Genomic DNA, 57,052 nt, shown 5'->3' on the forward strand with positions numbered 1-57,052 from the left:
AAATCGACCATGCCCCGCTGGAGAAAGTCCATGAATGGCTTGCCGCGCAAATTCAGGTCATGGGCTGCGCCGATCATGTTCAGGAAACCTTCGTTCGCCGACAGAATAGCACCGTCCTCGTTGGTGAAAACAACGCCGTCCTGGCCTTTGTCGTAGACCCCGCGCAGCATCTGCGCGGTCCGGTCCGTTTCGGCGTTCAGCGCGGTGCTGGACCGTATCCGGCACAACAGGATGCGTTCGCCGGCGGACCGGAACAAGGTGGGCCGCAGTGTCAGCATCTCGCCACGGGCACCACGCACCTCGATCGTGCCATCGCCATCGGCCAGTGCCTGCGTTGTCAGACGGTCCATCAGGTTCGATTTCGCACGCTGTTCGAACAGATCGGCAAAGGACCTGCCGATCATTTCCTCGCGCTTTGATCCGATCAATGCCGACAGTTTGGAATTGGTATCACCGATCGTACCTGTCTGGACGGACACCATCGCCACGCCATCGGCCGAGCTGTCCATCATGACCCTGAACCGCGTTTCAAAATCACGCTGCGTTTCATAATCGCGCTCCAGCGCCAGCTGGGCGCTGACCAGCTGTTGCTGCATCTCTGCGACAGGGCGCAGGTCGTGGCCCAGAATCAGCACGATCCCGCCTTCGCCGATTCGGTGAAAGCTGTATTTGATCGGCAGGCCGGTGCGGTTGTCCGGAATCTTGTGGTTGACCTCGATCGGGCGAACGTGATCGTCGCCGTCGACAAAGGCCCCGAGCCGTTTGGTGAACTTGTCCTGACTGTCCAGCATCAGCAGGTCAGTCAGGTTGCGACCCTCGATATTCTGAAACAGCCCATCGTCCTCAAAATTGCGATTCAAGAGAACGGATACGATCGTGCCGCCTTCGGTCATGACCAGACCAACGTCCGAGACCGATGTCAGAATACCCCCAAGGATATCCGGCCCGATCATCGGAATATCGCCGCTGTTCCAGTATTTGATGCCGCCCGATGTCATGCCGGTCCGATCTGAAGGCGATTGCCGACCTAGGGGTTCACGAATTTTCTTGCTGTGAGAATCCTGAGATCGCATAGCGTTAGTGCCTTCTCGAGGTCGGAGGTCGCAAAGTCAGCACCGATCAGGCGCGCGATATCCGTTTCTGTGCAGAGGAGAGGGCCACCCACCACAATGGGAATCCCACTGTTAAAGACTCGAACCTCTTTTACCAGTTGCGCGAGGGTTTCAACCCCGTCGCAATGTGAGGCGGTCAAAAAGACAGCATCAGGTGCGGTTTTGCCAAAGATTTCGCAGACCGTCCCGGGCGTAGTTTCAAGCGACAGCGCAACGGAAATGCCTTGGCGTCGCATCTGGTGGGCCAACAGCATCGGACCGAATGTGTGCGCCATGTCGACGCCCGAAACCAGCATGACACGCGGCGCATCGGGTCGTTTCGCAAGCCCTGCGTCTATGCCCTTGTCCATTTGTCGCAAAAGAGATTGCAGGCGCGCGGTTCCGATCGTGACGTCCGTCCAGCTGATCCGGTCCTCTGCCCAGAGCGCGCCAAGTCGGCGGACCGCGTCGGCAATGAAATTGTCTGTCAGCGCAGCGTGACCGATCCCGTGGGCCACGGCGTTCTGCAACACCTCTGCCGGATCCTCGATCCTTGTCGAGAGTGCGGCCGCGCAGAATGCTGCGACCAGGCCCGCCTCGGGCTTGTTCGGATCGACTTGACCCTCTTGCAAGAGCCGAGCTGAGGGTCGTCGCGACATCGGGGTCTACCGTCCTTGGCTGCCATGGTCCGAGTGGTGTCCGTGCATTGCAGCCATTGTCGAAATTCGAAAGAGAATTGTCAAAGAAAATTGACAGAATTGCTGCGCTGGCCGGGAAATTCTTTCCAGAGGCCATAAAAAACTGGTTATAGGTCAGTTTTTGCGCTGTGTAACCCGGATGATGAATGCCGCTAAATGTGTAAGGCACGGTTGACACATGGCCAGAATCGCACCTAATCTAAATCCATGAAGTGTCAGGAGGACATGACGTGTTGACGACCTTGCAGTCCCGCGATGGCCGCCTTGCACCACATGGGGTGGCGGTGCCGCTCTATTCCGCGCAAGAGCGGGCCCGGCGTGATGCGACACGTTGGACGCTGGTGCAGGGCATTCTTGCACCCGTGCAATTCGTGGTTTTCCTGGTCTCTCTTGGTTTGGTCCTGCGCTATCTTGTGACCGGCGATGGTTACGCACTGGCGACCATGTCCATCATCATCAAAACCGGGGTTCTGGCCCTGATCATGGTTACCGGGGCGATCTGGGAAAAGGTCGTCTTTGGTCAGTACCTCTTTGCGCCATCTTTCTTTTACGAGGATCTCGTCAGCTTTGGCGTGATCGCCCTGCACAGCGTTTATGTCTGGGGGCTGGTCACGGGCGCGCTGGACCCGGTGACACTGATGTGGGTCACCCTCGCAGCCTACGCTGCCTATGTCATCAATGCGGGCCAATTTGTCCTGAAACTGCGCCGCGCGCGACTGGATGTGTCCGAATGAACGATCTGACCCCGACACCCGGCGGCGGATGCCGCAGCGCGCCCGTGCTGAAACAACGCGGCCAACGTGAAGTGTTTTGCGGGCTGACCGGCATCATTTGGCTGCACCGTAAAATGCAGGACGCGTTCTTCCTCGTTGTCGGCTCGCGCACCTGTGCGCATCTGCTGCAATCCGCCGCTGGCGTGATGATCTTTGCCGAGCCCCGTTTTGGCACCGCCATCCTCGAAGAACAGGACCTGGCGGGCATGAAAGACGCGCACACCGAACTTGATCGCGAGGTCGCCCGCTTGCTGGACCGCCGTCCCGACATCCGTCAACTCTTTCTTGTCGGGTCCTGCCCGTCGGAGGTCATCAAGATTGACCTCGCCCGCGCTGCAGAGCGCCTGACACAGGTCCACGCCCCGCACGTACGGGTGCTGAACTACTCTGGTTCTGGGATCGAGACGACATTCACCGAAGGCGAAGACGCCTGCCTCGCCTCCATGGTGCCGGTGCTCAAGGATACGCCCGCGCGCGAATTGCTGCTGGTTGGCGCATTGCCCGATGTGGTCGAGGATCAGATGCTGTCGCTGCTGGGTCAGATGGGCATCGACAACATCCGCCTGCTGCCCGCCCGCCGCATCGATGAAACGACAGCCGTCGGTGCCAACACCGTATTTGCGCTGACGCAGCCATTCCTGGGCGAAACCCATGCCGCGCTGATGCGCCGTGGTGCCCGTCATATCCCCGCCCCGATGCCATTCGGTGAAGAAGGCACAACAGCCTGGTTGCGTGCTGTCACCGCCGAATTTGGTGTCGATGACGCCACATTCGACGCTGTGACGGCTGCGCCCCGCGCCCGCGCCCGCAAGGCCATTGCTCAGGCGGCAGAACACCTGAACGGCAAGTCGATCTTCTTTTTCCCCGATAGCCAGCTGGAAATTCCGTTGGCCCGCTTTCTGACCCGCGAATGTGGCATGACCGCAGTCGAGGTCGGCAGCCCCTACATCCATGACGCGATCCACGGCCCCGACCTTGATCTGCTGCCCGCCGGGCCGCAAATCTCCGAAGGCCAAGACGTCGATCTGCAACTCGACCGTGTCCGCGCGGCACGTCCCGATCTGACGGTTTGCGGCCTTGGCCTCGCCAACCCGCTGGAGGCCGAGGGTCTCACGACCAAATGGGCCATCGAACTCGTGTTCACGCCGGTACATTTTTACGAACAGGCGGGCGATCTTGCCAGTTTGTTCAGCCGCCCGATCCGCCGCAAGTCTGTCCTCCGCGTGGAGGCTGCAGAATGACCTGGTTGATCGCTGTTTTCAAAATATCCTCGGGGGTCCGGGGGCAGACAGCCCCCGGCGGTCCGTCATGAAACTGACCGTCTGGACATACGAGGGCCCGCCGCACGTCGGTGCCATGCGCGTCGCCACCGCGATGAAGGGCCTGCACTACGTGCTGCACGCCCCGCAGGGCGACACCTATGCCGACCTGCTGTTCACGATGATCGAACGCCGCAATCATCGCCCGCCGGTCAGCTATACAACGTTTCAGGCGCGCGATCTGGGGTCAGATACGGCGACCCTGTTCAAGACCGCTTGTCAGGATGCCGTGGACCGTTTCGATCCGCAGGCCATCATCGTCGGGGCGTCGTGCACGGCGGAACTGATCCAGGACGATCCCGCCGGGTTGGCCGAAACGATGGATCTGAAAATCCCCGTCATCGCGCTGGAACTGCCCAGCTATTCGCGCAAGGAAAACTTTGGCGCGGACGAAACGTTCTATCAGATCGTGCGCGGACTGGCTGCCCCGCAGGACCGCACTGCGCGGATCATCTGCAACCTGCTGGGGCCGACGGCGCTGGGTTTTCGCAACCGCGACGATGTCGAGGAACTGACCGGCCTGCTGTCCGATCTGGGCGTCGATGTGAATGTCGTGGCCCCGCTGGGTGCGACACCCGCTGATATCGCCCGACTGCCCGCAGCGCATTTCAACGTGCTGATGTATCCCGAAACCGGCGAGGCCGCCGCTCGCTGGTTGGAAAAAACCTACGGCCAACCTTTTACGAAAACGGTCCCCATCGGCGTCGCCGCCACTCGCGATTTCATCGCAGAGGTGCAGGCAATCACTGGACTGACGGCAACGGCCGACGAATCCCGTCTGCGCCTGCCTTGGTGGTCTGCCTCGGTGGACAGTACCTACCTGACCGGCAAGCGTGTGTTCCTGTTCGGCGACGGCACCCATGTCTGCGCGATGGCCCGCATGGCCCGCGACGAGATGGGGTTCGAGGTCGCTGGCCTGGGGTGCTACAACCGCGAACAGGCCCGCGCCGTGCGCGCCGTGGCCCGCGACATGGGCGTCGAGGCCCTGATTACCGATGATTACCTCGAGGTCGAACAGGCCATCGAGGCGCTTGCACCCGAAATGATCATGGGCACCCAGATGGAACGCCATATCGGCAAGCGTCTGGGTATCCCATGCGCCGTGATCTCTGCCCCGGTCCACGTGCAGGATTATCCCGCACGCTATTCCCCGGTGATGGGGTTCGAGGGTGCAAACGTGATTTTCGACACACTTGTGCATCCGCTGGTCATGGGCCTGGAGGAGCACCTGCTGACGATGTTCCGCGATGATTTCGAATTCCATGATGCAGCTGGTCCAAGCCATCATGGTGGCCATGCGCCCGTTGCGATGTCGGATGCCTCCGGCGGGAGTATTTCCGGCAAGATGATGCCGGATGAAGCACCCAGCGTTGCAGAGGGCAGCAACGTCATCTGGCTGTCGGACGCCGAACGTGAGCTGAAGAAAATTCCATTCTTTGTGCGGGGCAAGGCGCGGCGCAATACCGAGGCCTTTGCCGCGCAAAAGGGATTGCAGCAGATCAGTCTTGATACGCTCTATGAAGCAAAGGCGCATTATGCTCGATAGTGTCGCCCAGCCCGAATTTCGGTTTGTCATTCTGACGCTGGATAGCCATGCGGCGGGGCCGGCGCTGCGCGCGGCCCCGCGCCTGACGCGCGATTTTCCGGGGTTGAGCATCGAAATCCTTGCCGCAGGTGAATGGGGCGAAAACCCCGCCGCGCTGGACGCCGCACGCGCTGCGGTTGCGACGGCCGATATTGTCGTGACCAACCTGCTGTTCCTCGAGGAACATACCCGTGCGATCCTGCCATCGCTGATCGCACGCCGCGACGGCTGTGCTGCCATGGTGAACATGATCGCCGATGGCGAGATCGTGCGCCTGACCAAGATGGGTGAACTGGATATGCAGCGTCCAGCGACCGGCATGGCCGCGCTGATGAAGAAGCTGCGCCCGCAGGCCAAGGCGAACCGGTCCGGCGAAAGCCAGATGAAGACCCTGCGCCGCCTGCCCAAGATCCTGCGCCTGATCCCGGGCAAATCACAGGACCTGCGCAACTGGTTCTTGTCGATGCAGTATTGGCTGGGCGGGTCCGACGACAACATCGAACAGATGATCCGCATGCTGGTGTCGCGCTACGGTAATCACGCCGGCTGGTCGCGGATCAAGGCGCTGCCGCCTGTCGAATATCCCGAGGTCGGCGTCTATCACCCTGACCTGCCTGCCACGGGCATCAGCATTGACTCAACTGATTTGCCGCAACCCGCACAGCCGATCGCGACTGTCGGCATCCTGATGCTGCGGTCCTATATTCTGTCATCCGACTGCGCGCATTACGACGCGGTGATCCGGTCATTCCAGGCGCGCGGCATGGCTGTCGTTCCGGCCTTTGCAGGTGGTCTGGACGCAACGCCGGCAATCCAGCGATATTTCCAGGGTAAGGTCGATGCGATGGTATCGCTGACCGGTTTCAGCCTTGTCGGTGGGCCAGCCTATAACGACAGCGATGCTGCTGTTGGCCTGCTGCGTGACCTCGACGTGCCCTATATCGCGGCGCAACCCTTGGAATTTCAGACGCTTGCGCAATGGGGTGCCAGCGCGCAGGGGCTTGGCGCTGTGGAAACCACGATGCTGGTGGCGCTGCCTGAAATCGATGGGGCGACCTCGCCAACGGTCTTTGGGGGGCGTCACGGGGCAGAGGCTTGTAATGGCTGCGCGCGTGCTTGCGCAGGGCAGCCCGGTGACAAATCAATGGCCCCCTGCCCGGAGCGTATTACGGTCCTGACCGAGAAAACGGCACGGCTGGCGACGCTTCGGCGCAAGCGGAATGCGGACAAAACCGTCGGGATCGTGCTGTTTGGTTTTCCGCCGAATGCAGGGGCTGTCGGCACGGCCGCCTATCTGAGCGTGTTCGAAAGCCTGTTCAACACCCTGACGCGGATGAAATCGGATGGCTACGATGTTGACGTGCCCGCCGACGTCGATGCCTTGCGTCACATCGTGCTCAAGGGGAATGCCGCGCAATATGGCCAAGATGCCAACGTCGCTGCCTATGTGGATGCCGATACGATTGTGGGACAAACGCCTTGGTTGGACGAGATTGAATCTGTCTGGGGCCCAGCCCCCGGCAAGGTGCAGTCAGACGGTCGCGGCGTTTTCATTCTGGGTCATCAGTTCGGCAAGGTGTTCGTCGGTGTGCAGCCTACGTTCGGTTACGAAGGCGACCCGATGCGCCTGTTGTTCGAACGCGGCTTTGCGCCCACCCATGCCTTTGCCCAGTTTTATCTGTGGATGCGCAATACGCTGCGCGCGGATGTGGTGCTGCATTTCGGAATGCACGGCGCGCTGGAATTCATGCCGGGCAAACAGAACGGTATGGGGGCCAGCGACTGGCCGGACCGTCTGATCGGCGAAATGCCGAATGTTTATCTCTATGCGGCGAACAACCCGTCGGAGGCATCGCTGGCCAAACGCCGCAGCAACGCTGTGATCGTGACGCATCTGACCCCGCCCATTGCGGCGGCCGGACTGTACAAGGGGCTGCTTGACCTCAAGGACAGCCTGCAACGCTATCGTGCGATGGCGGTTGATGACAACCAGCGCGAGGATCTGGCGTTGATGATCACGGAACAGGCGCAGGGCCTGGACCTGAACGCTGACGACCTTGATGGATTGTGGCTGAAGGTCATGGAGGCCGAGGGGTCGCTGATCCCTGACGGTCTGCATGTCGTGGGCCAGGTCATGACGCCCGAGGCCCGCGCCGAGATGGCGCAGCTGCTGAGTGATCCTGCCGATGCTGCAAGGGCTGAGACACTGCTGGCCGAGGATCACGAATTGCCCGCGCTGATGCGTGCGCTGTCCGCCTGCTATATTGCACCGGTGCCCGGCGGTGATCTGATGCGCAACCCGGCGATCCTGCCGACAGGGCGCAATATCCATGCCTTTGACCCGTTCCGCATGCCAACGGCCTTTGCCATGGCTGACGGTGCGAAGCAGGCGCAGGCACTGCTGGACACCTATGACGGTATGCCGCGTTCGATCGCGCTGGTGCTGTGGGGGTCTGACAGTATCAAATCCGACGGCGGTCCGATTGCCCAGGCGCTGGCGCTGATCGGGGCCAAGCCACGGTTCGACAACTTTGGCCGGCTCGCAGGGGCGGACCTGATCCCGCTGGCAGAACTGGGCCGTGCGCGCATCGACGTCATCATGACGCTGTCGGGGATTTTTCGCGACCTGCTGCCGTTGCAGACCAAGCTGCTGGCACAGGCTGCACTTCTGGCCGCACAGGCAGACGAGCCGCTGGACCAGAACCATGTCCGTGCCCATGCGCTGGCCCACATGGACAAGACGGGCTGCGATCTGAAACAGGCTGCATTGCGCGTGTTTTCCAATGCCGAAGGTGCTTATGGGTCCAACGTCAATCAGTTGGTCGACAGCTCTGCCTTTGGCGACGAGGACGAGCTGGCCGACGCCTATGAGGCGCGCAAGAGTTTCGCCTATGGCACCGACGGCAAGGCATCACAGCACGCCGATCTGCTACAAGCGTCGCTGGCGCGCGTCGATCTGGCGTACCAGAACCTGGAATCGGTCGAGCTGGGCGTGACGTCGGTCGATCATTATTTCGACACGCTGGGTGGGATCGCCCGCGCCGTGAAGCGCGCCAAGGGCGGTGTCGATACACCGGTGTACATCGGTGACCAGACACGCGGTCTGAACACGGTGCGTACGCTGTCAGAACAGGTCGCACTGGAAACCCGCACCCGCAGCCTGAACCCGAAATTCTTTGAAGGCTTGCTCAAGCATGGGTCGGAGGGTGTGCGCCAGATCGAGGCGCATGTGACCAACACCATGGGCTGGTCGGCCACCACAGGCGCTGTCGACCCTTGGGTCTATCAGCGGCTGAGCGAGACCTTTGTCCTGGATGCCGACATGCGTGAACGTTTGGCCGCACTGAACCCGCAGGCCAGTGTGCGCATGGCCAACCGTCTGCTGGAAGCATCGGACCGGGCCTATTGGGTACCGGACGCCGCCACGCTGGACGCGCTGCAAAGTGCGGCCGACGCGCTGGAAGACCGCATGGAAGGGGTCGCTGCCGAATGATGATCCGTTTCGCATATGTCACGCTCGGACCGGGGCGCTGCCCCGGACCCCGGGATATTTTTGACCAGAAGAAGGGGACATGCGCCCCGACAGAAAGGAGGCTCTCATGAGCCCCAGAGACGAGATTCCGAACCTGCGTGGCCAGGACGGCGAAGGGTCTGTTCAGGTGCATCAGCCCGAGGACGCACAGATCGAGGGTGCAAAGGTTTTTGCCGTTTACGGCAAGGGCGGCATCGGCAAGTCGACGACATCGTCCAACCTGTCGGCGGCGTTTTCCAAGCTGGGCAAGCGGGTCTTGCAGATCGGGTGCGACCCAAAGCATGACAGCACGTTCACCCTGACCGGCACCTTGGTGCCGACGGTGATCGATATCCTCAAAGATGTGGATTTCCATGCCGAAGAGCTGCGGCCAGAGGATTTCGTGTTCGAAGGTTACAACGGTGTGAAATGCGTCGAGGCCGGCGGCCCGCCCGCCGGCACCGGCTGCGGTGGTTATGTCGTTGGCCAGACGGTGAAGCTGTTGAAACAGCATCACATGCTGGAAGACACCGACGTCGTGATTTTCGATGTGCTGGGCGATGTGGTCTGCGGTGGTTTCGCCGCCCCCTTGCAGCATGCCGACCGGGCGTTGATCGTCACGGCCAATGATTTCGACAGCATCTATGCGATGAACCGGATCATCGCCGCGGTGCAGGCGAAATCGACGAACTACAAGGTACGTCTGGCCGGTTGCGTCGCCAACCGCAGCAAGGACACCGACGAGGTTGATCGCTATTGCGACGTCGTCGGGTTCAACCGGCTGGCGCATATGCCTGACCTGGATGCCATTCGTCGGTCGCGGCTGAAGAAAAAGACACTGTTCGAGATGCCCGATGACGAGGACGTCGTGCAGGTGCGCAAGGAATACATCCGGCTCGCGGAAACCTTGTGGAACGGCACGCTGCCAATGGCGCCGGAATGTCTGCCGGACCGTGAGATCTTTGAATTGCTGGGATTTGATTGATGGCCTACGTCCAGACCCGCGACCGTGTCGAAGATTACTTCGACCGCAGTGCCACCAAGGTGTGGGAACGCCTGACGTCGGATGCACCGGTGTCGGGGATTCGTGCGACCGTGCGCGCAGGCCGCGACCGGATGCGCGATGTGCTGCTGTCGCAGTTCCCCGCTGATCTGACGGGTGCGCGGGTGCTGGATGCCGGTTGCGGGACGGGGGCCGCGGCGGTGGCCCTGGCCGAACGCGGTGCGCAGGTGACGGCGGTCGATATTTCGCCCGCGTTGATCGACATCGCGAAACGCCGCGCACCTGACGCGGTGGCCGACCGGATTACCTGGATGGCAGGCGACCTGTCTGATGCCAAGGGACCGTTCGATTTCGCCGTCGCGATGGATTCGTTGATCTATTATTCCGCCGATGATGTGGCCCGTGTGTTGGAAACGCTGCCTGTCACACAGACCGTTGCCTTTACCCTCGCACCGCGCACACCGCTGCTGATGGCGATGTTCCGCATCGGCAAGCTGTTTCCGCGCGCCGACCGCAGCCCGACAATGGTTCCGCAACGTGCGCGCGATATCCGCGCGGCGTTGGGGTCCGGTACACTGAACGAGGTCGAGCGCGTCAATTCCGGGTTCTACATCTCGACTGCGTTCACATACCAAGGGGATGCCAAATGATCCTGAAATCCGCTGGTCTGAAATCCCTCACGCTGAAAATGCTGCCGTTTTCGGATGCCGCCAGCGAAGGGTTGCCGCTGGGCCAGTTGCTGCGCCTGTCGCTGTTCCAGATCAGCGTCGGCATGGCGAGTGTCATGCTGCTGGGGACGTTGAACCGGGTGATGATCGTGGAACTGGGCATCGGGTCGCTGCTGGTCGCGGCGATGATCGCCATTCCCGTGTTGGTCGCACCGTTCCGCGCGATGGTGGGGTTCAAGTCGGACAACTATCGGTCTGCCATCGGGTGGAAACGCATCCCCTATCTGTGGTTCGGCACCCTGTGGCAGTTCGGCGGCCTTGCCATCATGCCGATGGCCCTTCTCGTACTGGCCGGCGATCGTGCAATTGATGCGGATTGGGCGGGTTATGTCGGTGCTGGCCTTGCGTTTCTGCTGACGGGTATCGGGATGCACATGACGCAGACCGCGGGTCTGGCACTGGCCGCCGACCGCGCGGACGAGGAGACACGGCCCAAGGTCGTAGCGCTGCTTTATGTCATGTTCCTTGTGGGGATGCTGATTTCGGCCGTGATCATCGGTGCGCTCTTGCGGGATTATTCACCGTTGCGCCTGGTACAGGTCGTGCAGGGCACGGCCGTCGTGACGTTGCTGTTGAACGTGACTGCCCTGTGGAAACAGGAACGCATGTCACCCATGACCCGCGCCGAACGGGCCGCCCCCAAGCCCACGTTCAAGGAAGCGTGGACGGATCTCACGTCAGGCGGCGACGCAGGGCGTCTGCTGGCCGTCGTGTTCATCGGCACCATGGCGTTCAGCATGCAGGATGTCTTGTTGGAACCTTACGGCGGTGAAATCCTCGGGCTGTCTGTTTCGTCGACCACGCTGTTGACCGCGGGTTGGGCCACCGGTGCACTGGTGGCATTTGCTATGGCATCACGCTGGTTGGGCCGTGGTTTGGACCCGATGCGCATGTGCGCGCGGGGCATCCTCGCGGGTCTGGTGGCATTTTGTGCCGTGATCTTTTCCGCGCCGATGGACAGCCCGATGCTGTTCTTTGCGGGTGCCGGTCTGATCGGATTTGGTGGCGGATTGTTCGGGGTTGCCACCCTGACGGCCGCCATGACGCTGCCGACGCTGGGTGCGTCCGGTCGCGGTTTGGCCCTTGGTGCCTGGGGGGCTGCGCAGGCCACCGGTGCCGGGCTGTCGATATTCATCGGGGGCGCGATCCGCGACCTTGTTAATCATGCCGCCGGGACCGGCATGCTCTCGCAGGCGCTCGCCACGCCGACCACCGGGTATTCGGTCGTGTATCACACCGAAATCGCCCTTTTGTTCCTCACCCTTGTCGTTCTTGGCCCGCTGTTCCGCGCCAAGGCGATGACACCCTCGGAAACCGGCAGGCTGCAGCTGTCCGATTTTCCGACCTGACCAAAGGACTACCACCATGCTTGGCAACACAATTATTGGAAACGTCGATCTGGCGAGCGTCGCAATCTGGGCCTTCTGGGTCTTTTTCGCGGGTCTGATTTTCTACATCCAGCGCGAGAACATGCGCGAAGGTTACCCGATGCGGGACGACAGCGATCAGGTCCCCGCCAACGAGAGCCTGTTCCCGCTGCCTGCGCCGAAAACGTTCCACTTGCGCAATGATCGCGGTACGGTCACCGTTCCCAGCCTGGCGTTCGAAGAGGCGAACCTGCGCACCGATCTGGCCATAGCGCCATCTTCCAAGGCGACGGGCAGCCCATGGATTCCCACGGGTGATCCGATGGTCGACGGCGTCGGTCCCGCGGCATGGGCACCGCGTCGGGATATTCCCGAGCTGGACGCCCACGGTCACGCCAAGATCCAGCCGATGTCCACGCTGCCTGATTTCCGCATCTCCTTTGGCAATGACCCGCGCGGTATGCCTGTCGTCGGTGGCGACAACAAGGTTGCGGGCGTGGTGGTCGACATCTGGGTCGACGTGCCAGAGCAGTTGATCCGCTATCTGGAGGTCGAACTGACCGGCGGCGGTCGTCGCCTTGTGCAGATGACGATGTGCCGGGTGCACAGCAACCGGATTCGTGTCCGCGCGCTCTATGCGCACAACTGGGACGGCATCCCGACGATCAAGGGGACCGATCAGGTCACCCTGCTCGAGGAAGAAAAGATCATGGCCTACATCGCGGGCGGCACGCTCTACGCGACCGAACGTCGGACAGAAAACGTCCTGCCGTAACGACGACCGGCCCCGCCTCGCCAGCGGGGCCGCACTAACCACAGGGAACACGACATGCAACATGACGATTTCAAATTCGAACCGATCCGGGGCCTGCCAGAGGCGCTGCCCAAGGATGAAGTGATCCTGTGGCAGGGACGGCCGTTGGCCCGCCGTCTGGCGGTCGAGGCGTTCAAGGTTAAATGGATCATGGGTTATTTCGTGGCGCTTGCCGTCTGGCGCACCACGGTGTCCACGACCGAGGTGCCACTGGGATCAGCGATCCTTTATGGGTCGCCATTCATCATCCTTGGGCTTGTGGTCTGCGCGATCCTCTATGGCCTGGCCTGGGTCCAGAGCCGCGCCACCGTTTACACACTGACGAACAAGCGTGTTGCCATGCGGATCGGGGCGGCGCTGACCATGACCCTGAACCTGCCCTATGTCGAAATCGAGGGCGCGGAGCTGGACAAGCGCCGCAAGGGGGCTGGCACACTGACGTTCCTTTTGCCCGCCGATACGCGGCTGTCCTACCTGATGACCTGGCCGCATGTGCGGCCCGGACGCATCACGCGTGTTCAGCCGGCTTTGCGCTGCATCAAAGACGCCGAAACGGTCGCCGGTATATTTGTCGAAGCAGCGCAGACGCGATTGAGCCAGCCAACCGTCGCGCGCACGACGGGCGACCTGTCTGCAATGGCGGCGGAGTGAATTATGACTGAATCAACCTTCAAGGCACCGACTGATGTCGAAATGGTGCCGCGTCTGCTTGTTGTTGCGATGTTCGGCCTGATGCTGATCACGCTGTCGATCGCGTTTTTCGCGCGGACAACGGATGCGCCGCTGGTCGGCGTCGTGCCGGCCTCGCCCATCGTGCAAAGCGTCGATGTCGCGCTGATTGGCGACCGCAACGGTGCCTACAGCGTGATCGGCGCGGACGGCACCGTTCTGGCGGTTTCGGACCGCGACAAGGCCGGTTTCATCGGTGTGATCGGCCGCGTCGTCGCCCGCAAGCGTGATACCACGGGCCTGCCGCTGGATGCGCCGGTTCAGGTCGTGCGCCGCGCCGACGGTATCGTCGCGATCATCGACCCACTGACGCAGATGGACGTCCCCCTGATGGGGTACGGCCAAGACAACGTGGCGGCCTTTGCCAGGCTGCTGGACTGAAACCAATGCCCCCGGCCTCGCCAGCCGAACGGGTCAGATGTGAAAGGGAACACACATGGGATGGATAACGAAGGAAACAGAGACAGCACCTTGCACGGTGACGATCTCTCATCGGTTCGAAGAACTGAGCGCGCACGTGCGTTTCGACAACGGCACCACGGTCAACCCCGGTGACACCGTGCAGGTGCAAGGGCCCGAGATCCTCGCGGCCTTTGGCGAGTTGGTCGAGGAAAAGCGCACCGCGGTCATCACCCGCGCGAGCAAGCTGGAACAACTGTGGACCCGCGCAACGGGCGATTTCGAATTTATGGAGCTGTGCGAATTCAGCTTCTCCGAGGAGGTTCTGTCATGAACATGCACTCATCCGACGCGACCACGGCCGAAGAAGCCATTGCCGCCCAAGAGGCGCTGCCGCCTCTGACAAACGAGGACGCGACCCGCGTCGCCATGCAGAACACGCTGCTGACCCCGCGTTTCTACACCACCGATTTCGACGAGATGGACGCGATCGACGTGACACCTGTGCGAGCCGAATGGGACGTTCTGATCGCGCAGATGAAAGCAGACCCCAACAAGGGCCATTTCAAGAAAACAGCCGATTGGGATACCGTCGATTGGGACGGGATGGAGCCCAAGCTGAAGGCCGAATTCATCGACTTTCTGATCTCGAGCTGCACGGCCGAATTCTCGGGCTGTGTGCTGTACAAGGAAATGAAACGGCGCGGGTCCAACGAGGACATCACGACCCTGTTTCAACTGATGGCACGGGACGAGGCGCGGCACGCGGGGTTCATCAACGACGCCCTGCGCGAGGCCGGCATCGCGGTGAACCTCGGGTTTCTGACCCAGTCCAAGAAATACACCTATTTCCGGCCCAAGTTCATCTACTACGCCACCTATCTGAGCGAGAAGATCGGCTACGCCCGCTACATCACGATTTTCCGCCACCTCGAGGCGCATCCCGAAAAGCGGTTTCACCCGATTTTCAAGTGGTTCCGCGAATGGTGCAATGACGAGTTTTCGCATGGCGAGGCCTTTGCCCTGCTGATGAAGACCGATCCTGCGCTGACGGAAAGCCGCGTGAACAAGATGTGGATCAAGTTTTTCCTGACGGCTGTGTTTGCGACCATGTGGGTGCGCGATCACCAGCGCCCGGAATTCCACAAGGCGCTGGGCGTCGATCCGGCGTGGTATGGCCAGGAGGTATTCCGCAAAACCTCCGAAATCACCCGCCAGGTCTTTCCGATGACGCTGGATATCGATCATCCGCGCTGGCAACCGACCCTGAACCGCATTCAGGACGCAAACGTCCGGATTGCGGCAGGGGAACGCCAGGGCGGCATGGCTGGCAAGCTGAAGGCGCTGGGCGGTCGGATCAAGGCGGGGGCAAATTTTGTCGCGCTGTTGACGATTCCGGTGCAGAAAAACGCGGTGCCTGACAGCCCGCGTCTGGAACCGGTCTATTGAGCGTGACCGCACATAGGGGCGCTGGTCCGAATTTTCGCGAAAATTCGGGGGGCGCCTGGTCATGACCGGACCGATCTGGCTTTCCGTCGGGCTGGCCGTGTTTCTCTGGTGGTTTTTCACCGGGGCAATTCTGCTGGTCGTGCGGTTGTCGGATCGTCTTGGCGGGCGCGCACCGCTGTGGGCCACGCTCGCGGGCCTGCCTCTTTTGGGCGGCGGGGCACTGCTTGTGTCGTTGTCGCTGGACGATCCATCGGTGACGGGGATCTACGCAGGTTTTCTAGGAGCCTTGGCGATCTGGGGCTGGGTCGAACTGGCGTTTCTGACCGGTGTCATCAGCGGTTGGCAGCGTGACGATTGCCCGCCGGGGCTGGCGGGATGGGCGCGGTTCCAACGGGCATTCGCCACGGTCGGATATCACGAATTGGCGCTGGCCACGGGTGCGCTGACGTTGACGCTGGTCAGCACGGGTGCTGCAAATCAGCTGGCACTGGCCACATACCTCATTTTGTTTCTGGCGCGCATCACAGCCAAGCTGAACCTGTTTCTGGGCGTACCCCGGATCAACTCGGATTTCGTGCCCGTCCCGCTGACCCACCTGAAAACCTATTTCCGCCGGGGCCCAGTCACATGGATGTTCCCGCTGGCGATCACCATTTTGACGGCCTTGCTGGCCGTCTGCACGGAACGACTGTGGGGGGCGCAGACCTATGCCACAACCACCGGATATGCGCTGCTGACCGCTCTTGCGGCGCTGGCACTGATTGAACACTGGCTGATGGTCATTCCATTGCCTGATGCAAAACTCTGGGCGTGGATGCTGCCCAGCAAGACCAAGACCGAAGGGGACGAAAATGGACTTTGACGCGCTATTCAACGCGCAGCTGGATCAGCTGAAGCAGGACGGAAACTATCGGTATTTCGCCGATCTGGAACGCGCCTGTGGCAAATTCCCCAAGGCCGCCAGCCATTTCGAGGATGGCAAGCGCGACGTGACGGTGTGGTGTTCCAACGACTATCTCGGCATGGGGCAGCACCCCAAGGTCGTGGATGCCATGTGCGAGGCCGTGCGCCGGACCGGAACCGGTGCCGGTGGAACACGCAACATTTCCGGCACCAACCACGACCACCTGCTGCTGGAGGCCGAACTGGCCGACCTGCATGGCAAGGAAGCGGCGCTTTTGTTCACCTCGGGCTACGTGTCGAACTGGGCCGCGCTATCGACGCTGGGCAGCCGCCTCAAGGATTGCGTCATCTTGTCGGACGCCGGCAACCACGCCAGCATGATCGAGGGCATCCGCCATTCCCGCGCGACCAAGGTGATCTGGAAACACAACGACGTGGCCGACCTCGAGGCAAAGCTGGCCGCCCTGCCTGCTGATGTGCCCAAGATCGTCGCGTTCGAATCGGTCTATTCGATGGACGGTGATATCGCCCCGATCGAGGCGATCGTTGACGTGGCCGAAAAATACGGTGCCATGACCTATCTAGACGAGGTGCATGGCGTGGGACTTTATGGTGCACGCGGCGGCGGTGTCAGCGAACGTGACGGCGTTGCTGATCGGATCACGCTGATCGAGGGCACGCTGGGCAAGGCGTTCGGCGTCGTCGGTGGCTACATCACAGGGTCTGCCGCGATGTGTGATTTCATCCGCAGTTTCGCCTCTGGCTTCATTTTCACGACGGCCTTGCCACCTGCGGTGGCTGCGGCGGCCCGCGCGTCCATCGTGCATCTGAAAAATTCGGATGCGGAACGCTTGCAGCAACGCCGCCAGGTTGCACGCCTGCGTGCGGAGCTGGACAAAGCGGGCATTCCCCATTTGGAAAACGACAGCCATATCGTGCCCGTGATGATCAAGGACCCGGTCAAATGCCGGATGTTGGCGGATTATCTGATGACGGAATGGAATATTTACGTCCAACCCATCAATTATCCCACTGTGCCCAAGGGGACAGAGCGTCTGCGTTTCACCCCGTCGCCCCTGCACACCGATGAGGACATCGAACATTTGATGATGGCGCTGCGGACCTTGTGGCGGCAATGTGCGATGTCACGGGCCGTTGCGTGATTCCGCCACAGGTGTGAATGGGTTCTGGACGGCACCAAAGAAGACGCTAGGTTCAAAAGACAGAATATGGGCATCCGCCCTTTCGATAGGAGGACTACAATGAAGACGTTCGCAATCGCAGCCGCGCTGACGGTACTTGCAGCACCCGCATTCGCCCAGAGCGAAGCCACTGCATTTCAGGGCGACGCTGCATCCGGCGAAGAGCAATTCAACCGCCAGTGCGTCGCATGCCACGTCGTGCAGGATCCCGAAACGGACGAAGTTCTGGCAGGCCGCAATGCACAGGTCGGACCGAACCTCTATGGAGTGGCTGGCCGTACCATGGGCACCGTCGAGGATTTCGCCTACAGCGATTCGCTGATCGAAATGGGCGAGGCAGGCCGGGTCTGGACCGAAGAGGCATTCGTCGGCTACGTGCAGGATCCGACCGGCTGGCTGCGTGAAGAGCTCGACAATCGTCGTGCACGTGGCAAGATGGCCTACCAGGTCCGCCAAGAGGAAGAGGCCTATGACCTCTATGCCTTCCTTGCGACCTTTGGCGATCAAGAAGCACAGGCCGCAGCACTCGAGGCCGCAGCCGAAGACAGCTGATCGTTAGCGACAGATTTTGAAATGGCCGCTGCACTGATGTGCAGCGGCCATTTTTATTGGAATATGACCCTGATGATGCGGGCGATGGAATCGGGGTCTTCTTCGTGTGCCAGATGGCCAAGCGGGCCCAGACTGCGGGTTTCGGCCTGAGGCATACGTGCAGACGCACGCAAACTGACGGATGGTGGCACCGCCGGATCGTTGTCACCGATCAGCAGCAGCACGGGTATATCTACTTTTGGCAATGCCTGCGACAGTGTCTCCAGGTTCCATTGGGCCATCTGCGCCAGCGTCCCGCTGACATGATCCGTGTCCGATGCCAGCGCAAGATACAGCCTTTGCCCTTCTGGCCCGATCTGTGATCCGGTGCCTTCCAGCAGGCGGCGCACACGGCCCTCGGTCGTTGTCGCGGCAAAGAGCGGGGCAGTGAACGGGGCGGCGGCCAGCGCCTTGGCCAGCACTGGAAACAGCCAGCCAGCGACCCCGTCAAAGGTCTGAAGGGCAGCATTGATCCCCAGGACTCCACGCGCTGGGCGCATCCCGTTCAGCACCAGTTGCAGCGCGATCGGGACCCCGGCAGAGTGTCCCACCAGCAAGTCAGGGGTCCAGCCTTCCTGCGCACAGAGTGCCGCGAGGTCGGTTGCCGTGTCTGTCACGCTGGACCGGTCGCGCGCGCCGGTGCTGAAACCCTGTCCGGGCATGTCGATTGCGACAACGTGAAAATCCTCAGCCAGCAGTGGGAACATGCCGCGCCAGCTTTGCGTGGCACCGCCTGACCCGTGCAGCAGTAGAACCGTCGGGCCGGTGCCGGCCTCTTGGACGTGCCAGCGATGTGGGCCGCTGACAATGCGGCGCGACACGTCGGCCATCGGCCAGTTGGGGGGCGGTGGCCAGCGCATCAGGCGGGCAAAGCTGCGTCGACAGCGCGGGCCAGTCGATGTGAATCGGCACGTGGCAATGGCAGATAAGGCGCGTCCAGCGTCTGGGCCAGCACGCGCAGCTGCGGGTTCGGGCGCTGTCCGGTGTCGATGATCAACGCTTCGATCCCTTGGGCCCGGATCATGCGGGCGGCGGTCTGCGCGTCGGCGGCGGCCCGTGCGCGATCACCCGCACCGTCCCGCGCTATGTTGGCCTTGCCATCGGTCAGCAGGCAAATCGTTGGGGTCATGCCGCGCCTGCGTGCCTGAATCGCCAGTTCGCCTGCGCTGTCCAGACCCGCGGCCAGAGGCGTGCCGCCACCACCAGGCAGGGCGGCGAGACGCCGTTTGGTCTGCACCAGGCTGCGGGTCGGAGGCAGCAAGATCTCTGCGCCGGTTCCGCGAAAACTGACCAGCGCGACGTGGTCGCGGCGTGCATAGGCCTGCGTCAGCAGCAGCTCCACCGCGCCCTTTGCCTCTGCCAGACGCGCGAGTGCGGCAGACCCCGAGGCATCCACCGCAAAGATCAGCAGGCGATCGGTCTTTTCCTCGTATCTGCAGGTATGGATGTCGGTGGCGCGGATGTGCAGCCCGGCGCGGCCCGTTTCGTCCCGGCGGATGGTCTGCCATGGTGCGGCAGCCCGCAGCGTCGCAACCACATCGATCCGCGCCGCCGTATCAAGCCGTCCGGGGCGCGAAGGCAGCGGTCTGCCGCGTCGGTTGCTGCGCGTTTTTGCACCGGACCCAGCACCTTTGCCTGTGGCGGCGCGGGTCGCGCGCAGCCGGTCAAGCAGTCCGTCGGGGATCATCGCGCGAACGGCCTCCAGCAACAGCTCATCCGGAATATCCAGATCGGCCCCCTGACGGTCCTCGGTGTCATCAGGCACGTCATCCTGCGGGGCCTGGGGCGGGTCGTCCTCTTGGGGTGGCTGCGGCACCTGGGTTGCCCGGTGGCCAAAGACGAGGCCGCATGCGGTTGCAACGTGTTCCTCGGTGACAGTGGACATGCCGTCCAACCGGGCGAGTGCACGGGCGCAGCGCAGCGCGAGGCTGGGCGCGCGCATGCTATCGATGCCGTAGGCCGCAGCAAGGGCGGTCATCTGTGCCGCGATGTCAGGGCCGAGGGTGGCGTGGGTCGTCGGTTCGGGACCTTCGGGCAATGCCGTGATGTCGGACAAGGCGACGCCGGACAGGTCCACCCTGAACGCCGCGCGTTCGCACAATGCAGCGGGCGGTGTCTCCTCGTCGGTGCCTTCGTCCAGCAGGATAAGTGCGCGGGGCTGCGCATCCAGATGCGCGGCTAGCCTTGCCGCCAATTGCGGCTGGCAGCGTTCGGCCATGGTCAGGATCAGCGGCCCTGGCCGGTCGAGTACACCTGTTTGCGATTGCAGCTGCCCGGTTGCCAATGTGGTTGCCAGATCCAGTCCGCCAAACAGTGCGTCGTCGCCGATCGCAGGGTGCAGGCGCACGCCGTCAGGCAGCGGCAGCGCATCGCGGACCGGGCCGGACCGTGCGCGCAAGTGCACGCCCCCCAATGCGGGGTCCAGCGCGACCAGCCGCAGGGCCAGCAGCGCGTAATCCCATGCCTCAGCCAAGGACGTCGGCCACGACGCGCCCGACCCGCGCGCCTGATCCTGCCTCGTCCAGTGGATCGCGACGCAGGCGGTGGCGCAGGGCCATCGCAGACACATGCTTGATATGGCTGCGGGTCAATGCGGTGTCGTTTCGCCAGGCGGCATAGGCGCGCGCGGCCTTTAGCAGGGTCAGTTCACCGCGCAGGCCATCAGACCCCAGCGCAAGGCACAGTTCGGCCACGTCACGCAGGGCGCTGTCCGGCGTTTTCAGCTTCTTCAATGCGCCCCTGGCCGTCAGAATGCGGTCGCGCACGCCCGCATCCTCTGCCTGCCAGCGCAGCATGAATGCCGCGTTGTCGTTGTCATAGGCGTCACGGCGGCGGATGACCTCGATCCGGGTGTCGATGTCCTTGGGGCTGGCAACCTCGACCGACAGACCGAACCGGTCCAGCAGTTGCGGGCGCAATTCGCCTTCTTCGGGGTTGCCGGACCCGACCAGGACGAACCGCGCGGGATGGCTGATCGAGAGACCGTCACGTTCCACCAGATTGCGGCCTGATTGCGCCACGTCCAGCAAAAGGTCGACGATGTGATCCTCCAGCAGGTTGACCTCGTCGATATAGAGATAGCCCCGATTCGCACGTGCCAGCAGGCCGGGCTGGAACGCCCGTTCACCCGCGCCCAGCGCCCGTTCGATATCCAGCGCGCCGGTCACGCGGTCCTCTGACGCGCCCAGCGGGAGGTCCACGACAGGGGTCGGCACCTCGACCAGATCCTCGCCAGCGCCGCGCGCCCAATCCGGCACATCGGCCTTTGATGCGGAATTGACGGGGCATCCCTGCACGACCTTGATCGGCGGGAGCAATGCGGCCAGCGCGCGCACGGCGGTGGATTTGCCCGTGCCGCGATCACCGAAAACCAGCACGCCGCCGATGGATGGGTCGATCGCCGTCAGGATCATCGACAGTTTCATTTCGTCCTGACCGACGATGGCGGAAAACGGGAAGGGGGCGGTCATAGCGAGCCTTTCAAATTCAGCGGGGCGGTGCCGCCCCAGGTGCCACGGTCCGACAAGACGGTGAACCGGGCATAGAGTTCTTCGGAAAACCATCCTTCTTGGCGCACGGCGCGAATGGCTTCTGCGTGCGGACCAGTGCGTACGAATGCATTCATGCTATCAAGCGAGGGCCAGACGGAAAATGTGACCTGATGCAGCATCGGGATTTCACCGATCCCGATCTTGAACGTCACATTCGGGTCGCCGCCGATCAGGTCGTCCAGTCGTGGCACGCGTCCCCAGAAGCGGCGCAGGACGCTGGGTTTGATCGTCGCCCGTGTGAGCGCCGCAAGTGGTCCGTCGGTCGCGGGGCCAGTGGTGAATGGCGCGATGCCCGACCAGGCACCACGCGCTGATGTGGTGCGCAGTAGGACTGTATAATCCTCACTTGCGCGGTCGGCGTAGCGGGCAAAGACCGGCGCTGTCCGCGTCTGTTCGCGCGCCGTCGCCTCGTCGTTCCATGTGGCAAGGATCGCGATGGTGTCGGGGTTCAGCGTCGGACTGAAACCGTGCCCGACGCCTGCACCGCACAATTTGTGAAATCCGATACCTGGTGTGCGGCGCAACGGTCCACGCGCCAGTGCCATCTGCGTCATGGCCCAGAATCGGGTCCGCGCGCCGGTAAAGCGATACAGGGAAAGGCTGACGGTCTGGGTCACGGCTCACTCGGGTTGTGTCAACTAAGTCTGACAGTCTGGGATTGAAATGCAATAAGGTTTTCGATTTTTGCCGATCTGAAAGATATGATTGTCAACTTTGATTTACAGATGTAGCATTTATTCATGTTTGATCTCAACTCTTCTTCGGAAACGGCGCAGCGCGCGATTGTTGTCGGTGCGGGCCTTGGTGGCCTTGCGGCGGCAATGCGGCTGGGGGCCAAGGGCTATGTCGTGACGGTCGTGGACCGCCTTGACCGGGTCGGGGGGCGGGGGTCATCCGTCACGCAAGACGGCCACCGCTTTGACCTTGGGCCAACCATCGTCACGGTGCCGCATGTCTATGAAAAACTTTGGGCCGCTTGCGGGCGCGATTTTCATCGCGACGTGACGCTGAAGCCGCTCGATCCGTTCTATACGATCCGTTGGCCTGATGGATCGCGGTTCCGGGTGAACGGCGACACGGACGACATGGCCGCCGAGGTTGCCCGGCTGTCGCCGCGCGACGTCAAGGGCTACCACCGTTTTCTGCGCGACAGTCACGCCCGCTACAAGCTCGGGTTCGAGGGGATGGTCGCCAAGCCGATGCACCGTGTCTGGGACACGATCAAGGTTCTGCCGCAGTTCGCATGGCTCCGCGCCGATCGTTCGATTCACGCCATGGCAAAATCGCGGGTCAAGGATGATCGCCTGCGCATGGCATTGTCGTTTCATCCGCTGTTCATCGGTGGTGATCCGAACAACGTGACATCGATGTATGCGCTCGTCAGTTATCTGGAAAAGGAATATGGCGTTCACTACGCGATGGGCGGCGTGCAGGCGATGGCGGACGCCATGGCGCGTGTCATTTGCGAACAGGGCGGTGCGATCCGGCTGGGCACAGAGGTTGACCGCATTGATGTGGCGAATGGTGCCGCAAAAGGCATCACGCTCAAGGGTGGTGAACGGCTGGCCGCGCCCTTGGTGGTCAGCAATGCTGACGCAGGCCATACCTACAGCACGCTGATGAAAGACGCGCCGCGCAGCCGTTGGACCGCGAAAAAGGTGCAGAACCGCCGTTGGTCCATGGGTTTGTTCGTCTGGTATTTCGGGACCAAGGGCACCGCCGGCATATGGCCCGACGCAGGGCATCACACGATCCTGTCCGGGCCGCGTTACGGCCCGCTGCTCAAGGATATCTTTATCAAGGGCAAGCTGGCTGACGACATGTCTCTTTATGTCCACAGGCCGTCCGTGACCGATCCGTCGGTCGCACCTGCGGGCGATGATACCTTTTACGCGTTGTCGCCCGTGCCGCATCTGGGGCACGCCAATCCGATCGACTGGCAGGCAGAAAAGCTGCGCTACCGCGACAAGGTGGCAGATGTGCTGGATGGTCTGATCCCGGGTTTCCGTGACCACATCACGACTGACCTGATCTACACGCCCGAGGATTTCCGCGATCGTTATCTGTCGCCCAACGGGTCCGGTTTTTCGCTGGAACCACGCATTCTGCAATCTGCATACTTTCGCCCTCATAACGTGAGCGAAGAGGCCAAGGGCCTGTTCCTCGTAGGCGCAGGCACACATCCGGGCGCAGGCGTGCCCGGCGTCGTGTCCAGCGCCGAGGTGCTGGGCAAGCTGGTGCCCGATGCGCCGATGCCCGTTATCCACAAAATGGCCGCCGAATGATCCGCCCCGATGATCTGGCCCACTGCCGCGAGGTGATCCGTACGGGCTCTCTTTCGTTTCACGCGGCCTCGAAACTGCTGCCTGCAAATGTGCGGGACCCGGCCTTGGCGCTTTACGCCTTTTGCCGCCTCGCGGATGACGAAGTGGACGAAGGCAACAACAAGACCGCTGCCGTGCTGCGCCTGCGGGACCGGCTGGACCTTGCCTATGCAGGCACGCCGCTCGACGCGCCAGAGGACCGTGCCTTTGCCGCGATCATCGCGGAATACGACATGCCACGCGCGCTGCCTGATGCCCTGCTCGAAGGTTTGGCCTGGGACGCGCAGGAACGACGCTATGCAACGCTGTCGGACGTGCGGGCCTATTCGGCGCGGGTGGCCAGTGCTGTGGGTGCCATGATGTGCGTCCTAATGCGGGTGCGCTGTGCCGATACGCTGGCGCGGGCCTGTGATCTGGGTGTGGCGATGCAATTGACCAACATCGCCCGCGACGTGGGCGAGGACGCCCGCGCGGGCCGCATCTACCTGCCGACCGATTGGCTGGCGGGCCACGGCATGGATGCTGACGCCTTTTTGGCTGATCCGCACCCGACGCCACAGGTGCGCGCCATGACAAAGGCGCTGCTGCGCGAGGCGGATCACCTCTATCGTCGGTCCGAGGCTGGGATCAGCGGTCTGCCGCGCCAGGCACGTTTGGGAATCTGGGCCGCGCGACTGATCTATGCCGGGATCGGCGATCAGGTCACACGCCAAGGCTATGATTCCATCGGGCATCGCGCGCATACCTCGCGCGCCCAGAAACTGGTGTGGATCGGTCAGGCTGGGGTGCGTGCGCTGGGGGCAGGGGTCATGCCGCGGTCTGCCCTGATTTATGCCGACCCGCTGCCAGAGGTCACGTTCTTGGTTGATGCAGCCCGCCAAGGCCAGCCAGCGCGGCGTCGCATGACATCCGTGCTGAATACGCTGGCCGATTTGTCGGCCCGTGAAATGAGTCATGGAAACGGCGGTCAAAGCGCATAAGTAAGGGTCATTGCAGCCCGAAAGGTGCCCACCATGACCACGTTCTTGTTTTTCGTTTTCCTTGCCGCCACGTTCGCGGCCGGCACCACCGGGGCGATGTTTCCGACCGGTGAATGGTATCAGAAACTGAACAAACCTGCCTGGACCCCGCCGAACTGGGCCTTTCCGGTGATGTGGACCAGCATCTATCTGTTGATCGCGTTCGCGGGTGCGCGGGTTGCGATGATTCCCGGTGCCGGGCTGGCGATGGCGTTCTGGGCCGCGCAGATCGCGTTCAACACGCTGTGGACACCGGTATTTTTTGGCCTGCGGCACTGGCGCGCCTCGCTGATCATCATGGCTGGCCTGTGGCTATCGGTATTCGGGGCGACCGTGACGCATCTGATGCTGGATCTCTGGGCGGGTCTTGCATTCGTGCCCTACCTTTTGTGGGTGACCGTGGCCGGGGCGCTGAACCTGACGGTCGTGCGCCTGAACCCGGATCAAAAGCCGCTGGAAATTCACAAGCTCTAGGGCTTTTGCAGCCGCGCGGGCGGGGCATGCCGTATCCCGTCACCCGCTTGAAATATTGTGCTGCCAGGCGTGGTGCGCTTGAATGGACCAAACCAACGGCGGAGGCCACTCCATGACACGACCCTTGCCCTTGCGGACCCCCGACGTGCCAGACGCAGCGGCATTTACCGATCCAGCCGCGGCTGTGGCGCGTCTGTGCGACTTATACGACGCCGCTGCCGGATTTCTGACCGACGCTTTTCAGCACATGCTGAACACGGGTGCCGCCGATCACAGCTATCGCGCGTTTTATCCGGAGGTGCGCCTGACGACGACCAGCCACGCACGGATGGACAGCAGGCTGGCCTATGGTCACGTGGCAGAACCGGGCACCTACGCCACGACCATCACCCGGCCAGATTTGTTTCGGCACTATCTCGAACAGCAACTTGGCCTGCTGATGAAAAACCACGATGTCGCCGTCACGGTTGGTGCATCATCAACGCCGATGCCCGTGCATTTTGCCGTCGCCCGCGACGAGAGCATTACCGTCCCGCAGGATGGTGCCGCCGATTTTCAGTTGCGTGACGTCTTTGACGTGCCTGATCTGGCGGTGACGCACGACGATATCGTGAACGGTGGCGGATTTTTGTATCCCGATGGCGCCCGCCCGCTCGCACCATTTACAGCGCAGCGGATCGATTATTCGCTCGCACGCCTGTCGCATTACACGGCGACGGACGCGGGGCATTTTCAGAATCACGTCCTCTTCACCAACTATCAGTTCTATGTCGAGGAATTCGAGGCCTACGCCCGACTGATGCTGGCCGATCCGGACAGCGGCTACACTGCCTTTGTCGGGCCGGGGAATGCGATCATTACCGATCCCGATACGCCACTACCGTCAACCGCCAAAACCCCGCAGATGCCGACCTACCACCTCAAGCGCAAACATGGCGCAGGCATCACGCTGGTGAACATCGGCGTCGGGCCGTCAAACGCGAAAACAGCGACGGACCATATCGCCGTGTTGCGTCCGCACGCTTGGTTGATGGTCGGCCATTGCGCTGGATTGCGCAATTCGCAGCGATTGGGCGATTTCGTCCTGGCCCATGCCTATCTGCGCGAGGATCACGTGCTGGACGACGATCTACCGGTGTGGGTGCCCATCCCGGCGCTGGCTGAAATCCAGATCGCGCTGGAAGACGCCGTCGAAGAAGTCACCAAGCTGGAAGGCTATGAGCTGAAACGCATCATGCGGACCGGCACGGTCGCCACGATCGACAACCGCAACTGGGAACTACGCGACCATTCCGGCCCGGTACAGCGGCTGTCGCAGTCGCGCGCCGTGGCACTAGATATGGAAAGCGCTACGATCGCGGCCAACGGTTTTCGGTTCCGGGTGCCCTATGGCACGCTTTTGTGCGTCAGTGACAAACCGCTGCACGGAGAGCTGAAATTGCCGGGCATGGCGTCTGATTTCTATCGCGGGCAGGTCGCAAATCACCTGATGATCGGTATCCGGGCGATGGAAAAATTGCGCGATATGCCGCTGGAACGCATTCACAGCCGTAAATTGCGGTCGTTCGAAGAGACCGCATTCCTGTAAAAGTGCCGAAAACCCTTAAAAATATGCCCAAAGTATACTTTTGGGGCTTGCCAGCCCGCACTATTCGTTGTGGTCTACCACAACATTACGTGAATTGATGCGAAATGCCCCCAACAAGAGGGGGTTCAACCGGAGGAAAACCATCATGGCAACCAAACCGCTGACCAAGGCACAGCTCGTGACCAAGCTGTCCGAGAAGCTGGACACAGACAAGAAGACGGCAACAGCTGCTCTCGAGGCCGTGACCGATATCATCACCGAAGAAGTTTCTGCTGGCGGTGCCGTGACCCTGCCGGGCGTTGGCAAGATCTACTGCCGCGAGCGCCCGGAGCGGATGGTGCGCAACCCCGCCACCGGCGAGCAGATGAAGAAAGAGGCCGACAAGGTCGTCAAGATGACGATCGCAAAGGCACTCAAGGACAGCGTGAACGGCTGATCTTGCATCTTGTGTGGATGTCGGAGAGGGTCGCCTTTGGGCGGCCCTTTTTGTTTGGATTGTAGCGATGGATATCAAGGCGTTGGTGATGGGAGTAGCCTTTGCCGCGATGTGGTCGTCGGCCTTTACCTCGGCCCGGATCATCGTGGAATACGCACCACCGCTGACCGCCCTCGCGGCCCGGTTTCTGATGTCCGGTATCGTGGCTGTCGGCATTGCGCTGGCTATGGGCCAGCGGATGCGCCTGACCCGGCAGCAATGGCGCGGTGTCATCATCTTTGGTGTCTGCCAGAACGCGCTTTATCTGGGTATGAATTTCGTCGCCATGCAAACGGTCGAGGCGTCGCTGGCATCGATCATGGCCTCGACGATGCCGCTGCTGGTGGCGCTGGCCGGCTGGTTGATCTTTGGCAGGCGTTTGCCTGTGTTGGGTGTGGCTGGCCTGTTGGCCGGATTTGCGGGTGTTGCGATCATCATGTCGGCGCGACTGGGTGCAGGCAGCGATCCGTTCGGCATGATGCTGTGTGCCCTGGCTGCGGTGTCGATCACCGTGGCGACGCTGGCGGTCGCGGGCGCGTCATCGGGTGGCAACCTGATGATGATCGTCGGTTTGCAGATGTTCGTCGGGTTCATCTGCTGTGCAATCCCTGCCGCCCTGTTCGAGACACCGGTCATCGACATGAACTGGCGTCTGGGGCTTGCCTTTGGCTATACGGTGCTGGTGCCGGGCGTGCTTGCGACACTGGTCTGGTTCGCGCTGGTGGGGCGCATCGGCGCGGTAAAGGCGTCGACATTCCATTTCCTGAACCCGTTTCTGGGTGTGGTCATCGCCGCCATCCTGCTGGGAGAAAAGATCGGCCCTGCGGATGTGTTGGGGGTTGCGGTGATCGCGGCGGGCATCCTTGCCGTTCAGATCAGCAAACAGACGACAGTGCCGCCGCCGGTCTAGGCTGCGGCGCGCGCAGCTGGCAGGATGTCCTGATCCAGCAGGCGCATCAGGTCGCCGAAATAGCCGCCGCTGCGGGCAGGGCGCATGGGGTCCGACGTGATGGCCACGGTCAGATTCAGGCTGGGAACGACGCAGATGATCTGACCGCCGTAGCCCCGCGCCAGCGCATAGCGGTCGCCCCCCGATTCCCCCAGGAACCAACCGTAGCCATAGGCCAGGCCGGAAAACTGCGACCGTGTGCGTGGCTGGAACGACCGATCGACCCAGTCGGTGCTCAGCACCTGATTGCCATTCCATGTCCCGCCCATGCGATACATTTCACCGAACCGCACCATCGCGGGCAGGGTCAGGCCCATCTCGTTCCCGCCCAGATAGCGGCCCTGCGGATCGCGGGTCCATGCAGGCACCTCGATCCCCAATGGGTCACCTAGACGGCGCTGGGCGAGTGTCAGCAGGCTTTGTTCTGAGACTTGCGACAGGACGGCGCCCAGAATGTGAAAGCTGCCGGTGGAATATTGCATGCTGCTGCCGGGCGTCGCGACAAAAGGGCGTTGCAGCGCATCCGCGACCCAGTCGCGACTGGCGATCCAGCCGCCATAATTGCCGCCAGAGGTGCGTTCCAGACCCGCCTGCATGGTCACGAGGTTGCCCACCGTGATCTGCCCCACGCCGTCGGCGGCACCCGTGGGGATCAGCCCCGGCGCGACGTCAGCCAATGTGGCGTCCAGGCTCGCGATCTCGCCCCGATCAAGGGCTGCACCGGTCAGGGCCGCGACGATGGTTTTCGACACCGATTTGATCGGCACGATCCGCCCGACGGCGGGGCCGCGAAACGCCTGAGACAGTACCTGCCTGCCGTCCTGTTGGATTGCCATGGCATGCAGCTGGTCATAGCTGGCCGCGCGGTCCAGCACAGCCTGCCAAGGCTGTGTCTGCGCGCGCAGTGGCAAGGCTGTCAGGGCAGCGGCTCCGGCTATCAAAGTGCGGCGTGTCAGTGTCATGGCGTTCCCCTTCCGCGATTGGCAAACAGCTAGGCCAACCGCGACAAAACACCAGACAAACGGTCGTGAGGTGTCAGCCGATCCGCCCGCGCACGCCGCCCGTCTGGCCGCGATCCAGCAGGATGTGGTCAAGAATCACGCAGGCCATCATCGCCTCTCCGACAGGGACAGCGCGAATGCCCACACAGGGGTCGTGACGACCCTTTGTCACCACCTCGGTCGGCTGGCCATCCATGGTGATCGACTGGCGCGGCGACAGGATGGACGACGTAGGCTTGACCGCAAACCGCACGACGACATCCTGACCCGTGCTGATACCGCCCAGAATCCCGCCCGCATGGTTCGATGAATAGACCGGCTGGCCGTCATTCCCCATAAAGATTTCGTCGGCGTTGGCGCGGCCGGTCAGCGCGGCTGCGGCCATGCCCTCGCCGATTTCGACGCCTTTGACGGCGTTGATGCTCATCATTGCGGCGGCGAGGTCGGTGTCAAGTTTCGCATAGATCGGCGCACCGATGCCCGCCGGCACGCCACGGGCAACCACCTCGATGATCGCGCCGACGGAATTGTGGTCGTCCTTGCGCAGCCAGGTCAGGTAGTCTTGCCATTCGGCAGCGGCCTGCGCGTCAGGACACCAGAAATCGTTCTGCGCGATCTGGTCCCAGTCGAACCGGTCGCGGTCGATCTTCTTTTCGCCCATCTGGACCATATAACCGGTCACCTGCACGCCCGGTGCGACATGGCCAATCGCGGCGCGCGCGACGCCCCCGGCAGCGACACGGGATGCTGTCTCGCGGGCAGAGGACCGACCGCCGCCGCGCGGATCGCGCAGCCCGTATTTCTGATGGTAGGTGATGTCGGCGTGGCCGGGTCGAAAGGTATTCAGGATGTCGCCGTAATCCTTCGACCGCTGGTCGGTGTTGCGGATCATCAATTGGATCGGCGTGCCGGTCGTGCGCCCCTCATAGACACCCGACAAGATCTCGACCGCATCGGGTTCATTGCGCTGCGTTGTATTACGGTTCTGGCCGGGACGGCGTTTATCCAGCCATTGCTGAATATCCTCTGGCATCAGCGCAACACCCGGCGGGCAGCCGTCGATGGTCGCCCCCAGCGCGGGTCCGTGGCTCTCGCCCCAGGTGGTGAAACGGAACAGATGACCGAATGTGTTGAACGACATAGCATCACGCTTTCTTGTTGTGCGCCTGACGTATCCTATGCCCGTGCGGCTGTCCAACCCGCTCAATCACGGAAAAAATGCCTTTGTGTCGTAGCTGTCTCGTGCAAACCTGACGTTACAATTTTGTAAAGGAGCACCGGCATGGCCGACTCAACCGCGGAGTCCTCAGGGGGCCCCAAGATGTCACTGACAATGAAAATCATGATCGCGATGGGGCTGGGTATCGTCGTCGGCGTGATCCTGAACACGATCAACAACGACTTCTTGAACACACAACTGGTCGCTGGATTCTTTGGCATGATCGGCAAGATGTTCGTCAATGCGCTGAAAATGCTGGTTGTCCCGCTGGTTTTCTTCTCTCTTTTGGGTGGCGTGACCGGGATTGGCGACATTCGTGTGCTGGGCCGCGTCGGATCAAAAAGTTTCGTTCTGTATCTGGCGACGACGGCGCTGGCGATCACGGTCGCACTGGTGCTGGCCACGATCATCGGACCCGGCAAAGGGTTTGACATGACCGGGATTGATGCCAGCGGCATCAACGCGGCAGAGGCCCCGTCGGTCTGGAACGTGTTTGCCGCCATCGTGCCGACGAACCCCATTCAGGCCTTTGCCAGCGGCGAAATGTTGCAGGTGATTTTCTACACGGTAGTTCTGGGAATCGCGGTTCTGATGCTGGGTGGACGGTCCAAACCATTCATCGAGGCCTGCGATTACATGAACGACGTCATGATGAAGATCGTTGATCTGGTCATGCGCGCGGCCCCCTACGGTGTCTTTGCGCTGATCGCAAAAACCTTTGCCGAACAGGGGATTGGCCTGTTTGTGCCTGTCATGGCCTACGTCGTCACCCTGGTCGCGGCGCTGATGATCCACCTGTTCATCACGCTGCCGGGGATGCTGAAATTGCTGTCGGGCCTGAACCCCGTCACGTTCCTCAAGAAAATGCGCCCCGCGCAGATATTCGCGTTTTCGACCGCATCATCAAACGCGACCATCCCGGTGACGTATCAATGCGCAACCGAACGGGTCGGCGTCGACAAGGACGTCGCATCGTTCTGCATTCCGTTCGGCGCGACGATCAATATGGACGGCACGGCGATCATGCAGGGCGTGGCGACGGTTTTCCTGGCCAATGTCTACGGTATCGACCTTGGGCTGGTGGGATACATTACCGTGATCGGAATGGCCGTTCTGGCGTCCATCGGCACGGCCGGTGTGCCCGGCGTGGGTCTGGTCATGCTGACAATGGTGCTGGGCCAGGTCGGTCTGCCAATCGAGGGCATCGCGATCATCCTCGGCGTTGACCGCCTGATGGACATGATCCGCACGGCGGTGAATATCACGGGTGACGCGATCGTGACGTCCATCGTGGCCAAGGGTGAGGGCAAGATCGACATGGAAATCTTCAACGATCCCAACGCGGGAACGACCGGAGAAGACGAGGTCGAATTGCCGCATCACGCCGTCGCCTAAGCAACGATTGACCGGCAAAAAGGGGGCTGCCCATCGGGGTGGCCCCCTTTTCTTTTGTCACCAGCGGCGCTAGCTGTTGGGTACCTCGGGGGGCCATGTGGCTGAGATGCGAAAGCGGACCCGTTGAACCTGAACCGGTTAAGACCGGCGGAGGGAAGGTCCGGCATAACGTCGTCCCCAAATCCGCCCGTCGTTTTGGAGGATGATATGAAAACCACCTTTGCAAGCGTCGCGGCCCTGATCTGTGCAAGCCCTGCCTTGGCCCAGACACCGACCCTGAACGTTTATACTTACGACAGTTTCACATCCGAATGGGGCCCTGGCCCGGCCATCGAACAGGCGTTCGAGGCAGAGTGCGGCTGTGATCTGGTCTTTACAGGGGCGGGCGACGGGGCGGCCCTGCTCGCACGGCTGCAACTGGAAGGCGCGCGCACGGATGCGGATGTCGTTCTGGGCCTCGATACGAACCTGACCGCTGCCGCTGCGGCAACCGGCCTGTTCGCACCGCATGGCGTGACGGCAGATTTTGCACTGCCGATCACATGGGATGACGACACGTTCCTGCCTTTTGACTGGGGCTACCTCGCGTTTGTGGCGCAGGCCGACACGCCGTCGGTCGCGTCATTTCAGGAACTGGCCGACAGCGACCTGAGCATCGTTGTCCAGGACCCGCGGTCATCGACGCCGGGACTGGGCCTGTTGATGTGGGTGCAGGCGGTCCATGGCGACCAGGCCGGTGCGATCTGGGAAGGGTTGTCCGACAACATCGTCACCGTCACGCCGGGCTGGACAGAGGCCTACAACCTGTTCCTCGAAGGCGAGGCGGACGCAGTGCTGTCCTATACGACCTCGCCTGCCTATCACCTGATCGCAGAAGAGGACGCCACGAAAACATCCTGGGCGTTTGACGGTGGCAACTATCTGCAGGTCGAAGTCGCGGCCAAGGTCGCGGGTACCGATCAGTCAGCGCTGGCCGATCAGTTCATGGCGTTCATCGCCACACCCGCGTTCCAAGAGGTGATACCGACAACAAACTGGATGTATCCGGCCACTGACGTGGCGCTGCCGGACGGGTTCGAGACGCTGACGCTGCCGGAAACCGGGCTGCTGTTGTCGTCGCAGGACGCGGCCGCAATTCGGGATACGGCGTTGGAGACATGGCGCAACGCGCTGTCGCAGTGATGCGCAGCCTGCCAGCGCGGCTGTCGGTCGCGCTGGTCCTTGTGCTGACGCTGGGGACGCTGGTGGCCGTCGCGACGCGCGCGCAGGTCGGCAGCGGCCTTGCTGCGGCCGATTGGGCGGCAATCCGGTTCACCCTGTGGCAGGCAATGGCCTCGGCCGGGGTGTCGGTGCTGTTGGCCATTCCCGTGGCCCGCGCACTGGCCCGGCGTCAGTTCAGGGGCCGGTCGGCACTGGTCATGTTGCTGGGCGCACCGTTCCTGCTACCGGTCATCGTGGCCGTGCTGGGGCTGCTTGCGGTGTTTGGTCGTGGAGGTATCGCGAACGACGCGCTTGGCCTGATCGGTGTTGCGCCCGTCAGTATCTATGGCGCGGGGGGTGTCATCCTTGCGCATGTGTTTTTCAACCTGCCACTGGCCGTTCGCCTGATCCTGCAAGGCTGGCTGGATATCCCGTCCGAACGTTTCCGGCTGGCGGCGCAGCTGAATGCGCCGATGTGGCGCGTGCTGGAATGGCCGATGTTGCAACGCGTCCTGCCGGGGGCCGCACTGGTGATTTTCCTGATCTGCCTGACCAGTTTCGCGGTTGCGTTGATCCTTGGCGGCGGGCCGCGGGCCACGACCGTGGAACTGGCAATCTATCAGGCGATACGCTTTGATTTCGATCTGGGGCGTGCCGCGTTGCTGGCCGCAATACAATTCGCGCTCTGCGCTGTCGCGGCTGCAATCGCCTGGCGCATCACGCCTCTGGACGGTTTGGGCGGTGGGCTGGATCGCACGGTTGCCCGATGGGATCGCAGTCCGCTGGACTGGGTCTGGCTGGTGGCCGTGACGCTGTTCCTGGTGACGCCGTTGGTGATGATCGTGCTGCGCGGCCTGCCGGGACTAAGCCAATTGCCGGACAGCATATGGGCTGCAGCGGGCCGTTCCATCGCTGTCGCGGCGGGGTCAACGATCCTGAGCGTTCTGATGGCGCTCTCCCTGGCGCTCCGGGGCGGGCGGATCGCCAATCTGGCCGGTGTGCTGCCCCTTGCATCCAGCGCGCTGGTCATGGGGACAGGGCTGTTCGTCATCGTTTATGCCTTTGTCAGCCCAACCGCTGTGGCGTTGCCGGTGACGATGCTGGTGAACGCGGTGCTGGCGCTGCCGTTCGGTCTGCGGGTGCTTGGCCCGGCGGTGCGTGACGTGCGTGCCAACTATGATCGCCTGTCACAAAGTCTGGGTTTGTCGGGCTGGGCGGCGCTGCGTATCGTGATGCTGCCGCGCCTGCGGCGACCCTTGGGGTTTGCCGCCGGACTGGCCGCAGCACTCTCGATGGGGGATCTGGGGGTGATCGCCCTTTTTGCCACCGATGCGCAGGAAACGCTGCCGCTGGCAATGTACCGTCTGATGGGGGCCTACCAGATGGAGGCCGCGGCAAGTGCTGCGCTGCTGTTGCTGGGGCTGTCGCTGGCGGCATTCTGGATTTGCGACCGGGGAGGGCGCGTCGATGCTGACCTTTGACAACGTGAGCCTGCGCGTAGGTGAATTTACGCTGACTGCGGATGCGCATGTCGGGCCGGGCCTGACTGCGGTGATCGGACCGTCTGGAGGCGGCAAATCGACCTTGCTGTCCGCGATTGCGGGTTTTCTGGACCCCGATGCCGGGCAGATTTACTGGGACGGTCGCGATCTGTCGGGCCGCGCACCGGGGGACCGTCCCGTGACGATGCTGTTTCAGGACAACAACCTGTTTCCGCATCTGACCGTTGCCCAGAATGTCGGTCTGGCGTTGGGTCCGCGTCTGCGGACGTCAGCGGCAGAGACCCGTCGCATTGATGACGTTCTGGTGCGGGTCGGTCTGGGCGATCTTGGTCATCGCAAGCCGGCAGCACTGTCCGGTGGACAGCAAAGCCGTGCGGCACTGGCGCGTGTCTTGCTGGCTGACCGGCCAGTAGTGCTGCTGGACGAGGCATTCGCAGCACTGGGACCGGCCCTGCGGGCCGAGATGCTGGAACTGGTGCAAGGCACGCTTGTTCAGGCGGGGCGCACCGTGCTGATGGTTACCCATGATCCATCGGATGCCCGTGCATGGGCCGATCAGGTCATTCTGGTCGCCGATGGTGTGGTGCAGCCCCCCCAGTCGACCGCCGCGTTGTTTGCGGATCCGCCTGCCGCGCTGCGGGCCTATCTGGGCACATGAAAAAGGCCCACCAGATTGGCGGGCCTTTGATTTGTCATGATCGGGAAACGATCAGGCTTCGTCTTTGTACTTGGGCTTGTGCGGTGCCCAGAGTTTCTTGTTGGTGAGGTACAGTAGTACCGCCAACAGCGACAGAAAGAGAACGCCCGTCATACCGGCCTGCTTGCGGGCCGTCATCTTGGGTTCTGCGGTCCACATCAGGAATGCAGCCACGTCTTGCGCGCTTTGTTCCAGAGTGGCTTCGGTGCCGTCGTCATAGTCCAGATCGTCGCCATACAGCGGCGGTGCCATCGCGATCCAGCTGCCGGGCACGGTGTGATGGCCGTGATCGTCCTTGCACGCCTCGGGAAAGCCGCCGTTGGCAAAGGCTACATTATAGTAGCCATCCATCGGCGTTTCCATTTCCAGCGCGCATTCCGGCTCTTCTTCGTAGCCGGTCAGCAGCGATGCGATGTATTCAGCGCCACCCATGCCGTTGATCAGCTGGCTGATGCCGGTCCCGTAGGGGCCGTGGAAACCAGCACGCGATTTTGCCATCAGCGACAGATCGGGAGCGTTGGCCAACGATGATTCGGGATAGCGATCCGCCGGTGTTGCCGGGCGGAAGTCACCAAAGCCGTCATCAAGTGCCTGATCGAATACTTCGAAGTTCTCGGCGTAGGCGCGCATCTGCTCTTCGGGCAGGGCAGGGCCTTTTTCGTCTGAAAGCGTGCGGAACGCGACCAGTTCGAGACCATGACAGGCCGAGCAGATTTCAGTGTAGACCTTGAGGCCCCGCTGAAGCTGGTTGGTGTCATACGAGCCGAACGGACCCTCGAACGGGAAGGCGTAGTCGGTGATTTCGACCTCGACGCTCGCGGCGTGGGCGGCCCCGGCGCTAAGCGCCAAGGCCGTCATTGTTGTCAGTGAAAGTTTGCGAAACATTGTCATAGATCCTTTGTCTTTCACTCTGCCGGGTTCACGATGGTTTTCGTGCCACCGGTCTTGGAGGCATAGTGCGCTGCATAATCGGCCTCGATCGTTTCGGGCAGGGGCAGCGGCTTTTCCAGAACGCCCAGCAGCGGCAGGATCACCAGGAAGTAGGCAAACCAGTAGGTCGAGGCGATCAGCGAAATCCAGTCATACGGGAATTCCGCGGCCTGTGCACCGACCCACATCAGCACGATGAAGTCGACGACCAGCAAGGCGAACCACCATTTGAACATCGGGCGATAGCGGCCCGAACGCACGGTCGATGTGTCCAGCCAGGGGGCCAGCGCCATCACGGCGATCGCACCGAACATCGCCAGAACACCAAAGAATTTGGCGTCGATGATGCCGAAGGTCAGGAAGTTCACGATCTGAACGACCCACACGTCTGCGGTAAAGGCCCGCAGGATCGCGTAGAAGGGCAGAAAATACCATTCCGGCACGATGTGCGACGGCGTGGCCAGCGGGTTCGCCGGGATGTAGTTGTCCGGGTGGCCCAGGTAGTTCGGCATGAAACCGACGATTGCCATGAACACCGCGAGGATGATCGCCAGCGCGAACAGATCCTTGATCACGAAATAGGGCCAGAACGGTAGCGTGTCCTTTGCAGCGTCTTCCTTGGACGTGCGGCGGACCTCAACACCCGTGGGGTTGTTGTTGCCGGTCGTGTGGAACGCCCAGATGTGCACGATCGTCAGGCCCAGCAGGATGAAGGGCATCAGGTAATGCAAAGAGAAGAAGCGGTTCAGCGCAGGCTGACCGACGGCGGACGCACCCAGCAACCATGTCTGCAGTGCTTCACCAACAAAGGGAACAGCACCGAACAGACCGGTGATCACGGCCGTGCCGTGGAACGACATCTGGCCCCAGGGCAGAACGTAACCCATGAACGCGGTGCCCATCATCAGCAGATACATCAGCATGCCGATGATCCACGTCACTTCGCGCGGTGCCTTGTAGTTGCCGTAGTAGAGGCTGCGGAAAATGTGCAGATACACGGCGATAAAGAACAGCGATGCGCCGTTGGAGTGGAAGTAGCGGATCATGTGACCGCCGTTCACGTTGCGCATGATGTGTTCGACGGATTCGAACGCCATGTCGACGTGCGGCACATAGTGCATGACCAGCACGATGCCGGTCACGATCTGCAGGACCAGCGTGAATGTCAGGACGATGCCCCAGATCCACATCCAGTTCAGGTTCTTTGGCGTCGGGATCATCAGCGTATCATAGGCGATGCCGAGGATGGGAAGACGCTTGTGAAGCCACTTTTCACCGTTCGATGACGGCTCGTAGTGGTCGTGCGGGATGCCAGCCATGCTGTTTCTCCTTTAACCGAGTTCGATGGTCGTGGGGTCGACGAATGCGGCGACCGGCACGGGCAAGTTGGTGGGCGCAGGCCCGCGGCGGATGCGGCCTGCGGTGTCGTAGTGGCTGCCGTGGCACGGGCAGAACCAGCCGCCGAAATCGCCCTGTTCACCCAGTGGCACACAGCCAAGGTGCGTGCAGACACCCATCTGCACCAGCCATGCGCCCTCGGGCGCGTCGGAACCTTCGGGGGTGGGCAGCGCGCGGTTCTGGTCGGTTGCTTCGGAACCGACGGCCAGGTTGGCGTTTTCAGCGGATTGATCCGGCAGATCTGCCAGGTCCACAGCGCGCGCGGCGTCGATTTCGGACTGCGTACGGTAGCGGATGAAAACAGGCTTGCCCTGCCACAGCACGGTCAGCTGGCTACCTTCGGTGACGCCGGACACATCGACACGGATCGACGCGAGTGCCTGCACATCGGCGGATGGGTTCATTTGGTTGACCAGGGGCCAGACGGCTGCGCCCGTGATCACCACGCCGGCACCGGCCGTCGCATAATATAGAAAATCGCGGCGTGTGCCCTGGTGTTCGTCTGCATGTGACAAAGGGATATCTCCGGTTGTAGTGAACGGGGTGAACCGCTCTGCGAAAGACAATAGGCGGACTACGCCGCTTAATTCGGCGCTGTTTAGCTTGCACGACCCGGCCCGTCCAGCGGACATTCCAGCGCAGGGGTTGCAGTTTCGCGGCGCACGCCTAAGGAAAGCTTTCGCCGTACGCTTAATAATAGTGCCGCTGACCACTTTATCCAAACATGCTGGCTGCGGCGCATTGCTGCGGGTCAGGCCGTCGCAGCGGTGTCGATCATGGTCGTGCGCCCTCTGAATGTGGCATGCCACCCGGCCAGCGCGTCCCGTCCGGCACGCCATTTGCGCGAATCATGCCTCAGATCCAGGTATCCCAATGCGCAGCCCATCGCGATCTGGCCCATGTCCAGCGGGCCGGACAAATGGCTGATCCAGCGGTCCTCGACGGCGTCCAGCGCACGGGCGACCTTGGCCCATTGTGCGTCGGTCCATTCAGGCCATTGTTTGTCATCCGGTCGCATCCGGCCTTCGTAGGTAATCGCCAGAGCGGCCTCCATGATGCCGTCGGCCGTCGCCTCGAGGATCAGCGTGTCCCACAGGCGGGCATGCGGATAAAGGCCGGCGTTCCCGTGGTCATCGAGAAAACGGGTAATGACGCGACTGTCATAAAGTGCCGGTCCGTGAAGGCGTAGCAGCGCCGGAATCTTGCCGATGGGATTGGCGGCGGCTACGGCCGCATCGGTGGCAAAAGGCGTGGTGCTGACATTGACCTCCTGGACCGCGTCCAAAAGGTTCGCCTCGCGCAGCAGGACGCGGCATTTGCGGGCAAAGGGCGAGGCAGGTGAATACAGCAGTTGCATGAAGGTCCTCCGGGTTTGGCGCAACACTGCACCCGGTCATGGCTAACTGTCGAGGGGTCAGGCTGTCAGGTGCGTCTTGTCCGCGCCGCTGATCACCGCATCGACGATCTGGCCGGTGGGCTGATCTGCGTCGAAATGCACCTCTGCGAATTGTGCGGTGCGACCCATGCGGGGGCTTTCCATCAGGACGGCGTGGCGCTGCCCGATCTGACCTTGCAGGTGGCGGGCCACGGCGGCGTCACCTGCCGCACGCAGGCGTGCAGCGCGATCCTTGATCGCGGGGCCACGGACCTGCGGCATCCGGGCGGCAGGCGTGCCGGGGCGCGGCGAATAGGGAAACACGTGCAGCCACGTCAGTGCGCATTCCTCGACCAGCGCGAGAGAGTTCTCGAAGGCTGCTTCGGTTTCGGTTGGAAACCCCGCAATGATATCTGCGCCAAAGGTCATGTCGGGCCGCAGGCGGCGTGCGTCTTGGGCGAAACGGATTGCGTCATCGCGTGAATGACGCCGTTTCATGCGTTTCAGGATCAAATCGTCGCCATGCTGGAGCGACAGATGCAGGTGGGGCATCAGGCGCGTTTCGGTGGCAATTGCCTGCATCAGTGCCTCGTCCACCTCGATCGAATCGATCGAAGAAATGCGCAAGCGCGGCAGATCCGGCACCAGTTTGAGGATGCGCAGGACCAGATCACCCAGACGGGGTGTCGCCGGCAGGTCGGCACCCCAGCTGGTCAGGTCGACACCGGTCAGCACCACCTCTTGAAATCCGCGGTCCACCAAACGCTTGATCTGGTCGACCACGACGCCAGCGGGGACCGATCGCGAATTCCCGCGACCGAATGGGATGATGCAGAAGGTGCAGCGGTGATCGCAGCCGTTCTGGACCTGGACATAGGCACGGCTGCGCGCGCCGAATCCGTCGATCAGATGGCCTGCGGTTTCGGTCACGGACATGATGTCGTCGACCTGCACCGGTTCGGTGCTGCCGATCAGGTCAGGGGCCATCCCGGCCCAGGTGGACGGGTCCATTTTTTCCGTGTTGCCGATGACGCGATCAACCTCGGCCATATTGGCAAAGGTTTCAGGTTCGGTCTGTGCGGCACAGCCTGTCACGATCAGCGTGGCATCCGGATGCGCGCGCCGCAGTTTGCGGATGTCCTGCCGCGCCTTGCGCACGGCCTCTGCGGTCACGGCACAGGTATTGACGACAACGGCGTTGGTGACGCCCGCCGCCTCGGCCAATTCGGTCATTGCGGCGGTTTCATAGGCGTTCAGCCGGCACCCGTGGTTGGAAAAGATCGGTGCGTCAGCCATGCCAGACCCCGTCGAAGACATGCGCGGTCGGCCCGGTCATCCAGACACCGTCCGCGCGCCAGTCAATCATCAGCGTGCCGCCGTCCAGGTCGATGCGCACGCTACGCCCGGTCAGGCCGCGCCGCGCGGCTGCCACTGCCACGGCGCAGGATGACGAACCGGACGCGAGCGTCACACCCGCGCCACGTTCCCAGACCCGCATGCGCAGATGATCCGGCCCAACGACCTGCGCGAACTGCACGTTTGTCCGTTCGGGAAACAGCGGGTGATGTTCTGTTTTGGCACCGCGTGCCGCAAGGTCGATTGCGGCCAGGTCATCCACGAAAAAGCTGCAATGCGGATTGCCCATGCCGGTCCCGACCGGATCGCCTTCAATAGGGAGGTGCAGGGTATCTGTGTCATGCGCCAGCGGAATATCCGCCCAGTCCAGCAGCGGCGCACCCATGTTGACGGATACACCGTCCGGCGTGCGCTGGGCGAGCAATGCTCCGCGATCCGTCGTGATCGTGACGCGGTCCAAACCTGTGCGCGCCATGTGCCATGCCGCGATACAGCGCGTCGCGTTGCCGCAGGCTGCCGAGGTGCTGCCGTCGCTGTTCCAAAAGGTCAGGTGCAGGTCACCTGCGTCGCTGTCTGCGATTTCGGCCAGCTGATCAAAACCGATTCCGCGATGCCGATCCGCCATCGCAACAGCCAGGCGGGAATCGACGGCGTAACCGTCGCGTGCGTCAATCACGACGAAATCGTTGCCCAGGCCGTGCATCTTCATGAAGGGGATCGGGTGTGTCATGGGCGGGCCTATACGCCTGACCGAGAACTTTATCCAGCCCGTGCCGCTTTGGGGGGTTGACCATCTCGTGTTGCCATTCTAGTTCGCACCCCGTGGTCAGAGCCTGTAGCTCAGTTGGTAGAGCAACTGACTTTTAATCAGTAGGTCCAGGGTTCGAACCCCTGCGGGCTCACCACGAAAACTTCCTTTGAGAACAGATAACGTATCGCATGCCAAGCAGGCACCCTGCGGGGACGATCTGCTTTGCGTCATATCGCCTGTTCGGTTGGCACTGTGCGGTCGGTCCGACCGCGAATCGCAGGCACTGGCCTATGCGCTCTTGCGGATGACCAGCCTTCCCAGAAAGGCATGCAGTTTCTTGGTGCGCTTCTTGCCTTCGAGGACTTCGACCAGTGCGTTTGCCATATCCGTCAATGGCTGGCGGTAGGTCGTTATTTCGTATTGCGGGCTGGACGCCTGCGGCACATCGTCGAATCCGGTGATCGCGATATCTTCGGGCACGCGCAGTCCCAGTTCATAGCGGATCGCATCGCATGCCCCCAACGCCAGGGCGTCGTTTTCACAAACCAGCACATCCGGCAAATCTGCCTGTTTTGCACCTTTGAACCGTTGCACCACGAGATCGTAGGCCAGCTTGGGGTCATAGCGGTCGACAGAGGCGAACTTGGGGCGATTGCCGGTGGTCTTTTCCCATTGCGACAAGAAGATTTCCTTGCGCTGAAGGTGTGCGGACTGCGTCTGCGGGCCTGCGATGAAAAACGGGTTGCGATAGTCCGCCGCAAAAACATGTTCCGTAATGGCCGTCATCGCCGCGCGATCGTCGCAACAGACCGAAATCGTGTTTTCGTTTTTCGACATGCGCGCAAAGACAATCAGTTTCTTGACCCGCTTTGCGCCGATCGCGGTCTCAAGACTTTGGTCGTTAAAGCTGACCCCGATGAGGATTGCCGCATCGACACGCCGTTGGCTGGCGTTAAGGAGTGCTGCAGATGCGTCCTCCTCATCGCTGGTATTGACCAACAGCGTATCATAGCCGTTCTTGCGCAGGATGCGCGTCAGCCGTTCCATCATGACCAGCTTGTGCGGGTTGGCAAAATCATCGACGAGCAACGCCACCAGATTGGTGCGGTCGGTGGCCAGGCTTGTTGCCAGAAGATCCGGGACATAGCCCAGCGTTTCAGCGGCTTTCATGACCTTTTCGCGGGATTTTGCGGAAATAGACGCGTCTTTCTTGAAGGCGCGGTTCACGGTCCAGCGCGATACGCCAACCAGTGCGGCGACGTCGTCAGCCGTGACAGAGCCTTCTTGATCCTTCATTTCCGAAACGGCTCCTTGGTCATTGCGCATGTTCAGCGACTGTGAACACTCATCGTCCTTCTTTCAATTGTAGATGATTTTTGCACGCGGGTGCAAAAATTTCTTGCACGCGGGTGCAAAGCTGGTTTTGAATGACGCAAGGGAATCGGGAGGATCTCAGAATGCGGGTAGGTTTGCTCGGTGCGGGACGCATCGGGAATGTTCATGCACAGGCAATTTCGGCGCACCATGACAGCGCGTTGGTCGCTGTGTCGGATGCGTTTGACGACAATGCACAGGCGCTTGCCTCGACCTATGGTTGCGCCGTCCGCAGCTCGGACGAAATCATCGCAGACAGCAGCATCGACGCAGTGCTGATCGCGACGTCCACAGATACGCATTCCGACCTGATCGAGGCCGCCGCCGCCGCAGGAAAGGCAGTGTTGTGTGAAAAACCGGTCGACCTCAGCCTCGCGCGTGCGACTGCCTGCCTAGAGAATGTCGGCGATCGCGCCGCCAAGATCATGATCGGTTTCAATCGCCGGTTTGACCCCAGTTTCAATGCGCTCAAGTCTGCCATCACGGCGGGCGAAATCGGCAAGACCGAGCTGCTGTCGCTGACATCCTTTGATCCCGCACCGCCACCCGTCAGCTATATCAAGGTTTCTGGCGGCTTGTTCCGCGATATGATGATCCATGATTTCGACATGGCGAATTTCATCATGGGTGCGACACCGGTGACGGTATCCGCAGCAGGCACATCCATCGTCGATCCTGCCATCGGTGAGGCCGGCGATGTCGACACGGCAGTGGTGACGCTGACCTATGCAGACGGTCGGATCGCCGTGATCAAGAATTCGCGCCGCGCGGTCTATGGTTACGATCAGCGGATCGAGGTTCTGGGGTCCGAAGGCCTGTTGCAGGCGCAGAACATGCTGGAAAACACCGTGGTCAAATCCACGGCGTCCGGGGTGAGCAGCGCCAAGCCGACCTATTTTTTCCTCGAACGCTACATGCCGGCCTACAAGGCTGAATGGGCGGCCTTTGTCGCAGCCGTCAAGGGCGACACCGACATGCCCGTCAACCTGATCGACGGCGTTGCGGCCCTGGCGATGGCAGAGGCGGCAACGCGGTCCGCACAGACGGGCCGCCCGGTCGATATGGCGGAGATCACAGGGAATTCGGGCCGCGGGGAGGCGGCCTGAAACGAGGCGCGCGTCCACATCGGGCGATGCGACATGCGCAGGCAAAGCGCGTGAACAAGAGGCCGGGCTGACCGGTACGAATGGAAATCCAAGGGAGGAAAACCAAATGAAAACATTCATGAAAGGCGCAATCGCTGCTGGTGCAGTTGCTGTCGCCGCACCCGCGATGGCCCAGGATATCGCTGTCGTTGTCCACGGCCAGGCCAACGATGCGTTCTGGTCCGTGGTCAAGGCGGGCGTGGATCAGGCCGCAGCCGACACCGGCGCGAACGTGTCCTACAATTCGCCCGAAACCTTTGACATGGTTCTGATGTCGCAGCTGATCGACGCGGCCGTGAACGAAGAGCCGGACGGGTTGGTCATTTCGTTCCCCGATCCCGATGCGCTTGGGCCGTCGGTTGAACGTGCGATTGCCGCAGGCATCCCGGTCATCACCATCAACGCCGGTGGCGCACAGGCCAAGGAACTGGGTGCGGCGATGCACGTCGGTCAGGATGAATTTGACGCAGGCGTGGCAGCAGGCGTAGCGCTGGCCGAGATGGGCGGCACCAACGCACTCTGCGTCAACCAGGAAGTCGGCAACATTTCTCTGGATCAGCGCTGCGCAGGTTTCGAAGAAGGTTTTGGCGGTAGCGTAACAGTCCTGCCGACCACCAATGATCCGGCCGAGATCGAATCCAAGGTGTCCGCTGCGCTGGCATCTGACGACACGATCGACACCGTCGTGGCGCTGGGCGCATCGACCGCGGGCGAACCGTCGGTTGCCGCCGTCAAGGCATCGGGCCGTGACGTGAACGTGGCGACCTTTGATATGTCCGCAGGCTTCCTCCAGTCGGTCGTGGATGGTGACGCGGCATTCGCACTGGACCAGCAGCAGTATCTGCAGGGCTACATGGGCGTCGCGATCATGGCGTTGCAGGCCAAATTCGGCCTGATGCCTGGTGGCGACATCGCCTCTGGTCCGAACCTGATCACCGCCGACAAGGCCGGTCAGGTGATCGATCTGTCCGCGCAGGGCCTGCGCTAAGCGCCCTCGACATGAAACAGAAGGCGGCGCAGTTTTGCGCCGCCTTCGATAAATCTCGAAGAGGGCGTCATGAGCGACACTACACCAAATCAAACCACGGATGAACGGATCAAGGCAGAGCCCCTGATTTCGCGTCTGATGAAAAGGCCCGAACTGGGTGCAATCGCGGGCGTCATACTGGTCGCCATCTTCTTTGTGATTACCGCGGATTCCGCGATGTTCACGGCTTCTGGCATCATCAACTTTCTGACACCGGCGGCACAGTTGGGTATTTTGGCAATCGGTGCCGCCCTGCTGATGATCGGTGGCGAATTTGATCTGTCGATCGGGTCGATGGTCGCATTTGCCGGTCTGTTCTTTGGTGTCTGCGTCATGGTCTGGGGACTGCCGTTGATCGTCGCAATCCCGATCACTTTCGCTTTCGCTGGCTTTGTCGGTGCGATCAACGGATTTATCGTGATCCGGTCCGGTCTGCCGTCATTCATCGTGACGCTGGCGTTTCTCTTTATCCTGCGCGGCCTGTCGCTGGTGGGCCTGAAATGGGCCTCTGGCGGGTCGACGCAGCTGCGCGGCGTGCGTGATGCGACCGAAAACGACTGGCTTGCACCTGTGTTTTCCGGCGATGCATTTCCGGGATTTTTCGCATGGCTGGCTGAACGCGGACTGGTCGAAACATTCAGTAACGGCACGCCCAAGGTGACGGGTATCCCGGTCGAGATCCTGTGGTTCGTCGTGCTGGCGCTGGTCGCGACCTATGTCCTGTTGCGCACCCCTGCCGGAAACTGGATCTTTGCTGCGGGTGGCGACACGACGGCTGCGTCCAATTCGGGTGTCCCGGTGAAACGCATCAAGATTTCATTGTTCATGGTGACGGCGTGCTGCGCTGCGCTGGTGGCAATCATCACCGTGATAGACGCAGGATCGACCGACGCTCGGCGCGGTTTTCAAAAGGAATTCGAGGCGATCATCGCCGCTGTGATCGGGGGCTGTCTGCTGACGGGCGGCTATGGGTCGGCAATCGGTGCATTCTTTGGATCCATCATCTTTGGAATGGTGGTCATCGGCCTGACCTACACGAATTTCGACCAGGACTGGTTCCAGGTGTTCCTGGGCGGAATGCTGCTGATCGCGGTTCTGTTCAACAATGCCATTCGCAAGCGCGTCACGGGAGAGCGTTGATATGACCGATGACAGTAAATTCCATCATGGTGCAGTCGACGACAAGGTCGCACCGATCGTCCAGATGCAGGACATCCAGAAACACTTTGGCAACATCATCGCCTTGGCCGGCGTCAGTTTCGACATCCGGCCCGGAGAGTGTCACTGCCTGCTGGGTGACAACGGCGCGGGCAAGTCGACATTCATCAAGACGATGTCGGGCGTCCACCAGCCCACACACGGCAAGATCCTGTTCGAGGGCAAGCCTATGAGCTTTGCCACGCCGCGCGATTCAATGGAGGCCGGAATCGCCACGGTGTTCCAGGACCTTGCGATGATCCCGCTGATGTCGGTGGCCCGCAACTTCTTCATGGGACGTGAACCCACCAAGGGACGTGGTTTGTTCAAGCGGTTCGACGTCGAAATGGCCAACGACATCACCATGACCGAAATGCGCAAGATGGGCATCAACCTGCGCGGACCCGATCAGGCGGTCGGCACGTTGTCGGGTGGCGAACGCCAGACGGTTGCGATTGCCCGTGCGGTTTATTTCGGTGCCAAGGTGCTGATCCTGGATGAGCCGACCTCGGCGCTGGGTGTGCGCCAGACATCCAATGTGCTGGCGACGATCGACAAGGTGCGCAAGCAGGGCGTCGGCGTCGTCTTTATCAGCCATAACGTGCGGCACGCGCTGGCGGTCGGGGATCGGTTCACGGTGCTGAACCGGGGCAAGACGCTGGGGACGGCCAAACGCGGCGAAATCACCCCGGAAGAGTTGCAGGACCTGATGGCAGGTGGCCAGGAACTGGCCCAGCTCGAAGGTTCGCTCGGCGGGACGGTCTGACGACATCTATCGCATACCATTCAGTGTCCTCCCAGGAACGTTGGAATGGTTCGAGGGGCTGACAGGACAATTTCTGTCAGCCCCTCACACTGAAATTTCCGAACAACAGGTACGTCACATGACGAAACTTGATCTCATCACGATTGGCCGATCCTCTGTGGATCTCTATGGCGCGCAGATCGGCGGGCGGTTGGAGGACATGGGGTCGTTCGACAAATACATCGGGGGCAGTCCGACGAACATCGCCTGCGGCACCGCGCGACTAGGCCTGAAATCCGCCGTGATCACCGCCGTTGGTGACGAACACATGGGCCGTTTCGTCACTGAACAGTTGGCCCGCGAGGGCGTCAACACCGATGGCGTCAAGGTCGACCCCGAACGTCTGACCGCGCTGGTTCTGCTGGGCATCCGCGATCAGGAACAGTTCCCGCTGATTTTCTATCGTGAAAACTGTGCAGACATGGGGCTGACGGTCGACGACATCGACCCTGCGTTCATCCAGTCGGCCCGCGCTGTCGTGGCCACAGGCACGCACCTGAGCCATCCGCAGGTCGAGGCCGCGACGATCAAGGCGCTGGACATTGCGCGCGCGGCCGGTCTGCAAACCGCATTGGATATCGATTACCGTCCGAACCTGTGGGGCGTGGCCGGGCACGGCGACGGCGAAAACCGTTTCGTCGCAAGCGATGCTGTCACGACCAAACTGCAATCGACGCTGCATTTGTTCGACCTCATCGTGGGCACCGAAGAGGAATTCCACATCGCGGGCGGGACGACCGATACGATTGCAGCATTGCGTGCCGTCCGGGCTGTCAGCGGTGCCACACTGGTGTGCAAGCGGGGCGCCGATGGGGCGGTGGCCTTTGTCGGTGAAATTCCCGACAGTCTGGATGAGGGCGCAGCAGGTCCTGGTTTCCCGATCGAGGTGTTCAACGTGCTGGGGGCTGGTGACGGATTCATGTCGGGCCTGCTGAAAGGCTGGCTGGACGGCGAGGATTGGCCAACGGCCCTGAAATACGCGAACGCCTGCGGTGCCTTTGCGGTCAGCCGCCATGGCTGCACGCCCGCCTATCCGTCGTGGGACGAGCTGCAATTTTTCTTTGCGCGCGGGATCAAGCGTCCGGACCTGCGCAATGATGCGGAACTGGAACAGGTCCATTGGGCCACCAACCGGTCGGGTGACTGGTCCTCGGTCAAGACCTTTGCGTTCGATCACCGGCTCCAGCTGGAAGAGATGCAGGGTTACACGCTGGAAAAGGGCGCGGCCTTCAAGGAACTGTGCCTTGCCGCAGCAATGAAGGTTCAGGACGGCAAACCGGGCTATGGCATCTTGTGCGACAACCGGATCGGGCGGTCTGCCTTGCATCAGGCGTCCGGCACAGGCCTGTGGATCGGTCGTCCGACCGAACTGCCGGGATCGCGCCCTATCGCGTTCGAGCCGGAACTGGGCGAAGACCTGGGAAATCTGCGCGAATGGGCGCGTGAAAATGTCGTCAAATTGCTGGTGTTCTGCCACCCTGACGATGACGACAAGACATCAAAGATGCAGATTGCGCGGGTCAAACGCCTGTTCACGGCGGCGCGCCGCAATGGGCTGGAATTCCTGCTGGAAATCATCCCGTCCAAGGTCGGCCCCGTTGACGACCACACATCCGCTGTTCTGATCCAGTCATTCTACGATGCGGGCGTCTATCCCGACTGGTGGAAACTGGAGCCGTTCAAGACCGATGCGGCATGGACCAATGCCGTCGCCGCAATCGAGAGAAACGATCCGCGGACCCGCGGTATCGTTGTGTTGGGACTGGACGCGCCCGAAGCTGAACTGGCGGCCAGTTTCGCGCTTGCCGCGCGCCAACCGTTGGTCAAGGGTTTCGCGGTGGGGCGCACCATCTTTGGTGATGCGGCACGGGCCTGGCTCAAGGGTGAGATGGCAGACGATGCAGCAATAACCCAGATGGTCGGTCGCTATACCCGGCTTTGCAATATCTGGGACAAGGCGCGGGCCGATGCCCGCCTGAACGAGGAGTGATCCGATGACAAAGACGATCCGACTGACGGCCGCACAGGCCATGGTGCGCTATATCGCGGCCCAGCAGAACGCCGATGGCGACCGCTTTGTCGAAGGCTGCTGGGCGATCTTTGGTCACGGCAACGTCGCCGGGATCGGCGAGGCACTGCATGCTGCCAAGGAATTCTTTCCGACGTGGCGCGGCCACAACGAACAGACAATGGCGCATGCGGCCATCGCCTATGCCAAGCAGTCGGGTCGTCGCAAGGCGATGGCCGTGACGTCCTCGATCGGGCCGGGGGCGGCCAACATGGTGACGGCGGCGGCGCTTGCACATGTGAACCGTTTGCCGGTTCTGCTGATCCCCGGCGACGTCTTTGCCGATCGCGGCCCCGATCCAGTGTTGCAGCAGGTCGAGGACTGGACAGACGGCACGGTGACCGTCAACGACATCTTTAAACCGGTGACGCGCTATTTTGACCGTATCATGCGCCCCGAACAGTTGTTGACCGCCTTGCCACGGGCATTCCGGGTCATGACCGACCCGGCCGAATGTGGCCCGGTGTGTCTGTCGTTTTGTCAGGACGTACAGGCCGAAGCCTATGATTTTCCCGAAAGTTTCTTTGAGCCGAAGGTCTGGCATCAGCGTCGCATGCGCCCCGACACGCAAGAGCTGCAGGATGTCGCTGACCTGATCCGCGGTGCAAAACGCCCCGTGATTGTCGCGGGTGGCGGTGTGCATTACAGCGGCGCCACTGACGCGCTCGTGGCCTTTGCCGAGGCGCACAACATCCCGGTGACCGAAACGCAGGCAGGCAAATCCGCGATGCCATGGGATCATCCGCTGAACATGGGGCCGATCGGTGTAACGGGTGGCGCAGCCGCGAACACGGTCTGCGCCGAGGCTGACGTGGTGATCGGAATAGGCACCCGTTTTCAGGATTTCACCACCGGGTCATGGGGCCTGTTCGCCAATCCCGTGCGCAAGCTGATTTCCCTAAACGTTGCAGCCTATGACGCGATGAAACATGGTGCGGTTCCGTTGCAAACAGACGCCCTGATCGGGTTGCAGGAATTGGGGGATTTGCTGAATGGCCACAGCTGCCCCGGTGCGGTTGACGGGCTCAAGTCCGACTGGTTCGCGCAGGTCGATCCGCTGACCGACGCCCCTGACGGCAACGCGCTGGCCACCGACATGCAGGTCATCGGCGCCGTGCAGCGCGCCGCCCACGCAGAGACTGTTGTGATGTGCGCCGCAGGGACCATGCCGGGCGAATTGCACAAGCTGTGGAAGGCGGGCAAACCCGGCAGCTATCACATGGAATACGGTTTCAGCTGCATGGGCTACGAAATCGCGGGTGCCATGGGCATCAAGATGGCCGAGCCGAACCGCGACGTGATCTGTTTTACCGGTGACGGCACCTACATGATGGCCAATTCCGAAATGGCGACGGCGGCGATGATGGGGATACCATTTACCGTCGTGGTCACGGACAATCGTGGCTATGGCTGCATCAACCGGTTGCAGATGGGCACCGGCGGGGCAGAGTTCAACAACCTGCTGGACCACGCTATCGGCGGTGAAAATTCCAGGATCGACTTTGCCAAACACGCAGAATCGATGGGGGCCGTCAGCATCAAGGTCAGTTCGATCGCAGAGCTGGAACAGGCGTTGGCGCGCCGGGCAGAGGCCAAGGGCCCCTATGTGATCGTCATTGACACAGACCCCTATCCCAGCACCGAACCGGGGGGCACCTGGTGGGATGTGGGCGTGCCAGAGGTCAGCACCCGTGCCGAAGTGAATGCCGCGCGTGCGGCCTACGAAACCAACAAGAAAAAACAAAGGGCCGACTGATGTCTGTCAAAATCGGTATTTCGCTGATCGCGTGGCAAAACGATGATCTGCCAGAATTGACCAAGGACTACACCACCGAAGGAGCCATGCAGGACGCTGCCCGGATCGGCTACAAGGGGGTTGAACGTGGCCGCCGGATGCCTGCCGACACCGAGGGCCTGCGCGCCTATCTCGACACCTACGGGGTCGTGCTGTGCGGCGGATGGTGTTCGGGCAACCTGATGGTCACGACGGTGGCCGAGGAACAGGCGGCGATCCGTCAGCAGGTCGAACAATTCGCGGCACTCAATGCGCCCTGTATCGTTTATGCCGAATGTTCCAACACCATTCAGGGCATGCTGAACACGCCAGTCAGTCAGCGCCCCAAGCTGTCCCGCGACGAGGTGTTGGCCTATGCCGCAAAACTGTCCGAGGTCGCCAAGTGGTCCGCCGACACGGGGGTAACGCTCAGCTATCATCATCACATGGGGGCGATGGTGCAGGACGCCGAGGATATCGACTGGCTTATGGAAGGATCCACTGATGATCTGACCCTGCTCTACGATACGGGTCATCTGCATTTTGCGGGTGCCGATCCGGTGGCGGTCCTGGACAAATGGGGGCACCGCGTCAGTCACGTGCACTTCAAGGATGTGCGCCAGCCGGTGCTGGATTGGGTGAATGCGCAGGACAAAAGCTTTCTCGATGGGGTTGCAGCCGGGGTTTATTCCGTGCCGGGCGACCTCGAGGGATGCATCGATTTCCAGGCAATCACCCACAAGCTCGCGAAAATGGATTACCACGGCTGGATCGTGGTCGAGGCGGAACAGGACCCGGCCAAGGCCGCGCCCTATGAATATTCGAAAATAGGCTTTGACCATATCACCGACATCTGTGGCCGGTCCGGCCTGACAATCGAGGGATGACCGACATGGCTGACCTGCTGAAAAAACCGTTCGGAACCCGTGGCAAGGTGCATCAGATCACACCCGAAAGCGCAGGCTGGCGTTATGTCGGGTTCTCTTTGTATCGGCTGCGTGCCGGTGACACCGCAGCCGAGGCGACGGGTGACCGCGAGGTCATTTTGGTGATGGTCGAAGGCAAGGCAGCGGTGAACGGCGCGGGACAGGACTGGGGTGTGCTGGGCGACCGGATGGACGTATTCAAGAAAACGCCGCCGCATTGCCTGTATTTGCCCAATGGTACCGCATGGGAGGCAAAGGCCGAAACCGATTGCGTGATTGCCGTTTGCTCTGCCCCCGGGATCGGCGGCCATGTCGCGCGCCGGATCGGACCTGACGGGATCACGCTGACCGAACGTGGCAAGGGCACAAACACACGCCACATCAACAACATCGCCATGGAAAACGAGGATTTCTGCGACAGCCTGCTGGTGACAGAGGTGTTCACCCCGGCCGGCCATTGGTCATCTTACCCCAGCCATCGCCATGACGAGGACGATTTTCCGCGGATCACCTATCTCGAGGAGACCTATTACCACCGTCTGAATCCGGCCAACGGGTTTGGCGTTCAGCGGGTCTATACGGACGACGGCCTGCTGGATGAAACGATGGCCGTCAGCGACGGTGACGTGGTTCTGGTCCCGCGTGGGCATCATCCTTGCGGCGCGCCTTATGGGTTCGAGATGTACTACCTCAATGTAATGGCGGGGCCGCTGCGCAAATGGCGGTTCGTCGCAGCCCCCGAAGTCGCGTGGATCATGGAGAGGGACGCCTGAAATGACTGAAGGGTTTCAATTGGCCGCATGTGCGGAGATGCTCTGGCAGGACAGGCCGATTGCCTGGCGTGCGGCCAGGCTGCACGAAATGGGTTTCGGCGTCGGACTGTGGAACTGGCCCGCGTGGGATATCGACGCGCTGGAACGGACCGGGGCCCATTTCACGATCATGAACGGCTACCTCGAAGGGCGTCTGGCCGATGACGAGGGGGCCGACATGTTGCTGAAATCTGCCCTTGAAACGGTGCAGATCGGCAAGCGGCTGGGCGTGGACAGGTTGAACTTGCATGGCACCGGATTGGGCGATGGCGGTATCCCGATTTGGCAGCACGACGTGACAACCGGTGCAATGTGGCTCAAGGCGCGTGACACGCTCAATCGCGTCTGCGATCTGGCGGAAAGCCATGATGTCGTCTTTACGCTGGAAAATCTGAACCAGATTGATCATCCGGGCTGTCCGTTCGGATCGACGGCTGATGTCCTGGCACTTGTGTCGCAGATCGACCGCCCGCAACTGCGCATCAATCTGGACCTGTATCATACCCAGATCGGCGAGGGTGACCTGATCCGCTGGTGCGAAAAATGCCTGCCCTGGATCGGTGAGGTCCAGGTGGCCGACAATCCGGGCCGGTTCGAGCCCGGCACGGGCGAGGTGAACTACAAGGCCGTGGCCGAGGCACTGCACCGCATGGGATATGCAGGCCCTGTCGCGCTCGAATCCTTTGCCAAAGGCGAGGAGGAGACCGCGCTGGAGGCGTTTCGCGCTGCGTTCACGCTGTAGCCGCGCCATCCATCACATATGCGGATCTTTCACGCTGGCCGGTGTTTGATGGCACGGCACTTTTCCCCTGCGGCGCAATAGGCTAGGACGACGCGATATGTCGCCAAACAAGGGACCGTGTGCGTGAAATTTTCTTTGTCGTGGTTGAAAACCCATTTGGACACCGATGCCTCTGTCGAAGAGATTGCGGAGACCTTGACCGATCTCGGGCTCGAGGTTGAAGGCATCGAAAATCCGGCCGAACGCCTGCGCGACTTTACAATCGGTTACGTGGCTTCGGCGGAAAAGCACCCTGACGCGGACAAGTTGCGCGTCTGTCAGGTCGAAACGCGGGACGGATTGCAGCAGATCATCTGTGGTGCGCCGAATGCGCGGCAGGGGATCACCGTCGTCGTGGCGCATCCGGGCGTCTACGTCCCCGGGATCGACACCACGATCGGCGTGGGCAAGATCCGCGGCATCGAAAGTTTCGGCATGATGGCGTCCGAGCGCGAGCTTGAACTGTCCGAAGAGCATGACGGCATCATCGAACTGCCGCAGGGCGAGGTCGGACAAAGCTTTGCCGATTGGTTGGCCCAGCATGATCCCGCGCGGGTCGATCCGGTCATCGAAATTGCGATCACCCCAAACCGTCCCGATGCGCTGGGCGTGCGCGGCGTGGCGCGTGATCTGGCGGCACGCGGCATCGGCAAGCTGCGCCCGCTTGCGGCCCCTGCCGTGCATGGCAACGGTGCTCCGGCAGTCGGTGTGTCGATCGCGGATGATACGCAGGATGGGTGTCCCGTGTTTTGTGGTCGTCTGATTGAGGGAGTGACCAATGGCCCGTCCCCCGCGTGGTTGCAGCAACGCCTGACCTCCATCGGCTTGCGTCCGATCAGTTTCCTTGTGGATGTGACGAATTTCTACACCTACGACCTGAACCGTCCGTTGCATGTCTTTGACGCGGACAAGGTGTCTGGCGATCTGCGTGTTCATCGTGCGTCGGGTGGCGAAGAGATCGTCGCGCTGGATGACAAGACCTACACGCTGTCCGAAGGTCAGATCGTGATTTCCGACGACAACGGACCTGTCAGCATCGCCGGCATCATGGGCGGCGAGGCGACAGGCTGCACCGTCGATACAACCCGCGTTTTCGTCGAAAGCGCCTATTGGGACCCGGTGCAGATTGCCTATGCAGGCCGCGCCTTGCGTATCAATTCCGATGCCCGCTACCGGTTCGAGCGCGGAATTGATCCTGCATTGACGCCAGAGGGGCTGGACCATGCCTGTGCGCTGATCGTCGATACGGTCGGTGGTCAGGTCAGCGACATGGTGACCGCGGGTGCCGTGCCTGACGTGGCGCGCAGCTATCGGTTGGATACCGACCGTGTCATCAGGCTGGTGGGTATGGATATTCCGGCCGACACGCAGCGCCAGACCCTGACCGCGTTGGGGTTCGTTCTGGACGGGGATCAGGCCCATGTACCCAGCTGGCGGCCTGACGTGCAGGGCGAGGCTGATCTGGTCGAAGAGGTGGCACGCATCGCGTCGCTGACCAAATTGCAGGGAAAACCGTTGCCACGCACCCAGCCCGGCGTGCCGAAACCGGTTCTGACGCCACAGCAGGCCCGTGCACAGGCGGCGCGCCGTACGGCGGCGGCGCTGGGCTACAACGAATGCGTGACCTACAGCTTTATCGATGCAGCCTCTGCCGCGATGTTCGGTGGCGGGTCGGATGCCACGCGTCTGGAAAACCCTATCAGTTCCGAAATGTCGCACATGCGCCCCGCGCTGCTGCCGGGCCTGTTGCAGGCTGCGGCGCGTAACCAGACGCGCGGGATCGCCGATATGGCCCTGTTCGAGGTCGGTGATATTTTTGCCGGTGGCGAACCGGGTGAACAATCGCCCTGCGTGACGGGTATCCTGATCGGGCGCACCGGTCCCCGTGATACATTCGGCGCATCGCGCCCGGTGGACCTGTTCGACGCCAAGGCCGATGCCGAGGCGATCCTTGCGGCCATCGGGGCACCTGCGAAAACCCAGGTAATGCGGGATGGGCCAGACTGGTTCCACCCCGGTCGCCATGGCCAGATCTGTTTGGGACCGAAAAAGGTTCTTGGTATCTTCGGAGAGCTGCACCCAAAGGTGCTGTCCGATATGGGGATCAAGGGGCCGGCTGTCGGGTTCACGCTGTTCCCTGCCGAAGTTCCCCTTCCGCGGTCAAAGACCAATACGCGCCCAGCACTGACGGCAACCGATTTGCAGGCGGTCGAACGTGATTTTGCCTTTGTCGTGGATGCGGATGTTCCCGCGCAGACGCTGATGAATGCGGCGGCCGGCGCGGACAAGGCATTGATCGCAGAGGTACGTCTGTTCGACGAATTCATCGGCGGCAATCTGGGCGAGGGCAAGAAATCGCTTGCGATCACGGTGCGGTTGCAGCCGACCGAAGCGACCTTGACCGACAAGCAGATCGAGGCTGTCGGCGCACAGATCGTGGCCAAGGTCACCAAGGCAACAGGCGGCGCATTGCGCAGCTGACGAGGGTAATGTGATGAAAGTTTATCTGTCCGGCGAAATCCATACTGACTGGCGTGACCAGATCACCGCGGCTGCCGCTGATCTTGACGTGACGTTTGCCGGGCCGGTGACGGATCACGCCGCCTCTGACGATTGCGGTGTGGCCATCATGGGGGCCGAGGACCAGAAATTCTGGCACGATCACAAGGGTGCGAAACTGAATGCCATTCGCACCCGCAAAGGGATCGAAAGCGCGGACATCGTCGTCGTTCGGTTCGGCGATCAATACAAACAGTGGAATGCGGCATTCGATGCAGGCATGGCCGCAGCGCTGGGCAAATCGCTGATCGTGATGCATGGCCCGGACCATCAGCATGCCCTGAAAGAGGTGGACGCAGCTGCATTGGCTGTCGTCGAGACACCGAAACAGGTAGTTGAAATTTTGACCTACGTCCTGAATGGGACGCTGCCTGATTGACCGCCATCCCCGTTGTTTTGTGGCCTGTCGTGCGCAAATTTCTAGGTTTCGTCAGCTTCGTGTAGAAAAAGCTATCTTTTTTTTAGCACGGCTTTTAATCGTCTTTGGCATCCGGGAATTGCGGCACAATGCCGCATAAGGTTTGGGGAAAAACGGCACATGCTTCAGGAATTCAAAGATTTCATCGCCAAGGGCAACGTCATGGATTTGGCGGTCGGTATCATCATTGGTGCTGCGTTCACGGCAATCGTTTCATCGCTGGTCGCGGATCTGATCAACCCGTTCATCGGCCTTGTGCTGGGTGGCGTAGATTTCACGTCGATGTACGTCGTGCTGTCTGGTGATGTCGCCGCAGGCACGGGCCTTGATGCTGCGCGCGAAACAGGTGCAGCCATTTTTGCCTATGGTGCCTTTATCACGGCCTGCATCAATTTTCTGATCATCGCGTTTGTCGTGTTCATGCTGGTCAAGGCTGTGAACCGTCTCAAGGCTGTTTCGGAAAAGCCTGACGATATCGCACCCGAGGTGGAAACCGGCCCGTCCGAACTGGATGTCCTGCTGGAAATCCGCGACAGCCTGCGCAAGTAAGTCGCCCTCTTATCGCTAAAAAACGAAAAGCCTGCCACGTGGCAGGCTTTTTTCGTGGTGCAGACGTGCAGTGTCTACTTGCGACGGGCACCCTGCGGGCTAACGCTGTTTCGCACGTGGGCACTGTCGTCGTCAGTGTCGTCCTTTGGAAGGCGCGTCATCGCATGAATCAGGATGGCTGCAAGCAATACAGCGGCCATTCCTGCCAAGAAAACTTCGGTGCTCATTTATCTGCCTCATAAATCCGATAC

52 protein-coding genes, 1 tRNA gene and 1 riboswitch (1 of these 54 only partly in view) are annotated in these 57,052 nt (G+C 61.6%); of the genes, 38 read left to right on the plus strand and 15 right to left on the minus strand.

Annotated elements, in window-relative coordinates; genetic code table 11:
* Both ppsR and BMX27_RS02260 read right to left on the minus strand, forming a co-directional pair.
* Window positions 1-998 carry the 5' portion of a transcriptional regulator PpsR gene (gene ppsR / locus BMX27_RS02255; RefSeq protein ID WP_090158276.1) on the minus strand. It extends 409 nt beyond the left edge of the window, so 998 of the gene's 1,407 nt are visible here — the first part of the coding sequence; its start codon is at window positions 996-998; its stop codon lies beyond the left edge, outside the window.
* Window positions 999-1,027: 29 nt separating this feature from the next.
* Window positions 1,028-1,750 carry a cobalamin B12-binding domain-containing protein gene (locus BMX27_RS02260; RefSeq protein ID WP_090158277.1) on the minus strand — a complete coding sequence of 241 codons (723 nt, stop codon included), beginning with the start codon at window positions 1,748-1,750 and terminating at the stop codon, window positions 1,028-1,030.
* Window positions 1,751-2,019: 269 nt separating this feature from the next.
* On the opposite strand from BMX27_RS02260, the gene bchF reads away from it, so the two are divergent.
* The 15 genes from bchF to BMX27_RS02335 all read left to right on the plus strand — a co-directional run bounded on the left by bchF (window position 2,020) and on the right by BMX27_RS02335 (window position 18,123).
* On the plus strand, window positions 2,020-2,523 hold the full coding sequence (gene bchF, locus BMX27_RS02265; RefSeq protein ID WP_256212366.1) for a 2-vinyl bacteriochlorophyllide hydratase: 504 nt from the start codon (window positions 2,020-2,022) through the stop codon (window positions 2,521-2,523).
* Window positions 2,520-3,803 (plus strand): ferredoxin:protochlorophyllide reductase (ATP-dependent) subunit N, encoded by a 1,284-nt coding sequence (locus tag BMX27_RS02270; RefSeq protein WP_090158278.1) that lies wholly within the window; start codon window positions 2,520-2,522, stop codon window positions 3,801-3,803. Before bchF ends, BMX27_RS02270 begins: the two co-directional genes overlap by 4 nt.
* Before the next feature lie 67 nt (window positions 3,804-3,870).
* Entirely contained in the window at window positions 3,871-5,427 is a 1,557-nt protein-coding gene (bchB, locus tag BMX27_RS02275; protein ID WP_090158279.1) for a ferredoxin:protochlorophyllide reductase (ATP-dependent) subunit B, read from the plus strand.
* Window positions 5,417-8,959: a cobaltochelatase subunit CobN gene (locus BMX27_RS02280; RefSeq protein ID WP_090158280.1), complete on the plus strand. Its 3,543-nt coding sequence runs from the start codon at window positions 5,417-5,419 to the stop codon at window positions 8,957-8,959. Before bchB ends, BMX27_RS02280 begins: the two co-directional genes overlap by 11 nt.
* A 106-nt stretch (window positions 8,960-9,065) precedes the next feature.
* Complete coding sequence (bchL, locus tag BMX27_RS02285; protein WP_056030336.1) at window positions 9,066-9,962, plus strand: ferredoxin:protochlorophyllide reductase (ATP-dependent) iron-sulfur ATP-binding protein; 897 nt, start codon at window positions 9,066-9,068, stop codon at window positions 9,960-9,962.
* Window positions 9,962-10,630 (plus strand): magnesium protoporphyrin IX methyltransferase, encoded by a 669-nt coding sequence (gene bchM, locus BMX27_RS02290; RefSeq protein WP_090158281.1) that lies wholly within the window; start codon window positions 9,962-9,964, stop codon window positions 10,628-10,630. Before bchL ends, bchM begins: the two co-directional genes overlap by 1 nt.
* Complete coding sequence (locus BMX27_RS02295; protein ID WP_090158282.1) at window positions 10,627-12,057, plus strand: PucC family protein; 1,431 nt, start codon at window positions 10,627-10,629, stop codon at window positions 12,055-12,057. The genes bchM and BMX27_RS02295 overlap by 4 nt, the downstream gene beginning before the upstream one ends.
* Before the next feature lie 16 nt (window positions 12,058-12,073).
* Window positions 12,074-12,850: a photosynthetic reaction center subunit H gene (gene puhA, locus BMX27_RS02300; protein ID WP_090158283.1), complete on the plus strand. Its 777-nt coding sequence runs from the start codon at window positions 12,074-12,076 to the stop codon at window positions 12,848-12,850.
* A 54-nt stretch (window positions 12,851-12,904) separates the two neighbouring features.
* A complete protein-coding gene (gene puhB / locus BMX27_RS02305; protein ID WP_090158284.1) occupies window positions 12,905-13,540 on the plus strand; it encodes a photosynthetic complex putative assembly protein PuhB in 636 nt (211 codons plus the stop codon).
* Between the two features lie 3 nt (window positions 13,541-13,543).
* Window positions 13,544-13,999, plus strand: coding sequence for a photosynthetic complex assembly protein PuhC (gene puhC / locus BMX27_RS02310; RefSeq protein WP_090158285.1), 456 nt, complete (start codon window positions 13,544-13,546; stop codon window positions 13,997-13,999).
* A gap of 55 nt (window positions 14,000-14,054) precedes the next feature.
* On the plus strand, window positions 14,055-14,351 hold the full coding sequence (locus BMX27_RS02315) for a hypothetical protein (protein ID WP_056030354.1): 297 nt from the start codon (window positions 14,055-14,057) through the stop codon (window positions 14,349-14,351).
* The gene (gene acsF / locus BMX27_RS02320; protein ID WP_090158286.1) at window positions 14,348-15,466 is read left to right on the plus strand and encodes a magnesium-protoporphyrin IX monomethyl ester (oxidative) cyclase; all 1,119 of its coding nucleotides are present in this window, start codon (window positions 14,348-14,350) and stop codon (window positions 15,464-15,466) included. The genes BMX27_RS02315 and acsF overlap by 4 nt, the downstream gene beginning before the upstream one ends.
* Window positions 15,467-15,527: 61 nt before the next feature.
* Window positions 15,528-16,328: a putative photosynthetic complex assembly protein PuhE gene (gene puhE / locus BMX27_RS02325; RefSeq protein WP_090158287.1), complete on the plus strand. Its 801-nt coding sequence runs from the start codon at window positions 15,528-15,530 to the stop codon at window positions 16,326-16,328.
* The gene (gene hemA / locus BMX27_RS02330; RefSeq protein ID WP_090158288.1) at window positions 16,318-17,532 is read left to right on the plus strand and encodes a 5-aminolevulinate synthase; all 1,215 of its coding nucleotides are present in this window, start codon (window positions 16,318-16,320) and stop codon (window positions 17,530-17,532) included. Before puhE ends, hemA begins: the two co-directional genes overlap by 11 nt.
* 99 nt (window positions 17,533-17,631) lie before the next feature.
* Window positions 17,632-18,123, plus strand: a complete 492-nt coding sequence (locus BMX27_RS02335) for a c-type cytochrome (RefSeq protein ID WP_090158289.1) — start codon at window positions 17,632-17,634, stop codon at window positions 18,121-18,123.
* Window positions 18,124-18,176: 53 nt separating this feature from the next.
* Here the strand turns inward: BMX27_RS02335 and bchO are convergent, their stop codons facing one another.
* Genes bchO through crtA form a run of 4 tightly spaced genes read right to left on the minus strand, consistent with a single transcriptional unit; the run spans window position 18,177 to window position 22,330 of the window.
* Window positions 18,177-19,022, minus strand: coding sequence for an alpha/beta fold hydrolase BchO (bchO, locus tag BMX27_RS02340; protein WP_090158290.1), 846 nt, complete (start codon window positions 19,020-19,022; stop codon window positions 18,177-18,179).
* A complete protein-coding gene (locus BMX27_RS02345) occupies window positions 19,022-20,635 on the minus strand; it encodes a magnesium chelatase subunit D (RefSeq protein ID WP_256212368.1) in 1,614 nt (537 codons plus the stop codon). Before BMX27_RS02345 ends, bchO begins: the two co-directional genes overlap by 1 nt.
* Complete coding sequence (bchI, locus tag BMX27_RS02350) at window positions 20,628-21,632, minus strand: magnesium chelatase ATPase subunit I (RefSeq protein WP_090158292.1); 1,005 nt, start codon at window positions 21,630-21,632, stop codon at window positions 20,628-20,630. Before bchI ends, BMX27_RS02345 begins: the two co-directional genes overlap by 8 nt.
* Window positions 21,629-22,330 carry a spheroidene monooxygenase gene (crtA, locus tag BMX27_RS02355; protein WP_090158293.1) on the minus strand — a complete coding sequence of 234 codons (702 nt, stop codon included), beginning with the start codon at window positions 22,328-22,330 and terminating at the stop codon, window positions 21,629-21,631. The genes bchI and crtA overlap by 4 nt, the downstream gene beginning before the upstream one ends.
* Before the next feature lie 123 nt (window positions 22,331-22,453).
* On the opposite strand from crtA, the gene BMX27_RS02360 reads away from it, so the two are divergent.
* The 6 genes from BMX27_RS02360 (at window position 22,454) to BMX27_RS02385 (ending at window position 28,503) form a co-directional block, all read left to right on the plus strand.
* Window positions 22,454-23,998 carry a phytoene desaturase gene (locus BMX27_RS02360; protein ID WP_090158294.1) on the plus strand — a complete coding sequence of 515 codons (1,545 nt, stop codon included), beginning with the start codon at window positions 22,454-22,456 and terminating at the stop codon, window positions 23,996-23,998.
* Window positions 23,995-25,017: a 15-cis-phytoene synthase gene (gene crtB / locus BMX27_RS02365; RefSeq protein ID WP_090158295.1), complete on the plus strand. Its 1,023-nt coding sequence runs from the start codon at window positions 23,995-23,997 to the stop codon at window positions 25,015-25,017. The genes BMX27_RS02360 and crtB overlap by 4 nt, the downstream gene beginning before the upstream one ends.
* Before the next feature lie 33 nt (window positions 25,018-25,050).
* The gene (locus tag BMX27_RS02370) at window positions 25,051-25,530 is read left to right on the plus strand and encodes a tryptophan-rich sensory protein TspO (protein WP_090158296.1); all 480 of its coding nucleotides are present in this window, start codon (window positions 25,051-25,053) and stop codon (window positions 25,528-25,530) included.
* A 112-nt stretch (window positions 25,531-25,642) separates the two neighbouring features.
* Window positions 25,643-27,118 carry an AMP nucleosidase gene (locus tag BMX27_RS02375; RefSeq protein ID WP_090158297.1) on the plus strand — a complete coding sequence of 492 codons (1,476 nt, stop codon included), beginning with the start codon at window positions 25,643-25,645 and terminating at the stop codon, window positions 27,116-27,118.
* A gap of 145 nt (window positions 27,119-27,263) precedes the next feature.
* The gene (locus tag BMX27_RS02380) at window positions 27,264-27,554 is read left to right on the plus strand and encodes an HU family DNA-binding protein (RefSeq protein ID WP_056030386.1); all 291 of its coding nucleotides are present in this window, start codon (window positions 27,264-27,266) and stop codon (window positions 27,552-27,554) included.
* 67 nt (window positions 27,555-27,621) lie between these two features.
* Window positions 27,622-28,503 carry a DMT family transporter gene (locus tag BMX27_RS02385; protein WP_090158298.1) on the plus strand — a complete coding sequence of 294 codons (882 nt, stop codon included), beginning with the start codon at window positions 27,622-27,624 and terminating at the stop codon, window positions 28,501-28,503.
* Here the strand turns inward: BMX27_RS02385 and BMX27_RS02390 are convergent.
* Together BMX27_RS02390 and aroC are read right to left on the minus strand one after the other, a co-directional pair.
* A complete protein-coding gene (locus tag BMX27_RS02390) occupies window positions 28,500-29,504 on the minus strand; it encodes a serine hydrolase domain-containing protein (protein ID WP_090158299.1) in 1,005 nt (334 codons plus the stop codon). The genes BMX27_RS02385 and BMX27_RS02390 overlap by 4 nt on opposite strands.
* Window positions 29,505-29,577: 73 nt before the next feature.
* A complete protein-coding gene (aroC, locus tag BMX27_RS02395; RefSeq protein ID WP_090158300.1) occupies window positions 29,578-30,684 on the minus strand; it encodes a chorismate synthase in 1,107 nt (368 codons plus the stop codon).
* 180 nt (window positions 30,685-30,864) lie between these two features.
* Between aroC and BMX27_RS02400 the strand changes: the two genes are divergently transcribed.
* The 4 genes from BMX27_RS02400 (at window position 30,865) to BMX27_RS02415 (ending at window position 35,517) form a co-directional block, all read left to right on the plus strand.
* A complete protein-coding gene (locus tag BMX27_RS02400) occupies window positions 30,865-32,157 on the plus strand; it encodes a dicarboxylate/amino acid:cation symporter (RefSeq protein ID WP_090158719.1) in 1,293 nt (430 codons plus the stop codon).
* A 76-nt stretch (window positions 32,158-32,233) separates the two neighbouring features.
* Window positions 32,234-32,330: riboswitch (TPP riboswitch) on the plus strand.
* Window positions 32,331-32,364: 34 nt separating this feature from the next.
* Window positions 32,365-33,339 carry a thiamine ABC transporter substrate binding subunit gene (thiB, locus tag BMX27_RS02405; protein ID WP_090158301.1) on the plus strand — a complete coding sequence of 325 codons (975 nt, stop codon included), beginning with the start codon at window positions 32,365-32,367 and terminating at the stop codon, window positions 33,337-33,339.
* Complete coding sequence (locus BMX27_RS02410; RefSeq protein ID WP_090158302.1) at window positions 33,315-34,838, plus strand: ABC transporter permease family protein; 1,524 nt, start codon at window positions 33,315-33,317, stop codon at window positions 34,836-34,838. Before thiB ends, BMX27_RS02410 begins: the two co-directional genes overlap by 25 nt.
* Window positions 34,825-35,517: a thiamine ABC transporter ATP-binding protein gene (locus BMX27_RS02415; RefSeq protein ID WP_090158303.1), complete on the plus strand. Its 693-nt coding sequence runs from the start codon at window positions 34,825-34,827 to the stop codon at window positions 35,515-35,517. Before BMX27_RS02410 ends, BMX27_RS02415 begins: the two co-directional genes overlap by 14 nt.
* 51 nt (window positions 35,518-35,568) lie before the next feature.
* On the opposite strand, the gene BMX27_RS02420 is transcribed toward BMX27_RS02415, so the two are convergent.
* The 6 genes from BMX27_RS02420 to dapF all read right to left on the minus strand — a co-directional run bounded on the left by BMX27_RS02420 (window position 35,569) and on the right by dapF (window position 41,345).
* Complete coding sequence (locus BMX27_RS02420; RefSeq protein WP_090158304.1) at window positions 35,569-36,447, minus strand: cytochrome c1; 879 nt, start codon at window positions 36,445-36,447, stop codon at window positions 35,569-35,571.
* A 14-nt stretch (window positions 36,448-36,461) separates the two neighbouring features.
* Window positions 36,462-37,805 (minus strand): cytochrome b, encoded by a 1,344-nt coding sequence (locus BMX27_RS02425; RefSeq protein WP_056030409.1) that lies wholly within the window; start codon window positions 37,803-37,805, stop codon window positions 36,462-36,464.
* 12 nt (window positions 37,806-37,817) lie between these two features.
* A complete protein-coding gene (gene petA / locus BMX27_RS02430; protein WP_090158305.1) occupies window positions 37,818-38,399 on the minus strand; it encodes a ubiquinol-cytochrome c reductase iron-sulfur subunit in 582 nt (193 codons plus the stop codon).
* A 236-nt stretch (window positions 38,400-38,635) separates the two neighbouring features.
* Window positions 38,636-39,241, minus strand: coding sequence for a glutathione S-transferase family protein (locus tag BMX27_RS02435; protein ID WP_090158306.1), 606 nt, complete (start codon window positions 39,239-39,241; stop codon window positions 38,636-38,638).
* 57 nt (window positions 39,242-39,298) lie between these two features.
* Window positions 39,299-40,555 carry a tRNA (N(6)-L-threonylcarbamoyladenosine(37)-C(2))-methylthiotransferase MtaB gene (gene mtaB, locus BMX27_RS02440; RefSeq protein ID WP_090158307.1) on the minus strand — a complete coding sequence of 419 codons (1,257 nt, stop codon included), beginning with the start codon at window positions 40,553-40,555 and terminating at the stop codon, window positions 39,299-39,301.
* Window positions 40,548-41,345 carry a diaminopimelate epimerase gene (dapF, locus tag BMX27_RS02445; protein WP_256212369.1) on the minus strand — a complete coding sequence of 266 codons (798 nt, stop codon included), beginning with the start codon at window positions 41,343-41,345 and terminating at the stop codon, window positions 40,548-40,550. Before dapF ends, mtaB begins: the two co-directional genes overlap by 8 nt.
* A gap of 99 nt (window positions 41,346-41,444) precedes the next feature.
* Here dapF and BMX27_RS02450 point away from each other — a divergent pair.
* Window positions 41,445-41,520: transfer RNA gene (locus BMX27_RS02450), tRNA-Lys, on the plus strand.
* A 134-nt stretch (window positions 41,521-41,654) separates the two neighbouring features.
* On the opposite strand, the gene BMX27_RS02455 is transcribed toward BMX27_RS02450, so the two are convergent.
* Window positions 41,655-42,662: a LacI family DNA-binding transcriptional regulator gene (locus tag BMX27_RS02455; RefSeq protein ID WP_256212370.1), complete on the minus strand. Its 1,008-nt coding sequence runs from the start codon at window positions 42,660-42,662 to the stop codon at window positions 41,655-41,657.
* Window positions 42,663-42,823: 161 nt separating this feature from the next.
* Between BMX27_RS02455 and iolG the strand changes: the two genes are divergently transcribed.
* The 12 genes from iolG to mscL all read left to right on the plus strand — a co-directional run bounded on the left by iolG (window position 42,824) and on the right by mscL (window position 56,801).
* Window positions 42,824-43,846: an inositol 2-dehydrogenase gene (iolG, locus tag BMX27_RS02460; RefSeq protein ID WP_090158309.1), complete on the plus strand. Its 1,023-nt coding sequence runs from the start codon at window positions 42,824-42,826 to the stop codon at window positions 43,844-43,846.
* Between the two features lie 106 nt (window positions 43,847-43,952).
* On the plus strand, window positions 43,953-44,873 hold the full coding sequence (locus BMX27_RS02465; protein WP_090158310.1) for a substrate-binding domain-containing protein: 921 nt from the start codon (window positions 43,953-43,955) through the stop codon (window positions 44,871-44,873).
* 69 nt (window positions 44,874-44,942) lie between these two features.
* Window positions 44,943-46,052, plus strand: a complete 1,110-nt coding sequence (locus BMX27_RS02470; RefSeq protein WP_090158311.1) for an ABC transporter permease — start codon at window positions 44,943-44,945, stop codon at window positions 46,050-46,052.
* Window position 46,053: 1 nt separating this feature from the next.
* Window positions 46,054-46,875, plus strand: coding sequence for an ATP-binding cassette domain-containing protein (locus BMX27_RS02475; RefSeq protein ID WP_090158312.1), 822 nt, complete (start codon window positions 46,054-46,056; stop codon window positions 46,873-46,875).
* Between the two features lie 118 nt (window positions 46,876-46,993).
* A complete protein-coding gene (iolC, locus tag BMX27_RS02480) occupies window positions 46,994-48,904 on the plus strand; it encodes a bifunctional 5-dehydro-2-deoxygluconokinase/5-dehydro-2-deoxyphosphogluconate aldolase (protein ID WP_090158313.1) in 1,911 nt (636 codons plus the stop codon).
* Window positions 48,905-48,908: 4 nt separating this feature from the next.
* Window positions 48,909-50,738: a 3D-(3,5/4)-trihydroxycyclohexane-1,2-dione acylhydrolase (decyclizing) gene (gene iolD, locus BMX27_RS02485; RefSeq protein ID WP_090158314.1), complete on the plus strand. Its 1,830-nt coding sequence runs from the start codon at window positions 48,909-48,911 to the stop codon at window positions 50,736-50,738.
* On the plus strand, window positions 50,738-51,643 hold the full coding sequence (gene iolE, locus BMX27_RS02490) for a myo-inosose-2 dehydratase (protein WP_090158315.1): 906 nt from the start codon (window positions 50,738-50,740) through the stop codon (window positions 51,641-51,643). Before iolD ends, iolE begins: the two co-directional genes overlap by 1 nt.
* 5 nt (window positions 51,644-51,648) lie before the next feature.
* The gene (iolB, locus tag BMX27_RS02495) at window positions 51,649-52,455 is read left to right on the plus strand and encodes a 5-deoxy-glucuronate isomerase (RefSeq protein ID WP_090158721.1); all 807 of its coding nucleotides are present in this window, start codon (window positions 51,649-51,651) and stop codon (window positions 52,453-52,455) included.
* A gap of 1 nt (window position 52,456) precedes the next feature.
* The gene (locus tag BMX27_RS02500; protein ID WP_090158316.1) at window positions 52,457-53,236 is read left to right on the plus strand and encodes a TIM barrel protein; all 780 of its coding nucleotides are present in this window, start codon (window positions 52,457-52,459) and stop codon (window positions 53,234-53,236) included.
* Window positions 53,237-53,359: 123 nt separating this feature from the next.
* The gene (gene pheT, locus BMX27_RS02505) at window positions 53,360-55,756 is read left to right on the plus strand and encodes a phenylalanine--tRNA ligase subunit beta (RefSeq protein ID WP_090158317.1); all 2,397 of its coding nucleotides are present in this window, start codon (window positions 53,360-53,362) and stop codon (window positions 55,754-55,756) included.
* A gap of 13 nt (window positions 55,757-55,769) precedes the next feature.
* Window positions 55,770-56,213: a YtoQ family protein gene (locus BMX27_RS02510; protein WP_090158318.1), complete on the plus strand. Its 444-nt coding sequence runs from the start codon at window positions 55,770-55,772 to the stop codon at window positions 56,211-56,213.
* Between the two features lie 159 nt (window positions 56,214-56,372).
* Window positions 56,373-56,801: a large conductance mechanosensitive channel protein MscL gene (gene mscL / locus BMX27_RS02515; protein ID WP_090158319.1), complete on the plus strand. Its 429-nt coding sequence runs from the start codon at window positions 56,373-56,375 to the stop codon at window positions 56,799-56,801.
* Window positions 56,802-57,052: the final 251 nt, after the last annotated feature.

The organism is Loktanella sp. DSM 29012, from assembly GCF_900110705.1.
GTDB classification, from domain to species: Bacteria; Pseudomonadota; Alphaproteobacteria; order Rhodobacterales; family Rhodobacteraceae; genus Loktanella; species Loktanella gaetbuli.

What these genes read in the sequence shown, in the direction of transcription:
- BMX27_RS02260 (WP_090158277.1), bottom strand. Translation starts at nt 1,750, where the DNA reads ATGTCGCGACGACCCTCAGCTCGGCTCTTGCAAGAGGGTCAAGTCGAT.
- BMX27_RS02270 (WP_090158278.1), top strand. Translation starts at nt 2,520, where the DNA reads ATGAACGATCTGACCCCGACACCCGGCGGCGGATGCCGCAGCGCGCCC.
- bchB (WP_090158279.1), top strand. Translation starts at nt 3,871, where the DNA reads ATGAAACTGACCGTCTGGACATACGAGGGCCCGCCGCACGTCGGTGCC.
- BMX27_RS02280 (WP_090158280.1), top strand. Translation starts at nt 5,417, where the DNA reads ATGCTCGATAGTGTCGCCCAGCCCGAATTTCGGTTTGTCATTCTGACG.
- bchL (WP_056030336.1), top strand. Translation starts at nt 9,066, where the DNA reads ATGAGCCCCAGAGACGAGATTCCGAACCTGCGTGGCCAGGACGGCGAA.
- bchM (WP_090158281.1), top strand. Translation starts at nt 9,962, where the DNA reads ATGGCCTACGTCCAGACCCGCGACCGTGTCGAAGATTACTTCGACCGC.
- BMX27_RS02295 (WP_090158282.1), top strand. Translation starts at nt 10,627, where the DNA reads ATGATCCTGAAATCCGCTGGTCTGAAATCCCTCACGCTGAAAATGCTG.
- puhA (WP_090158283.1), top strand. Translation starts at nt 12,074, where the DNA reads ATGCTTGGCAACACAATTATTGGAAACGTCGATCTGGCGAGCGTCGCA.
- puhB (WP_090158284.1), top strand. Translation starts at nt 12,905, where the DNA reads ATGCAACATGACGATTTCAAATTCGAACCGATCCGGGGCCTGCCAGAG.
- puhC (WP_090158285.1), top strand. Translation starts at nt 13,544, where the DNA reads ATGACTGAATCAACCTTCAAGGCACCGACTGATGTCGAAATGGTGCCG.
- BMX27_RS02315 (WP_056030354.1), top strand. Translation starts at nt 14,055, where the DNA reads ATGGGATGGATAACGAAGGAAACAGAGACAGCACCTTGCACGGTGACG.
- acsF (WP_090158286.1), top strand. Translation starts at nt 14,348, where the DNA reads ATGAACATGCACTCATCCGACGCGACCACGGCCGAAGAAGCCATTGCC.
- puhE (WP_090158287.1), top strand. Translation starts at nt 15,528, where the DNA reads ATGACCGGACCGATCTGGCTTTCCGTCGGGCTGGCCGTGTTTCTCTGG.
- hemA (WP_090158288.1), top strand. Translation starts at nt 16,318, where the DNA reads ATGGACTTTGACGCGCTATTCAACGCGCAGCTGGATCAGCTGAAGCAG.
- BMX27_RS02335 (WP_090158289.1), top strand. Translation starts at nt 17,632, where the DNA reads ATGAAGACGTTCGCAATCGCAGCCGCGCTGACGGTACTTGCAGCACCC.
- bchO (WP_090158290.1), bottom strand. Translation starts at nt 19,022, where the DNA reads ATGCGCTGGCCACCGCCCCCCAACTGGCCGATGGCCGACGTGTCGCGC.
- bchI (WP_090158292.1), bottom strand. Translation starts at nt 21,632, where the DNA reads ATGACCGCCCCCTTCCCGTTTTCCGCCATCGTCGGTCAGGACGAAATG.
- BMX27_RS02360 (WP_090158294.1), top strand. Translation starts at nt 22,454, where the DNA reads ATGTTTGATCTCAACTCTTCTTCGGAAACGGCGCAGCGCGCGATTGTT.
- crtB (WP_090158295.1), top strand. Translation starts at nt 23,995, where the DNA reads ATGATCCGCCCCGATGATCTGGCCCACTGCCGCGAGGTGATCCGTACG.
- BMX27_RS02370 (WP_090158296.1), top strand. Translation starts at nt 25,051, where the DNA reads ATGACCACGTTCTTGTTTTTCGTTTTCCTTGCCGCCACGTTCGCGGCC.
- BMX27_RS02375 (WP_090158297.1), top strand. Translation starts at nt 25,643, where the DNA reads ATGACACGACCCTTGCCCTTGCGGACCCCCGACGTGCCAGACGCAGCG.
- BMX27_RS02380 (WP_056030386.1), top strand. Translation starts at nt 27,264, where the DNA reads ATGGCAACCAAACCGCTGACCAAGGCACAGCTCGTGACCAAGCTGTCC.
- BMX27_RS02385 (WP_090158298.1), top strand. Translation starts at nt 27,622, where the DNA reads ATGGATATCAAGGCGTTGGTGATGGGAGTAGCCTTTGCCGCGATGTGG.
- BMX27_RS02390 (WP_090158299.1), bottom strand. Translation starts at nt 29,504, where the DNA reads ATGACACTGACACGCCGCACTTTGATAGCCGGAGCCGCTGCCCTGACA.
- aroC (WP_090158300.1), bottom strand. Translation starts at nt 30,684, where the DNA reads ATGTCGTTCAACACATTCGGTCATCTGTTCCGTTTCACCACCTGGGGC.
- BMX27_RS02400 (WP_090158719.1), top strand. Translation starts at nt 30,865, where the DNA reads ATGTCACTGACAATGAAAATCATGATCGCGATGGGGCTGGGTATCGTC.
- thiB (WP_090158301.1), top strand. Translation starts at nt 32,365, where the DNA reads ATGAAAACCACCTTTGCAAGCGTCGCGGCCCTGATCTGTGCAAGCCCT.
- BMX27_RS02410 (WP_090158302.1), top strand. Translation starts at nt 33,315, where the DNA reads ATGGCGCAACGCGCTGTCGCAGTGATGCGCAGCCTGCCAGCGCGGCTG.
- BMX27_RS02415 (WP_090158303.1), top strand. Translation starts at nt 34,825, where the DNA reads ATGCTGACCTTTGACAACGTGAGCCTGCGCGTAGGTGAATTTACGCTG.
- BMX27_RS02420 (WP_090158304.1), bottom strand. Translation starts at nt 36,447, where the DNA reads ATGACAATGTTTCGCAAACTTTCACTGACAACAATGACGGCCTTGGCG.
- BMX27_RS02425 (WP_056030409.1), bottom strand. Translation starts at nt 37,805, where the DNA reads ATGGCTGGCATCCCGCACGACCACTACGAGCCGTCATCGAACGGTGAA.
- BMX27_RS02435 (WP_090158306.1), bottom strand. Translation starts at nt 39,241, where the DNA reads ATGCAACTGCTGTATTCACCTGCCTCGCCCTTTGCCCGCAAATGCCGC.
- mtaB (WP_090158307.1), bottom strand. Translation starts at nt 40,555, where the DNA reads ATGGCTGACGCACCGATCTTTTCCAACCACGGGTGCCGGCTGAACGCC.
- dapF (WP_256212369.1), bottom strand. Translation starts at nt 41,345, where the DNA reads ATGACACACCCGATCCCCTTCATGAAGATGCACGGCCTGGGCAACGAT.
- BMX27_RS02455 (WP_256212370.1), bottom strand. Translation starts at nt 42,662, where the DNA reads ATGAAGGATCAAGAAGGCTCTGTCACGGCTGACGACGTCGCCGCACTG.
- iolG (WP_090158309.1), top strand. Translation starts at nt 42,824, where the DNA reads ATGCGGGTAGGTTTGCTCGGTGCGGGACGCATCGGGAATGTTCATGCA.
- BMX27_RS02465 (WP_090158310.1), top strand. Translation starts at nt 43,953, where the DNA reads ATGAAAACATTCATGAAAGGCGCAATCGCTGCTGGTGCAGTTGCTGTC.
- BMX27_RS02470 (WP_090158311.1), top strand. Translation starts at nt 44,943, where the DNA reads ATGAGCGACACTACACCAAATCAAACCACGGATGAACGGATCAAGGCA.
- BMX27_RS02475 (WP_090158312.1), top strand. Translation starts at nt 46,054, where the DNA reads ATGACCGATGACAGTAAATTCCATCATGGTGCAGTCGACGACAAGGTC.
- iolC (WP_090158313.1), top strand. Translation starts at nt 46,994, where the DNA reads ATGACGAAACTTGATCTCATCACGATTGGCCGATCCTCTGTGGATCTC.
- iolD (WP_090158314.1), top strand. Translation starts at nt 48,909, where the DNA reads ATGACAAAGACGATCCGACTGACGGCCGCACAGGCCATGGTGCGCTAT.
- iolE (WP_090158315.1), top strand. Translation starts at nt 50,738, where the DNA reads ATGTCTGTCAAAATCGGTATTTCGCTGATCGCGTGGCAAAACGATGAT.
- iolB (WP_090158721.1), top strand. Translation starts at nt 51,649, where the DNA reads ATGGCTGACCTGCTGAAAAAACCGTTCGGAACCCGTGGCAAGGTGCAT.
- BMX27_RS02500 (WP_090158316.1), top strand. Translation starts at nt 52,457, where the DNA reads ATGACTGAAGGGTTTCAATTGGCCGCATGTGCGGAGATGCTCTGGCAG.
- BMX27_RS02510 (WP_090158318.1), top strand. Translation starts at nt 55,770, where the DNA reads ATGAAAGTTTATCTGTCCGGCGAAATCCATACTGACTGGCGTGACCAG.
- mscL (WP_090158319.1), top strand. Translation starts at nt 56,373, where the DNA reads ATGCTTCAGGAATTCAAAGATTTCATCGCCAAGGGCAACGTCATGGAT.